This is a genomic window from Sphingobacterium sp. GVS05A (assembly GCF_019969845.1).
Taxonomy (GTDB): Bacteria; Bacteroidota; Bacteroidia; order Sphingobacteriales; family Sphingobacteriaceae; genus Sphingobacterium.
In genome coordinates this window covers 173014-230684 of sequence record NZ_JAHXYR010000001.1, presented here as the reverse complement: position 1 = coordinate 230684, position 57671 = coordinate 173014, and the positions used below count along the sequence as shown (strand labels likewise).

At 40.5% G+C, this 57671-nt stretch carries 54 protein-coding genes (2 of these 54 only partly in view); 29 read left to right on the top strand and 25 right to left on the bottom strand.

Annotated features, from left to right (window positions below; translation table 11 throughout):
* The 7 genes from LC454_RS01010 to LC454_RS00980 all read right to left on the bottom strand — a co-directional run.
* Positions 1-2136 carry the 5' portion of a SusC/RagA family TonB-linked outer membrane protein gene (locus LC454_RS01010; RefSeq protein ID WP_223578252.1) on the bottom strand. Its footprint begins 1026 nt before the window's first position, so 2136 of the gene's 3162 nt are visible here — the first part of the coding sequence; it begins with the start codon at positions 2134-2136; its stop codon lies beyond the left edge, outside the window.
* A gap of 212 nt (positions 2137-2348) precedes the next feature.
* The gene (locus LC454_RS01005) at positions 2349-3197 is read right to left on the bottom strand and encodes a metallophosphoesterase family protein (protein ID WP_223578249.1); all 849 of its coding nucleotides are present in this window, start codon (positions 3195-3197) and stop codon (positions 2349-2351) included.
* Between the two features lie 23 nt (positions 3198-3220).
* Complete coding sequence (locus LC454_RS01000; RefSeq protein WP_223578247.1) at positions 3221-5029, bottom strand: RagB/SusD family nutrient uptake outer membrane protein; 1809 nt, start codon at positions 5027-5029, stop codon at positions 3221-3223.
* A gap of 19 nt (positions 5030-5048) precedes the next feature.
* On the bottom strand, positions 5049-7589 hold the full coding sequence (locus LC454_RS00995; protein WP_262903020.1) for a SusC/RagA family TonB-linked outer membrane protein: 2541 nt from the start codon (positions 7587-7589) through the stop codon (positions 5049-5051).
* 2 nt (positions 7590-7591) lie between these two features.
* A complete protein-coding gene (locus tag LC454_RS00990) occupies positions 7592-8299 on the bottom strand; it encodes a TonB-dependent receptor plug domain-containing protein (RefSeq protein ID WP_223578246.1) in 708 nt (235 codons plus the stop codon).
* Between the two features lie 408 nt (positions 8300-8707).
* Positions 8708-9097, bottom strand: coding sequence for a hypothetical protein (locus LC454_RS00985; protein ID WP_223578244.1), 390 nt, complete (start codon positions 9095-9097; stop codon positions 8708-8710).
* An 11-nt stretch (positions 9098-9108) separates the two neighbouring features.
* Entirely contained in the window at positions 9109-10509 is a 1401-nt protein-coding gene (locus LC454_RS00980; protein WP_223578242.1) for an MFS transporter, read from the bottom strand.
* A gap of 77 nt (positions 10510-10586) precedes the next feature.
* Here LC454_RS00980 and LC454_RS00975 point away from each other — a divergent pair, with 77 nt between their 5' ends.
* The 3 genes from LC454_RS00975 to LC454_RS00965 all read left to right on the top strand — a co-directional run bounded on the left by LC454_RS00975 (position 10587) and on the right by LC454_RS00965 (position 13193).
* Positions 10587-11435, top strand: a complete 849-nt coding sequence (locus tag LC454_RS00975) for an AraC family transcriptional regulator (RefSeq protein ID WP_223578240.1) — start codon at positions 10587-10589, stop codon at positions 11433-11435.
* Positions 11436-11806: 371 nt separating this feature from the next.
* Positions 11807-12382: a Crp/Fnr family transcriptional regulator gene (locus LC454_RS00970; RefSeq protein WP_223578238.1), complete on the top strand. Its 576-nt coding sequence runs from the start codon at positions 11807-11809 to the stop codon at positions 12380-12382.
* A 115-nt stretch (positions 12383-12497) separates the two neighbouring features.
* Positions 12498-13193: a type 1 glutamine amidotransferase domain-containing protein gene (locus LC454_RS00965; RefSeq protein ID WP_223578236.1), complete on the top strand. Its 696-nt coding sequence runs from the start codon at positions 12498-12500 to the stop codon at positions 13191-13193.
* A gap of 156 nt (positions 13194-13349) precedes the next feature.
* Here LC454_RS00965 and LC454_RS00960 read toward each other — a convergent pair whose 3' ends face one another.
* On the bottom strand, positions 13350-13793 hold the full coding sequence (locus LC454_RS00960; RefSeq protein WP_223578234.1) for a tetratricopeptide repeat protein: 444 nt from the start codon (positions 13791-13793) through the stop codon (positions 13350-13352).
* A gap of 57 nt (positions 13794-13850) precedes the next feature.
* Positions 13851-14342, bottom strand: coding sequence for a hypothetical protein (locus tag LC454_RS00955; protein ID WP_223578225.1), 492 nt, complete (start codon positions 14340-14342; stop codon positions 13851-13853).
* Between the two features lie 366 nt (positions 14343-14708).
* On the opposite strand from LC454_RS00955, the gene LC454_RS00950 reads away from it, so the two are divergent.
* Positions 14709-15449: a DUF4382 domain-containing protein gene (locus LC454_RS00950; RefSeq protein ID WP_223578217.1), complete on the top strand. Its 741-nt coding sequence runs from the start codon at positions 14709-14711 to the stop codon at positions 15447-15449.
* 130 nt (positions 15450-15579) lie between these two features.
* Here LC454_RS00950 and LC454_RS00945 read toward each other — a convergent pair whose 3' ends face one another.
* Both LC454_RS00945 and LC454_RS00940 read right to left on the bottom strand, forming a co-directional pair.
* The gene (locus LC454_RS00945) at positions 15580-18027 is read right to left on the bottom strand and encodes a PIG-L family deacetylase (protein WP_223578215.1); all 2448 of its coding nucleotides are present in this window, start codon (positions 18025-18027) and stop codon (positions 15580-15582) included.
* Between the two features lie 150 nt (positions 18028-18177).
* Positions 18178-18384 carry a hypothetical protein gene (locus tag LC454_RS00940; RefSeq protein ID WP_223578213.1) on the bottom strand — a complete coding sequence of 69 codons (207 nt, stop codon included), beginning with the start codon at positions 18382-18384 and terminating at the stop codon, positions 18178-18180.
* A gap of 287 nt (positions 18385-18671) precedes the next feature.
* On the opposite strand from LC454_RS00940, the gene LC454_RS00935 reads away from it, so the two are divergent.
* The 3 genes from LC454_RS00935 to LC454_RS00925 all read left to right on the top strand — a co-directional run bounded on the left by LC454_RS00935 (position 18672) and on the right by LC454_RS00925 (position 21157).
* Entirely contained in the window at positions 18672-19703 is a 1032-nt protein-coding gene (locus LC454_RS00935) for a fatty acid desaturase (RefSeq protein ID WP_223578211.1), read from the top strand.
* A gap of 572 nt (positions 19704-20275) precedes the next feature.
* Complete coding sequence (locus LC454_RS00930; RefSeq protein ID WP_223578209.1) at positions 20276-20512, top strand: hypothetical protein; 237 nt, start codon at positions 20276-20278, stop codon at positions 20510-20512.
* A 177-nt stretch (positions 20513-20689) separates the two neighbouring features.
* Positions 20690-21157 (top strand): PA2169 family four-helix-bundle protein, encoded by a 468-nt coding sequence (locus LC454_RS00925; protein ID WP_223578207.1) that lies wholly within the window; start codon positions 20690-20692, stop codon positions 21155-21157.
* 94 nt (positions 21158-21251) lie between these two features.
* Here LC454_RS00925 and LC454_RS00920 read toward each other — a convergent pair whose 3' ends face one another.
* Together LC454_RS00920 and LC454_RS00915 are read right to left on the bottom strand one after the other, a co-directional pair.
* Positions 21252-21509, bottom strand: a complete 258-nt coding sequence (locus tag LC454_RS00920) for a hypothetical protein (protein WP_223578197.1) — start codon at positions 21507-21509, stop codon at positions 21252-21254.
* Between the two features lie 227 nt (positions 21510-21736).
* A complete protein-coding gene (locus tag LC454_RS00915; protein ID WP_223578195.1) occupies positions 21737-22732 on the bottom strand; it encodes a hypothetical protein in 996 nt (331 codons plus the stop codon).
* A gap of 161 nt (positions 22733-22893) precedes the next feature.
* Between LC454_RS00915 and LC454_RS00910 the strand changes: the two genes are divergently transcribed.
* From LC454_RS00910 to LC454_RS00890, 5 genes are all read left to right on the top strand, one after another.
* Entirely contained in the window at positions 22894-23055 is a 162-nt protein-coding gene (locus LC454_RS00910) for a hypothetical protein (protein WP_223578193.1), read from the top strand.
* Between the two features lie 86 nt (positions 23056-23141).
* Positions 23142-25499 (top strand): ABC transporter permease, encoded by a 2358-nt coding sequence (locus tag LC454_RS00905; RefSeq protein ID WP_223578191.1) that lies wholly within the window; start codon positions 23142-23144, stop codon positions 25497-25499.
* A 111-nt stretch (positions 25500-25610) separates the two neighbouring features.
* Positions 25611-26207 (top strand): porin family protein, encoded by a 597-nt coding sequence (locus LC454_RS00900; RefSeq protein ID WP_223578190.1) that lies wholly within the window; start codon positions 25611-25613, stop codon positions 26205-26207.
* Between the two features lie 85 nt (positions 26208-26292).
* The gene (locus LC454_RS00895; RefSeq protein WP_223578188.1) at positions 26293-27333 is read left to right on the top strand and encodes a sensor histidine kinase; all 1041 of its coding nucleotides are present in this window, start codon (positions 26293-26295) and stop codon (positions 27331-27333) included.
* 6 nt (positions 27334-27339) lie between these two features.
* Positions 27340-28068, top strand: a complete 729-nt coding sequence (locus LC454_RS00890; protein WP_223578186.1) for a LytR/AlgR family response regulator transcription factor — start codon at positions 27340-27342, stop codon at positions 28066-28068.
* Here the strand turns inward: LC454_RS00890 and LC454_RS00885 are convergent.
* Positions 28065-28976, bottom strand: a complete 912-nt coding sequence (locus LC454_RS00885; RefSeq protein ID WP_223578184.1) for a DUF6268 family outer membrane beta-barrel protein — start codon at positions 28974-28976, stop codon at positions 28065-28067. The genes LC454_RS00890 and LC454_RS00885 overlap by 4 nt on opposite strands.
* Positions 28977-29246: 270 nt before the next feature.
* Between LC454_RS00885 and LC454_RS00880 the strand changes: the two genes are divergently transcribed.
* Positions 29247-30482, top strand: a complete 1236-nt coding sequence (locus LC454_RS00880) for a hypothetical protein (protein ID WP_223578182.1) — start codon at positions 29247-29249, stop codon at positions 30480-30482.
* Between the two features lie 160 nt (positions 30483-30642).
* On the opposite strand, the gene LC454_RS00875 is transcribed toward LC454_RS00880, so the two are convergent.
* The 3 genes from LC454_RS00875 to LC454_RS26590 form a co-directional block, all read right to left on the bottom strand.
* Positions 30643-31590 carry a hypothetical protein gene (locus LC454_RS00875; RefSeq protein ID WP_223578180.1) on the bottom strand — a complete coding sequence of 316 codons (948 nt, stop codon included), beginning with the start codon at positions 31588-31590 and terminating at the stop codon, positions 30643-30645.
* Between the two features lie 45 nt (positions 31591-31635).
* Positions 31636-32043: a hypothetical protein gene (locus LC454_RS00870; RefSeq protein WP_223578178.1), complete on the bottom strand. Its 408-nt coding sequence runs from the start codon at positions 32041-32043 to the stop codon at positions 31636-31638.
* 179 nt (positions 32044-32222) lie between these two features.
* Entirely contained in the window at positions 32223-32330 is a 108-nt protein-coding gene (locus LC454_RS26590) for a hypothetical protein (protein ID WP_223580168.1), read from the bottom strand.
* 177 nt (positions 32331-32507) lie between these two features.
* Between LC454_RS26590 and LC454_RS00860 the strand changes: the two genes are divergently transcribed.
* The 5 genes from LC454_RS00860 to LC454_RS00840 all read left to right on the top strand — a co-directional run bounded on the left by LC454_RS00860 (position 32508) and on the right by LC454_RS00840 (position 36037).
* On the top strand, positions 32508-32840 hold the full coding sequence (locus tag LC454_RS00860) for an ArsR/SmtB family transcription factor (RefSeq protein WP_223578176.1): 333 nt from the start codon (positions 32508-32510) through the stop codon (positions 32838-32840).
* A gap of 69 nt (positions 32841-32909) precedes the next feature.
* Complete coding sequence (locus LC454_RS00855) at positions 32910-33383, top strand: DUF6428 family protein (protein WP_223578174.1); 474 nt, start codon at positions 32910-32912, stop codon at positions 33381-33383.
* Positions 33384-33405: 22 nt separating this feature from the next.
* The gene (locus tag LC454_RS00850) at positions 33406-34020 is read left to right on the top strand and encodes a protein-tyrosine-phosphatase (protein ID WP_223578166.1); all 615 of its coding nucleotides are present in this window, start codon (positions 33406-33408) and stop codon (positions 34018-34020) included.
* Positions 34021-34023: 3 nt separating this feature from the next.
* Positions 34024-35070, top strand: a complete 1047-nt coding sequence (gene arsB / locus LC454_RS00845) for an ACR3 family arsenite efflux transporter (RefSeq protein WP_223578165.1) — start codon at positions 34024-34026, stop codon at positions 35068-35070.
* A 340-nt stretch (positions 35071-35410) separates the two neighbouring features.
* Positions 35411-36037: a hypothetical protein gene (locus LC454_RS00840; protein WP_223578163.1), complete on the top strand. Its 627-nt coding sequence runs from the start codon at positions 35411-35413 to the stop codon at positions 36035-36037.
* A gap of 91 nt (positions 36038-36128) precedes the next feature.
* Here the strand turns inward: LC454_RS00840 and LC454_RS00835 are convergent, their stop codons facing one another.
* The 8 genes from LC454_RS00835 to LC454_RS00800 form a co-directional block, all read right to left on the bottom strand.
* Positions 36129-36995 (bottom strand): helix-turn-helix domain-containing protein, encoded by an 867-nt coding sequence (locus LC454_RS00835; protein ID WP_223578161.1) that lies wholly within the window; start codon positions 36993-36995, stop codon positions 36129-36131.
* A gap of 42 nt (positions 36996-37037) precedes the next feature.
* Positions 37038-37424, bottom strand: coding sequence for a hypothetical protein (locus LC454_RS00830; protein ID WP_223578159.1), 387 nt, complete (start codon positions 37422-37424; stop codon positions 37038-37040).
* A 17-nt stretch (positions 37425-37441) separates the two neighbouring features.
* Positions 37442-37936 carry a c-type cytochrome gene (locus tag LC454_RS00825; RefSeq protein ID WP_223578157.1) on the bottom strand — a complete coding sequence of 165 codons (495 nt, stop codon included), beginning with the start codon at positions 37934-37936 and terminating at the stop codon, positions 37442-37444.
* 271 nt (positions 37937-38207) lie between these two features.
* Positions 38208-38585: a hypothetical protein gene (locus LC454_RS00820; RefSeq protein ID WP_223578155.1), complete on the bottom strand. Its 378-nt coding sequence runs from the start codon at positions 38583-38585 to the stop codon at positions 38208-38210.
* A 178-nt stretch (positions 38586-38763) separates the two neighbouring features.
* On the bottom strand, positions 38764-39555 hold the full coding sequence (locus LC454_RS00815) for an SDR family NAD(P)-dependent oxidoreductase (RefSeq protein WP_223578153.1): 792 nt from the start codon (positions 39553-39555) through the stop codon (positions 38764-38766).
* 13 nt (positions 39556-39568) lie between these two features.
* Positions 39569-40735 carry a mandelate racemase/muconate lactonizing enzyme family protein gene (locus tag LC454_RS00810; RefSeq protein WP_223578145.1) on the bottom strand — a complete coding sequence of 389 codons (1167 nt, stop codon included), beginning with the start codon at positions 40733-40735 and terminating at the stop codon, positions 39569-39571.
* Positions 40736-40749: 14 nt separating this feature from the next.
* Positions 40750-43656 (bottom strand): glycoside hydrolase family 2 TIM barrel-domain containing protein, encoded by a 2907-nt coding sequence (locus tag LC454_RS00805; RefSeq protein ID WP_223578143.1) that lies wholly within the window; start codon positions 43654-43656, stop codon positions 40750-40752.
* Positions 43643-44350, bottom strand: coding sequence for an RraA family protein (locus LC454_RS00800; RefSeq protein ID WP_223578141.1), 708 nt, complete (start codon positions 44348-44350; stop codon positions 43643-43645). The genes LC454_RS00805 and LC454_RS00800 overlap by 14 nt, the downstream gene beginning before the upstream one ends.
* A gap of 194 nt (positions 44351-44544) precedes the next feature.
* Between LC454_RS00800 and LC454_RS00795 the strand changes: the two genes are divergently transcribed.
* From LC454_RS00795 to LC454_RS00745, 11 genes are all read left to right on the top strand, one after another.
* Complete coding sequence (locus LC454_RS00795; RefSeq protein ID WP_223578139.1) at positions 44545-45423, top strand: AraC family transcriptional regulator; 879 nt, start codon at positions 44545-44547, stop codon at positions 45421-45423.
* A 635-nt stretch (positions 45424-46058) separates the two neighbouring features.
* The gene (locus LC454_RS00790; protein WP_223578130.1) at positions 46059-47393 is read left to right on the top strand and encodes a sigma-54-dependent transcriptional regulator; all 1335 of its coding nucleotides are present in this window, start codon (positions 46059-46061) and stop codon (positions 47391-47393) included.
* Positions 47394-47665: 272 nt separating this feature from the next.
* Positions 47666-47809, top strand: a complete 144-nt coding sequence (locus LC454_RS00785; RefSeq protein ID WP_223578128.1) for a hypothetical protein — start codon at positions 47666-47668, stop codon at positions 47807-47809.
* Positions 47810-47909: 100 nt separating this feature from the next.
* Positions 47910-48293, top strand: coding sequence for a hypothetical protein (locus LC454_RS00780; protein ID WP_223578126.1), 384 nt, complete (start codon positions 47910-47912; stop codon positions 48291-48293).
* Complete coding sequence (kdpF, locus tag LC454_RS26585) at positions 48290-48367, top strand: K(+)-transporting ATPase subunit F (protein ID WP_120259290.1); 78 nt, start codon at positions 48290-48292, stop codon at positions 48365-48367. The genes LC454_RS00780 and kdpF overlap by 4 nt, the downstream gene beginning before the upstream one ends.
* Positions 48368-48477: 110 nt before the next feature.
* A complete protein-coding gene (kdpA, locus tag LC454_RS00770; RefSeq protein WP_223578124.1) occupies positions 48478-50166 on the top strand; it encodes a potassium-transporting ATPase subunit KdpA in 1689 nt (562 codons plus the stop codon).
* 22 nt (positions 50167-50188) lie between these two features.
* Positions 50189-52198 (top strand): potassium-transporting ATPase subunit KdpB, encoded by a 2010-nt coding sequence (gene kdpB, locus LC454_RS00765; RefSeq protein WP_223578122.1) that lies wholly within the window; start codon positions 50189-50191, stop codon positions 52196-52198.
* A gap of 79 nt (positions 52199-52277) precedes the next feature.
* Entirely contained in the window at positions 52278-52844 is a 567-nt protein-coding gene (locus LC454_RS00760; RefSeq protein WP_223578113.1) for a K(+)-transporting ATPase subunit C, read from the top strand.
* Between the two features lie 131 nt (positions 52845-52975).
* Positions 52976-54097, top strand: coding sequence for a sensor protein KdpD (locus LC454_RS00755; RefSeq protein ID WP_223578105.1), 1122 nt, complete (start codon positions 52976-52978; stop codon positions 54095-54097).
* A gap of 1 nt (position 54098) precedes the next feature.
* Entirely contained in the window at positions 54099-55838 is a 1740-nt protein-coding gene (locus tag LC454_RS00750) for a sensor histidine kinase (protein ID WP_223578103.1), read from the top strand.
* 102 nt (positions 55839-55940) lie between these two features.
* A protein-coding gene (locus LC454_RS00745) for a KUP/HAK/KT family potassium transporter (RefSeq protein ID WP_223578101.1) crosses the window boundary here: on the top strand, positions 55941-57671 show its 5' portion. It continues 222 nt past the right edge of the window; 1731 of the gene's 1953 nt are visible here — the first part of the coding sequence; it begins with the start codon at positions 55941-55943; its stop codon lies beyond the right edge, outside the window.

The window sequence follows — 57671 nt, the reverse complement described above, 5'->3', positions numbered from 1 at the left end:
TCTGATACCGGGATTAAGTGTTGGTGTTTCACCAAAAAAGGCACTGTTTCCACTTACATATTTATCTTCATATTGCCAGCGTTTGGCATTTGCATCATCTTTTCCACCATTTGGATCAATAGCCACAAAATCATTCCCCGTCAATCCGACCGAAGCCCTTAATTTCAAAGATTCAATACCGTTGACCTTACTAAAGAAATTTTCCTTCGATACTACCCACGCGGCCGAAACTGAAGGGAAAAATCCCCATCGTTTATCTTTTGGAAAATTGGCCGAACCGTCATATCGGTAGGCAAAAGTAGCGACATATTTATCGGCGTAGTCATAAGCAAATTGTCCAATATAGGATTTACGGCCTATTGTTGGCAGAAAACCATAAGTATTGCTAATTCTTTTGGTTGCAGTACCATTAACGACCCCTGATCCGCCGGTCGAAGCCCACCATTGATCAGTCATATAGATAGGGAAACCATTGATAGTTGCATTTATACCATCATAACTTCTTTCCTGACGTTCGTAAACCAAAGCTGCGTTAACATGGTGTTTTCCAAAATCTCTTTCAAAATTCAGTTGTAAGTTTGTCTGCTCCTCCTGATTCCAGGCAGCCAGCTTTTGTATACTCGCCGTATGATAGGTAAGGCGCTCCCCGACAATCTTATTTAAATCCCAAACAACAGGTTCTATTTGTGCCAACTGGTAATAGGTAAACGGATGGGAGTATATTTTTTGATTACTGTTATTGAAAGTTTTGATATATCCTACTTTAGCGCTTAAACCTTCAAGAAACGGCATTTTATAAGTTAGGTTCAAATTTGCTATCGCTTTCAAGCTTTCTGACCTATTATACCCGGAAAGGCCTTGGGCCTCGCCAGATTTATTGGAAATCCAGAAGTAGTCTACTGGCAAACCAGTCGCAGTAAAGGAAGGCATATAAGGTTGCCATAACAATAACTTGGGAAACATATCTCCAGACCAATCTCCTTCAGGGGCATTGAATTTATTATTATTTAAACTTAGGCCTGCAAAAACTGAAAGGTTTTTGGTCAGATTTCCGGTAATATTACTTCTGACATTGTATTTTTTTTCGTTTGTATTCTTAATAAAAGTTTCTTGATTTACATAGGAGGCTCCAATAAAATATTGAAGTTTGTCAGTCCCTCCTGTGGCACTTAAGTTATGCGTTGTAGTAGAAGGATTTACATAGACATCTTTTAAGTGATCAAAACCATATCCCACACCGCCGCCAAAATCCGTATCCTTAAAATAGGCTTTTGCAGTTTCGGTCCAAGGAGTATTTGCTGGACCACCAGCTTCACCCCAGATTCTATTTTGAATCTGTCCCCATTCCATGATGCTGGTTAATTCCATATTTTTTCCACGCACATCCTTACCGGTATTAACAGAATAGTTAATGGCAACTTTCCCTGCTTTACCACGCTTGGTAGTCACCAACACTACACCTGCACCCGCACGGGCACCATAAGCTGCTGTTGTCGCCGCGTCTTTTAAAATAGAAATTTCCTCTATTTCATTGGGACTTAAGTTATTGAACTCAGCGGCATCAATGGTTACTTTCCCATCAATCACATAGAGTGTTGGTGAGGCATTCCATGAACTCGCTGTTCTAATACGGATATTGGGCTGTTCTCCAGGTTTACCACTCGGTGTAGATACATATAAACCGGCCATTCTTCCTGCCAATAAGTTTCCAACTGATGTAGTCGGAATCTCTGCATCTGTTTCTTTAAATTTAACAGAAGCCACTGATCCAGCGAGTAGCCCTTTCTTTTGTGTCGTGTAACCCACAACTACCGTCTCGTTTAATTCAATGGTAGATTCAACCATTTCAATAACCAGGCCCTGTCGAGCCCTTACAGTTAGTTCTTTATAGCCAAGCATGGTTGTTTTGAGACTTTCGCCATCATTTACAGCAATTGTAAATTTGCCATAAGCATCAGTTTTGACCGAAATACTGCTTTTCCCGACATTAGTAACCGTAGCGCCGACAAGGGGAGCTTTTGATTGAAAATCCACCACTGTACCCGATATTCTAACTTGAGAAAGAACATGAAGGGACTGTAGTAACATGAAGACAATTCCGAGCAGCCGTAGATGCTTTTTGAAGTTTTCTTTCATAATTTTTAGTTTTTGGTTTTATCGGTCCATATTTCATAATATGTCCATCAAAGCAAAGAAAGGCTGAATCTCTTTCTTAAACCACGCTAATCTTATCAAAGACCTATGTTTTTTTACCTACCATAATACACACTATAAGCAGCACAATCAGTTTTGCAAGTATTGTATAAAAAACGCCCGCCAAACATTAAAGTAGGCGGGCGATCGTCTTTTTATTTCCCTTTCACCGTCCAACCATAGTCAATGTATTCCCATTTAAACTGGTCGCCGTTGATATCAACCTTTAGGTAACCTTCCTGGGTACCGTTGAAGGCGCCGCCCCACCAACTTGCACAGATCGCTCCCGCTGTAATAAACTGTACACCTTTCACTTTGATTTCTTCATAGAGATGCTGATGTCCTTGCAAAACAAGCTTCAAATTGTGCCCGGCAAATAGATCCAGAATAGCTTTTTGATTGGTAAATGTATCGGCATCGGTATAGTGTCCATCCAATACAGGATAATACAAAGACAAGAACGGCACGTGTGCAACAACAACAATAGGTTGCGTTTTTGGCGTTTCATCAAGCACCTGTTTCAGCCAGGCCTGCTGTTCCTCACTCACACAGTATTTGCCATTGCATATTTCCGTAGAGTTTAACACAATAAAACGCCATCCCTTATGCACAAAGCTGTGGTAGCTCTTTCCAAAAACCGATTCAAAAAGGCCGGCTCCGTCTTTTCCGTCATAATGCCAGAAACGATCGTGATTGCCAATAGCATAATACCATTTCAGCTTAGATGCATCCACTTGGTCCTTATACTTTTGAAACATGCTCTTCGCTAAAGGCAATTGTTCGGCCTTATAAGCATCGACATCCACATTGTCTCCACCGTTTAGGACGAAGTCTACTTTTTTACTTTTGGCATTTTGAATAGCTTTATTCAGCCCTTCAAAACAATGTGTTTCCGCACTGGTATTAAGGTGTAAATCTGTAAAGAACGCGAATGAAAATTTCTGTTGAGCATGTACTAAGACTGTTGTAACGAACAGACTTATTGTTAAAATAATTGATTTCATGTATATTATATGTTATTTATATATTACTTCCACCCAAATACCTGTTTTAGATTTGGATTGAGGATGATCTGCTTTGCTGGAACCGGACGATAATAATACATCGGTTCTACAAATCTACGGACATTGACATCTGTTACCATTGTTCCACCATTGACACCATTTTTAAGATAAACACCGGCATTACCACCAAAATTTCCAATGCTATAGTAGACCAGCGGTACGCCAAGTGAATTCTTTTCTCGATCGGTAGGAATGGTCTGTCCATCAGGAATCAATTTGATATCGGCAACCCCATCCCCTGTCATGTCATAATTACCCACTCCCGGAAAATACATTCCTTCTGGAATACGTTCAAGCAGCTTACCGACATTCCAGCGCATAAGGTCATCATAACGTGAATTCTCAAAGGCAAACTCAACACGTCGTTCGCGTCTAATTTCAAAAATCACCCCCCGGAAGGCTCCCTTCACATTCGGGTAATCAGCGGCCAATTTAGGATCAGGATTTGCATTTGCAACATCCATTTTGAGATCGGGCATTCCTACTCTTCTTCGCAATAGATTAGCGGACTTGTCGAGATCAGCTTGTGTCAATGTTCCTAGCTCAGCCTTTGCTTCAGCATACATCAATAGAACCTCAGCGTAACGGTGCACTGGAAAATCAACTCCATTCATAATAATTTGATCGGATGAATTGACATAGCCTTTCAACTGATGATAACCTGAAAAGTTTTTGTTCAGCTTTTGCACATAATTTGATTTATCAGGCTGTCTCAGCCATTGCGGATAGACCAAAGTCTGCATCAGACGTGGATCACGGTTTTCAAATTCCTGGACATAAAGCTTCTTATCGTAATTGGGGATATCTGTATAACGCGAACCATCTTTCATCAGGTACGTCTGTATCAAGTCACGTGAAGGCGATTGTTCATAATCACCAAAAACATAACCGTTAAGCGCCTGTCCCCTATTTTTGTTTTGATCAAAAGCATTCAACAAGATTACTTCTTTATTTTGGGAAAGATCCTGTGATTCAAATAATGCAGCATAGTCCTCATTCGGTTTACCGGTAGAATATATGCTATATTTATTGGTAGCGATGATTTGTGAAGTTGCTTTCTCTACAATGTCAAAGTAATTCTTCGCCGTTTTGTCCAAATTTAACTCACTGTGATACAGTCGATACGTCCCTTCATGCAATGCAATCTTAGCCTGCATCAACAATACTGCATCTCTACCTGGCGTTCCGAGCGCAACTTGCTCTTTAACATTTTTTGTTGCGAAGTCCAAATCTGCCATTATGCTGTCAACAACCAATGTACGAGGAGATTGCCCGTCACGTAAAGCTTCGTCACTTGGGGTTAATGTTTTGCTATACCAAGGTACATCCGAATACTGCTTTACCATACCATGGTAAAAAATAGCGCGATAGTAACGTGCCAAACCTGCATAGTGATTTTTAACATCCGCTGCTACATTTGCACGCTGATAGTTTTCTAAAAAGTAATTTATTGTGCGTAAACGTCCCCAAGACCAATCCCCTCCAGCTGTTTCTGATGTTGGCTCTGTTTTGCTGGTCATCATTGTCTTAAGCGTTATGGCAGCTGTTGTAGCTGCATTGTCTGAACTCTGATCTCCTACATAAGTCCAACGATCATTCATACTCAGCATCCCATTGATATACAGCGAAAGATCCTCTTCGGTATTAAAGAAAACCTCAGGTGTAATCGAAGTTTGGGGAAATCGATCCAGAAAATCCTTTTGGCAAGCTGTTATTGTTAATATAAAACCGCCGCTTATAATTCCCAATATTATTTTTGATTTGACATTCATCTCTGTGTACTGCTAATTGTTAAAAATCTAAGTTTAAACCAACTGAAAACTTACGTTGGAATGGGTAGGCCCAGGCGCTACCATCGGTTCCGTTGTTGATCGCTTCAGGATCAACATATTTTTTGATCTGTGAGAATTCAAATAGATTTTCTCCCGAAAAGAAAATACGCAAACGTTGAATTTTCCATTTTTCCAACAACTCATGTGGCAAGGTATACCCAAAAGTGATGTTCTTCAAACGCAGATAAGAACCATTCAACATATACTGTGTATTGGGAATAGCCAATCCTTTACCATCATTCACATCGGCCAACCAAGATTGCAATACAGGATATGCCGCATCATGATTAGCATCCGCCAAACCTGCATTCAAGTACGCCTGGGAGTGTTTTGCACGTTCTTCTGCTGTATCACTGGTTTCTCTATAAAAATCCAAATGCCATGGGTATATATTTGCGTAAGGTTGCTGATAAGGTCCCCAGAACAAATAATGCCGCGGATAGAAATCTCGTTTTAATACACCCTGTAGAAATACTGAGGCATCAAATCCGCCCCAGTTCATGTTAAGGTTAAAACCGATACGATAACGATCTGCAGAATTACCAATTACCTGAAGATCTTTCAAATTCGTTTCAGTCAGCCCCCTTTCAATTTTACCATTTCCGTCGATATCCTTAAATTTTGGCCAACCATTCACAATATTTAAAGCTCCCCAAGGTACTATACCTGATTCATCCAATGCTTTGATTTCATCAGCACTTTTAAATAGCCCATCTCCCTGGAGCCCATAGATTGTACCGAATTCATAACCATTGAAATAAGTCGAAAGAAGGCGTTCATCATTTTTGAATTTTCTAATCTTAGCACGGGAATCAGACAACACAACCTTCGCATCAAAAGAAAAAGGCTTATTTGCTAATTCAAATTGATCCTTATAAGTCACTGAAAGCTCCCAACCCTTTGTACGCAAATCAGCTGCATTCTGCCTTGGCACGCTTGTTCCTAATACACCTGGAAGCTCCTGCCCTGCAGTCAACATACCGGTTGTATTACGGATGTAATTATCGTAGCCCACAAAAAACTTATCATTGAATAGGCCCAAATCAGCACCGAAGTTTAAAGTAGACACATTTTCCCATGTATATGAGTTTGGATCAATTGTCAGCGGAGGCGCCCCATTCACGACATATTGTTGATTTCCATTAATGAGGTACCCCGAAAGGCTGGTTCCCATCGTCTGGATATAAGAGAAGTCGCCTACATTTTGATTTCCTAAACTACCATATGATGCTCTTAACTTTAGATTGGATATTTTCGGTTTTAGTGATTCGAAAAAGGATTCATTACTAACGATCCAAGCCCCTGAAACGGATGGAAAGAATCCCCAGCGACTTGCCTTAGGAAAACGGGATGAACCATCGTAACGCCCTGTACCCTCCAAGATATAACGCTCATTAAACGTATAATTCAATCGCCCAAAATAACTTCGTGTTGCATAAGAACTATAACCGGCATTAAGTGTCATTTCCCCAGTCGTCAATCCTAAATACGGCAATGTAGAAGAAATTAGATTATTTCGGTTGACATAAGTAGATGAATAAATGTATTCTTCTTGATTATAGCCCACCATGGCACCAAAATTATGCTTACCTATCGTCTTATTGTAATTTGCATATAGATTAAACACCGTATTATTCAAATCAGTACGCGATTCATTCACATATCCCGTTCCTCCTTCTTCGCGAATATCATTAGGTCCAAAACCGATCTTAAATTTTTTAGCATAGCCATTGCTTTTGTAATACTCTCGCTTGACACTTGCATCTGCCGCAACTTTTAGATCACCATTCAAGAATGTTCCAACTGCATTAAATGTATTTTGGAACCCAAAAGTATCCCCGTTGCTCTTTCCACCGTCGGACAAACGAGCCGCCAATCGCCCTGCATCCGTATTTGCCCAGGTACCATCTGGATTTTTCGCAACTTGGATAGGTGTTAAATAATAGATATCTGTTAAGCTCGCAGCTGGACTTTCACGGTGTGTATTATATAAGCTGGTGTTATTGTCCAGTTGGAGCCATTGGAACGGTGCAATATTGATCCGCCCACGCATGCCTTTACGAGTCCAATAATCGGTTGCTATTTTGCTTAAACCATTCTCTTTGGTATAATCACCTGACAAATAATATTTAAAAGGGAGCTCATTCACTTTAGCTCCACCCGAGAAGGTCAAATTATACGATTGGGAATGTGCCGAGTTATTTAAAAAGTACTGGTTCCAGTTGTTGTTTCCCATATAAGCCCATCGTTTTGGATCTTTAGGGTCTATGCGTACGTCCTCCAAACTAGGATTGTCCGAACGTTCCTTTGCCCATTGATAGTGCTCATCACTGTAATTGACATAATCCCAAGGAGTATTATTTGTCGATAATTCAAGAAGCTTCGAAAAGATATAGGGATCTGTCACGGGATCGGGCATTTCTGTTGGTTTTCCCCAAGCCGAATTTGTATTAAAAGAAACGGATTGCTTACCTAGTTTTCCGGATTTGGTGGTAATCAAAATTACACCATAGGTCGCTCTGGCACCATAATTGCTGATGAAGCTGCATCACGTAATACCGTGTATGATTCAATATCAGTGGGATTTAAGCGAATTAAATCATTAGCATCAGTAGCTGGAATGCCATCAATGACAAACAAAGGTGATCCACCATTAATGGAAGTGGTTCCACGAATATTAATATTCGGAATTCCCCCTGGTGTACCATTGCCATAGGTAATATTCAAACCCGGACTTACCCCCTGTAATCCTTGCATCACATTAGAAATAGGCCTAGATTCCAATACTTTGCCCGAGATCTGATCAACAGCACCTGTAAGGTTTTTCTTTTGCTTTGTACCAAAACCAACCACAACAACCTCGTCCAAATTAGCCAAATCTTCCTCTAACTGTACATTCAGTTCTTTCTGCCCTTGATAGGTTAACTCTATACTTTTATAGCCGACCGAAGTAAATAGCAACACTTGATTTTTTTTGAGTTTATTCAATTCATAGGTTCCTTTGTTTGACGTCGACATACCCGAATTCGGAATGTTCTTTATGGAAATCGTCACCCCACGAATGGGATCTCCTTTCCGATCGGTTACCTTGCCTTGCACTTCGAGATCTTGGGCATGAACCATACCAGTGAGACAAACTGCCCCAAAAATCAATCCCAGCCGATACTGAAAATTTCGATTCTTGGTTGAGTGAAATTGTTTTTTTTTCATAGATATGTATTTGTTTTAATTGAAAGGCAAAATAAATATACTAATATTAAATTAATATTATCTAAAAATTATATATTGGTTACTTTTAATTTATTTAGCTGCTTTTTTATACAACTAATCGTTTCGCTTTTCATAAGCTCTTGAAGATATAGACGACTGACAATGGATAAACCCTAATTTTTTTTTTGCAAACACCTCTGTTTAATTAACGGTTAGCATTTCTAGGATGTTGGTAAAAAGATGATTTGACTTGATCAAGTTGTGCGATTTTAAGTTAAAAAAATGCCCCCAGAAAGTATCTAACTTCCTTGGGGACAATGCAGATTCTGTATGAACTTCGCCTATTTTTAATAGCATAATTGTGATCTCCGATACAGATATTCGATTCTAATATCGTTTACACAAAGTCTAAAGCCAATGCTCAATAAGATGAAACCACAAAGCCTTTTCCTCCTGAATCAGAAAAACAGCAGACGACCTTCGTCGTGTAGTTGTATTTCCAGTTGACTGTATTTCGACATATGTAACCAGTGCATGATCATGCAAACAGGCTATTTCGATATTTTCCAGGGATACACGACGATCCGGAAATACACCGTATACCATAGGTAACCAAGTTATAAACGAGCCCAATGAGATACGGTCACCGTCACCGCTCACCATTTCAAAATCAGCTGAAAACCCTGAGAGGATCCTATTGTATAGTTCTTCCCTATTTGCTTGTCCTCCTCTAAACCAACGTTCGATGTCTGTACAGAAGCTTTCTAATGCCAATTTTGCTTTTTCTTTATTCTCCATTGTATTAAAATTTATTTATCAATTGTATTAAATGCATTATTTCCCAGTCCAGACAGTCTGCGACTGATAAACAGACTGATGATCTGGAACAATGCAATTGTTGCTATTGCCAGGGCAAAGGCTTTGGGAAAACCTACAGTCGCGATCAAACTAAAGAATAGCGTCCCTATAATTGCACCTCCAGTGACCCCACCTATCTGCATACTGATACTGACCAGAGCGGAGGCCTGCCCCGCCTTATCTTTAGGGACAAGGGCAATAGCGGTACGCATCATTACCGGCATCATAGTTCCATGTCCCAATCCTGCCATAAACAGCGTAATATGTGTTGCCCAAAAAGGTTGTTGTCCGTAATAAAACAGCAAGGCTGTCGCCAAAAAACCTCCCATGAGCAGCGTCAACCCGATATAAATAAATGCATTTGTTGTAAATCTCAATCTAGCCACAAGCAGCGGTCCCAAGAAGAAGGCTATGCCATAGGGAATAATTGCAAAGCCCGTATCTATGGCATCCCAGTGTAAGAATTCCTGTAAATAGTAGGGATAACAGATAAACAGGCCGGCTGTAAAATTGTACAGAAAGATCATCGGTAGACAAGCGGCAAACTGCTTATTGTATAATAACATGGGATCGATCAGAACAGCTCGCTGCAGCCGATGAGCAGCTACCTCATGTTTAAAAAATATGTTCAGCAAGAGCGCTCCGGCCACCATTACAGCAAATATCCACCAGGGCCAGTGGTATTCACGGCCAAAAATAAGTGGACAGATCAGCAGCACTAAAGCAATAATCAGGAGTAAAACACCTTTGTAGTCAATGCCAGTCTCCTTTTCGGTACCGTTGTTGTCCATCGTAAAATGAATGCCGATAATACAACAAATTGTGACGGGCACATTGACCAGAAAAACCATTTCCCAAGATAAATTGCCCCAATGCATCATTAACAATACACCTCCAAGCAGCTGACCAGCCACTGCAGCCAGACCAAATACCGCACTGAAGATACCGACAGCTTTAGGCTGTTCGTCGTTACTAAAAAGTACACGAATAGAAGCCAATACCTGTGGAGCGAGCAGTGAAGCTCCGATTCCCTGAATGAATCTCGATACAATAAGGGTGATAATATTCGGTGAAAAAGCACAGGCCAAGGACGAAAACAGAAAGAAGTACAGACCCCATATAAATATTCTTTTGCGTCCATAAATATCCCCCAGTCGTCCACCACAGACAATAAGTGTGGCATAGGTAAGGCCATAAATCGCAACGACAAGCTGTAACTGCTGATTACTGGCCCCAAAGGCATTCTGTATAGCTGGTAATGCCATATTGACAATAAAATAATCCAAAGGAGACAAAAAAGCTCCCGCCACAAGGAAACCTAGCGCTTTCCACCGCTTCGTATAAATATCCATAGTTATTTTTTATGCAAAAATAACCTTCATTTATACCATATAAATTGTACTTTTAGAGGAATATCACGTATTAATAGATGAATAGTATACATACAGAACGGATCGGAGTCCGTGAGATATCACTGATCAATACATCGGAGACCATCCGTACAAAGACATCCCTATCTTTTGTGTCTGTGATTCGGGGGGGAGGAACTTTTACATATGAGGAGCATATCCTCACTTTTGACATCGGGAAATTTATTGTTGTTCCACAACATCAGACCTACCATTTTGAAAGTACCGAAGCCAAATTGATATTGATTCAATGCCCGTTGGCTTTTGTTGATAAAATACGTCTTGAAGCAGACAGGATCGAAAGCTGTGAAAATCTATACAAACTACAATACATCAGCAACAGTTACCATGCACGTGCGGGCTGTGTATTCAAGGACAAATCGGATGAAAAGTTTGCCGAAATGCTTGTTCTTCAGATCGCAAGAGAGTTCAGAAATAAAACCGACGATTACCTCGTCATCCGAAACAGCATTTCCATTCTCCTGAACCTGATCGCCCGAAACCTTATCGGAAAGGAGATATCAGATATCCGGGAAAATCAAAAAGCCTTTTCAATTTTAAAGATCATCACGTACATACAACAGTATGCCAAAGACAAAGAGAAAACCCGTATTCAGGAGATCGCATCCCACTTTGGTATAGCTAAAAATTACTTTGGCGAATATTTCAAACAACAGACCGGTATATCCTACCAAGATTACTTACTCGATTATCGATTGAAATTGGTCGAAACCTATCTGCGTTATAGTAGTGTCCGCCTCGGAGAAATTGCACGTGAATTGCAATTCAGTGACGAAAGTCATCTTTCAAAACTATTTAAAAAACATAGGGGGCTTACGCCAAATGAATATAGAAAACAAAAGTTTTAATAAAAAAAACACCCGATAGCATGGGGTACTCCGGGTGTTTTAGCCATATTATTAACCTATTTTATGAAAAGTGCCCGTGATGGGCAACACTAAAGTAGAAAAAAACTTTGTATAAACAAAATAAAAAATGAAAAAAATCGGTTTTTCTTACCACTGCTAAACCGGTTGAACATTAATTTAAGCAAATAACGTAGTCTCCTTTACCTAGTGCCCAAGCTCATAACTAATTAACCCCAAATTCAATAGTAACATCGTAATACCCTCCCTTTCTAGTGAATATCCAAGCACATGTAAGCACTTCGAAAAGGAGGTACACCGTGCTGAGATTACGAGATTTTGCTTAATTTTAGTCCATTAAATAACGATAAGCTATGAACGGTCGCGAAATTCTCAGGCAACATATCAATAAAACCGTCCAATTGAATGATGAACAATTTAATTATTTCTTTTCCTTTTTCAAACCGGTATCCTTTAAAAAGAAACAATCGATTATCAGCATTGGCGATACGGTGGAATGCGAATATTTTGTCCTCAATGGCTGCTTAAAAACTTTTGTGGTCAATGATGAACAAAAAATGCATATCCTACAGTTTGCCACAAAAACCTGGTGGGCATCTGATTATAATGCCCTATACAACAATACGAATGCAACGGTCAACCTGGATTGTGTAAGCGATGCGGATACGCTTTGTCTATTTGCGGAGGATCGTGAACGTGTATGCAAGGAAATCCATGAGGTTGAAACATTTTTACGATGGCGTTCGAATAAGGGGTATATCGGTCTACAAAAGAGAATTCTATCCTTGCTCAACAACGACGCCCGCAGTCGTTATGAGGAACTGATGCTGCAATATCCCGAACTTTATAACCTTGTTCCCAAACATTTGATCGCAGCCTATCTGGGGGTTTCCAGAGAAACGCTCAGCCGGCTCTATCACAGCAAATAATGTGATCTATATCACCAAAACAAACCTTTCTTTAAAATGTGATGTATATCACATAAGGGTCTAACGATTTATGCCCTACTTTGTGTTATCATTTAACAATTAATTTTTTTTGAAGATGAAAAAAGAGAACTTAAAGGTATTGGTCGTTTTGACTTCACATGACCAACTGGGAAATACAGGAGCTAAAACAGGTTTTTGGGTTGAAGAGTTTGCAGCCCCCTACTATGTTATGGACGACGCAGGAGTTGCTATAACAATTGCTTCACCCAAAGGGGGCCAACCGCCCATTGATCCCAAAAGTGCACTACCGGATTTCCAGACAGCAGCAACAAAACGTTTTGATGCAGATATAGAACTTCAGAACAAACTGGCAAACAGCATTGTCCTAGCAGAAGTTAATGAGCAGGACTATGACGCGATCTTCTATCCGGGCGGTCATGGACCACTCTGGGACCTTGCAAATGATAAGACTTCCATTGCTTTGATCGAATCATTTTGGAAACACAATAAGCCTGTAGCCGCTGTATGTCACGCTCCTGGTGTTTTCAGGTTTGTTAAGAATGTGGATGGTATTCCATTGGTACAAGGAAAAAAAGTAACAGGCTTTTCCAATTCTGAAGAAGAAGCTGTACAGTTGACAGATGTCGTCCCTTTCCTGGTGGAAGATGAATTGGTCAAACTTGGTGGACACTACAGTAAAGCGGCAGATTGGAGCAGTCATGTAGTCAAAGATGGTAAACTGATTACCGGCCAAAATCCTGGCTCATCGGAAGAGACCGCAAAAGAATTACTAGCCTTGTTGGAGCAATAAAACGCTATCAGTTAAAACTGTATTTCCGTTTTGAAATATACAACCGCATGCTAGATCATAGATGATGCCGATAACACAATTATAAAATCCCATTTCTATATGTTAAGAACAATAAAAATGGGATTTTTGTTAACTGACGCCGAATGATACGTATCGTTATTTAACCAGTTTCGTTTCTAGCTCCTTCAGGTTATTGGCGCTAGTAATATTTCCCAGATCGGCAGCCTGTCTCCAATAGATCTTTGCTTTTTCGATTTCATTTAGTTTAAAGTAAGCTACACCCAGATCATTTAACAACATTTTACGATCATTGTCACTGGGCTTTCCTATCTTAAGATATTTATCAAATTTGACAATCGCTTTTTGAGGGTCACCAGATTCCAGGTAAATGGTTCCCGAATATTTTAATGCTTCCCCTATATCAAACTCTTCAGCTTTTTCAAAATAAAATAAGGCTTCCTTGTATTTACTTTCCTTAAAATATTCTTTACCCTGATCCAGATACTTCTCCCCGTCACTTCTGAACAAGAAATAGTAAGCCATTCCACTGAGTAGAAGAATTAGTCCCAAGACTGCGATTATCTTCCTAAAAATCTCCATACAACTAATAACTATGTTTTTTATTTAATTCCAAAACCGCGTATAACAAATTCCCACTTATACCCTTTGCGCGCTAAGCTGATTTAATTGGATCAGCTGTTGGATTTCCTTCAATATAGGTTCCACATTTTTAGTTCTACCGATACGCTCCAGCATTTTTATGCTTTTATTATCCTTTGTTACCACAATGATGTCGGTACCGTTGTGTAGAGCAATAGCAAGATGTCTGAGGGTTTCGAATTTTTGGATCTCTTCGATACGAATCTCCTTTTTGAATAGTCCAAAATAAGATTTGCTCATGGTACCCGCCTCACAATCAATAGTCATCTGCTGGGCAAAGATCCTAATCTGCACACAAAAGACAATAAGCCCAAAGATCCAATACCAATTCTTTTCACTAAAAATATTTCCATCTTTAATTCCAACGATTAAAATACCGATGGCCATAAATAGCCAGAATAAAGCTAGGCAAAGCGCAAAGTATCCAATCCTTTTAGAGGTATATCTACTGCTGTCCTGTGTAAAATATTTATAATTATGCTCTTCCATTTTCATTGTGTTTTTATGTGGGGCCTCACCTGGTTCAAAAATTATTTATGATCAAATATAGACAACAATAGATTTGTATTCAGGTCCATTTAAAATCCGATAACATCCATTTAATATTCGCAAGGATTAATATAAATCATCAATTAGACATTAGTATAGTCCTTCTCCCATAGGAAAATTCACATGATTACCAAGATAACATGAAAGGCATAAAAACACGGATTAAACCACGTGGATATATTTTTACGACACAATAATTCAGGAAAACAAATGTAACATTTGAAATACATTTGATCTGGCATAGCATTTGCAAAAGCAATCCCTATAAAGTTACTAACTATGAAAATAAATTCAATTTTTGTTGCTTTGGCAGCCGTAGTGCTACTAGGCAGCTGTAGTAAAGACGACAAGCAGTCTACACAAACAACCCCTGTAACCATTAAAATGACCGATGCTCCCGGTTATTATGATGCAATTCATCTAAACATCGACGAAATAGAAATCCGCACAAGTACAGGTATTGAAAGCCTGGACGTTGACGGCGACCCATTTAATATTCTTGCTTATACTATGGGAAGAGATACTGTGATTGCTGGAGATGATGTTCCTTCGGGGATGATTCAGGAAATTAGGCTTAAACTTGAGGATGAGGGGAATGATATTTGGGTTGATGGCGTGCGTCATCCGCTTAAAACACCTAGTGGACAATCTTCGGGTGTTAAGATAAAGGTGCAGGATGAATTGATTCCGAATGTTGCATACACCTTATTACTTGATTTTGATGCGTCAAAATCAATCGTAAAGACTGGCAATAACCAATATTTGCTTAAACCAGTTATTCGGGCGATTCCGGTCGCAACATCAGGAGCAATTACAGGCACAATTAGTCCTGCTGCCTCATTGGCTCATGTGTTCGCTATTAATGGAGTAGATACTGTTGGGACTTTGGCGAATTCCGTTGGAAAATTCTATTTCCCAGGTATCTCAGAAGGTACATATAAAATAGTTATTCAACCTTCAGTTGCAGGCTACTTGGACAAAACCGTCGAAGACGTTCAAGTCGTGAAAGGAAGCGTTAAAGATTTAGGTAATATCTCCGTACAATAACGGCTTTTGATAAAAAAAGGAGCTTATCCTTGTAGTTTTCAAAAAAGCCAGCAGCTTTTTCGGAGATACTACATAGATGATATGCTCCTTTTTACATTCCTATGCAAAAGATCTCGTACATAGCAACGTATCAACTTCCTATCGAAAGCATATTGGCGAAAAGACGATAGGCTCCAGACACAGCAGCGGGAAGCTGTCTAAATAAAGACAGGCTGCTGTAGATATAGTATCCTTTACCCTTTCTATTGACAAGCAACAGCCCATCTTCATTTCCGCTATCGGAATTTTGGGTACGCAAGACTGATTTAAATTCACTATTCCAGTCTTTGGGTAGAAACAGCGCGCGGTCCTGTACCCAATTGACAAAATCTTGCTGTTCTATTTTATTTGGATAATTCAAGATTCGATGCGTGGGATCCAAGAAGCTAATGGTCGATTCCATATCGGTAATCCGCTCGCCAGTAACAGCTAAAGGATAAGCCCCCACCTCTTCTAACGGTAGATCATAAGGGGTATTATATTGGGTTATCAAAACACCACCGGCTTCAACGTATTCACGCAACTGCGTATGGAAATTCACCAATTGTGGATCCGTATTATAAATTCGGATGCCTAAGACTATGGCATCAAAAGTCGACAGATCTGCATCTTTCAAAGCTGCAACTGATAGGAGTTCTATCTCATTCACCAATTGCTTCAGGCTTCCTACAAGTTCATCCTTTTTCCCAGCGATGTAGGCGATCTTCTTAGCGGTGTTTGCCACGGGGCTATCTAAAACCTTTAAAAAAGCTTTGGGATGATATACAACATCCTCAATATGGGGATAGCTGAGCGATTTTAAACTACGTTGGTGGACACCATACCTACTTTCTATCTCAAAGCCAATCCGTTGCATCCGTTCAACGGATCTCAAAGAAGTCAACTGAAAATAAATTTTTTCGGAAGCATTTCCCTTTAAGGTCAATGTATGCTCTTTAGGAAATAGCCCCAGCTCATCTGCTCCCTTTAACCTCACGGTGATGGACTCTGCCGTAGAGACATTGGATTGTAGTTCAAGCGAGACAGAACGACTGGTAGAATCCGTCAGAACGATAATATCTGTATCAAAGGTGCCGGTAATAGCTGGAGCAATGGTGATTGCTTTATTGTTATTCAATACGGGTACACTAATCGCCATGGATACCCCGCCAAACTGTAACTGCAATTGTACAACGATTGAATTGTTATGTTGAACAAGTACAATATCATTGAAAGACCGCGGAGAATAATTCCCCCTATCTCCCTCTTCCTTTAACCATGAGGGTAATGAGGGCTCAATGCTGCGACTAAGCCGACCTATAATTTCTATCCGTTCTGTACCTGATAATTGATGAGGCTGATGATACAACGTTTCAAAAAAGGGAACTGTCACATGGGTCAACACCAGATCAGAATCCTGGGGTATATTTGCCTGCAAAAATAAATTAACATCGGTGCCGGGTACCCAGCTATCGACCAATGAATTTATTTCAAAGGATACCCCAAGTGTGCGAAGTAAAAGCAGCTCCAAGTCAGCGCGTTTTTCATGGATTACACTATTTTTGGACACAGTTCTCATCCAGATCAAAATTGTTGCGATCGTCACTGAAAGTTCCCGATTATCTCCCTGGGCCTGTTTCGCAAGCAAACCATCGACAAGTTTCTTAAAAACAGGAATATATTGATCCTCCGTTTCAGTTGAAGTAAATAAAGCGTCAGCAGCTGTCGGATCAACAGACTTTCCCTTCAATAATTCAAAATATTCAAGCGTGGGCGTATGTTGCGTTAAACTAGCCATCGCCTGAGAACGGTGTTTATTTCGGCTTTCAGTAGCAATCTCACCATGATGCATGCCCGTATAACGATTATATACAGGGATAGTGACCGAAAAATGCTGCGGTAAAGGTATTACCTTACCACCAATATCTTTGACGCCACTCTCCTGATAAACGTTCCAAAACAAACGCTGTGTCTGCCAGACAGACAATTCTTCCAATTGTTCAGGATAGGCCTGTGGATCCGCAGCGAGATCATAAGCTTTTTGTGTTAGGATCGCCGAACTCTGGTGATGTCCATGGAGATCAGGAATATTCGGTGAAAATCTAGTGATAATAATATCTGGCCGAAAGTACCGGATGGTCCATACCATATCCGCAAGCACAGCTTGCTCATCCCATCGGAGCATTGTTTCAGTTGCAGACTCTACAAATCCAAAGTCTTTGGCCCGTGTAAAAAATTGTGTTGTTCCTTCGGTCTTCCGGGCAGATAAGGATTCCTGTACCCGAAGTATACCAAGGTCAGTTCCTTTTTCGGAGCCTATAAAATTCTGTCCCCCCTCGCCGCGCGTAAGCGACAAATAAGCTGCATCAACAAGCTGGTCCTGGGCAAAAAATGTCAATAGCTTATTGTTCTCGTCATCTGGATGGGCACCTACATACAAAATCCTTCCAAAAACCTTCAACTTGCATAACTCGCGCATGAAATCAGCATCGTTCATTTGCGAAGAAATTCCGTTTCTAAGTTGTTTGGGTGAATGTTGTGTAAGAAATTTTAATGCCATATCCATCTATTTAAGTAAGTGCGACGGTCAAATATAGTAATAATTTCTAAAAGACTACTAATTCGATAGATATTATTGTCAATATAAAAAATATTGTAGCCAAAGGCTTACGAGAACTTTTACTCAACACTCTTCTATTTTTTGGTCTGGTTATGTAACAGATATTTTTATCAGGAGGATAGATTCAAAATATTGTGCCCGGTTCTCCAGCACTTCATAGTCATCATCTTTCAGACTATCCAATGTGCTGCATGTTCTGTACACTTCCTGGACCCGTTGAAATTTCACCGCTAACTGTCTATAATACTTCCCAGCATCGGGCAATACAATGATACAGTCCAGAATGACGGCTCCCATTATTATTTTTTTTTATCTTCATATTTTATTATCTCTCAGAACACTTACGGAATATCTGTCTTCGCGATAAAGATATCGAGTTCTACGTAAATAAGGACCGCGAATATTAATTCGGAATGCTCAATTAAAAAATGAGACAGTTATTTTTCCCTTATCAATTGCCTCAAGAAGTCTATTTAAAGCATTAAAAGATTTGCGGTCATATGTTAAACTTTTCGAATTAACACTTTTTAACCGATTTATACCGTAGCTTAGCACTTTATCAACAATTAGATCAACCAAACAGAATGCCCTTTTTAGATCATGTGCTCCAAACCCCCAGCTACGGATGGAAAGACGACAATGGAGACCTTATTAAACCCAGCCCAAAACAAATATTCAGCGAGTTTTTCAAAAGATTAAATGTTTTTAAGGACCAACGCAACTGGCTACCTTTTTTTAGTTGGCTGAAAGTAGCTTGTCTTATCCCTTTTTTCTTTGTCTTTCTCTTTGCTCACCTTAGCTGGTGGACAGTACTGGCTGCTTTTATCTACAGTATGATCATTATGGGGACGCATGGTACAATCTGGCACCATCGTTTTTCCACGCATGGAGCATTTAAGTTCAGCAATTCCTTCTGGCGCTTTTTCACGCAGAACCTCACAATCAATGTGATCCCTGAGGAGATCTATGTGATCTCACATCATGTACACCATGCAAAATCAGATCAGCCAGGGGATCCATACAACGCACAGGCAGGATTTCTATACTGCTTTTTAGCCGATGTCAACCATCAGCCGATCGCTAAAGATCTGAATGAAAACTCTTATAACCGCGTCAAGTTACTTATGAAGCATACAGGGGTTACTGCCAATACTTATGCACAATATCAAAAATGGGGTTCCTATGTCAATCCCACCCATGCAATCCTATCTTGGGTATTAAATTGGTCATTTTGGTACGTTGTATTCTTTCTAATTGGTGGACATGCCTTGGCCTGTTGTCTATTTGGCGCGGCTGGTTTTTGGGCCATCGGTGTACGTACATTTAATTATGAAGGACATGCCAAAGGAGAAGATAAACAACGGGAAGGGATTGATTTTAATGAAAAGGATAAATCCATCAATCAATTATGGCCGGGTATTGTCGCCGGAGAATGGCACAACAACCATCACCTCTATCCGAAAAGTGCGCGAAGTGGTTTCAAACCCTACCAGATTGACCTAGCTTGGTGTTATATCAAAATGATGCACAAATTAGGAGCAGTCAGCAGTTATCGTGATGACAAAAAACGATTCGATGAACAGTATCATAAACCTTACCTCGATGCTAAAAAATAAAAAGTGATAGGTACTCTGATTCCAGGTATCAGACAAAAATGACTATACAATAAAACAAAAAAATAGCTAGTACTAGCTATTTTTTTTTGTTTTGGAACAAGCTAATTTTAGCTACGCGTCTAACAGGAAAAACATCCCTTCAGGTGCTTTAATAGTAAAAAATCAACAACATCTAAGATATAATTACGCTATTGAAACTAATATTTAAATAAAAGTACAGGACAAAAAATATAATTTTTTAATATTAGTTCTACCAATGAACAACAAGAATAAGATAATTAGCTTTTCCATATAAACGAATTTCAAAATCAGATAAATTTATTTGAGACAATAAATGGATCAATCCTTACCAATAGCTATTTGTATAGACAAAAAAGGGGGCCAAAAAGTAAAAGCAGCCTGTTAAAAATTGAATCATTGAAATAAGACTAAAGCAAATGTAAATTGAATTGACATTGCAATCTTCCAAGACCTCCTTTAAAGTATAATTCTTTCGGTTCTATATAAAAGATAATTATATAAAAACATTCAATAACCAAAAAGTTGCAAGCCGGGGCATGTCCATTGTTCTGATGACAACTACCCCCACCTCAGATCTGAGAGAACCAAGCCCAGACCTGGATAAACTGCGTGAAGACGTGTTCACCGATGATGATATCTCCACAGATCCTAATGAGAAGGACAATAATCCAAAGACAGATTTATCAGGCATTAAGGATGATCGCACGCTTGACCCTGATGAGGCTCAAGCTGAGCAGGAAGGTAAAGACGATGGCAAACCTGATCTATCTGAAGATATTAACGTCTAAGACCCATTCTGGATTGAGATAGTGATTAACGAATTTCACTTTTATCATATGTTTCTAAAAATCACATTAGCGTTTCGTAAAAATACCTAGCTATAGATTAAATACCTGAATCGCATATAGGACAAACGAAGCAACCCTTTGGCAGGTCTTTTAATTAGAAACAAAATCAAATATAATATGGAAAATAACATCAATAACGCCGCAATTATCAATGATATCATCAAGATCAATAACGATAGAATCGAAGGCTACAATAAAGCGATCGAACTTGCACATAACCACGGCCTACATGAACTGGAACCAGACTTTAGAAAATACGTTGAACAATCCAAATCATTTATTTCAGATTTGACACCGTACGTCGAACTCGAAGGCAAAGAGCCTACAGACGGCACCATGCTCAGTGGTAAACTTTTTAGAGCTTGGATGGGTATAAAAGTTAATATCACTGGCAACGATAAAAAAAGCTTGCTGGAAAGCTGTGAAAAAGGTGAGGACGCCTTTAAAGCTACCTACAAAAAGATATTGGAAGAGGAGGATGATGAGCTGTCTCCGAATGTAAAAAATATACTGACTAAGCAATTAAACAAACAGCTGGAAGCGCACGACAATATAAAAATGTTGCGCGACAATGCTTCACTTTAGAAATCCAGGCACTACGCTTAATTAGTGTATAGATTTCTCAAAATCTCACTACCGAGGCTTCAAAGCTTCGGTAGTATTGTTTTGTATATAGGGGTTATTTTTCGTTCAGGTTTCTGGATTTCAATTCATTGTCAAGTGCTTCGTCTGATTTCCTCCAGCGAATAAAAGCCCAAGCGCCCATAACGATAAGCATAAATGTGAAAATAGTAATACCCTTATTTACGACACCATAAACCACAACACCGGCACAAAATCCGACAAGTATGGCATTGATCAGTTTGCTACTTTTTTGTTGCTTTTTTCTATCCAACAATTCCTGATCGGTCAATTCAGTTAGTTCCTTTTCTTTCATAGTTTTAATTTTTTGGTCAATATAGTCTGGAGCAAATATACAATCTAAAAAAATATTCACCTATTTTATCAATAAACTTACTCTACCGAAAACGAATTCAGAATAAGTAGGTGTGAACTTTAATGTATCCTTAAATGAAAGCTATTTACCTGTGCGAATACAGACCTTAGCATTGAACAGGTTTGACATTGCTGTGTCTTCCACCTCCTTTGGAAGACATGACAGTATTAAATCTTATCGAGCTCTAGCATAAGCGCTTTGAGATCCTGTTTCATAAGCGTAATACTAGATTCCAATTGATCATACATATCTGCGCGGTTCTCCAGTTCATCCGTAGAGTACTTCCCTCCTTCACCAAAGAAGAGCTGTACAGACGACTTCTTCGGATCCAGGTTAATCTGCCCCAGATTGGTCCATTTTTCTACGATCTGCTCTCTTAAAGATTTATCTTGGCCAACAGACGGATTTTTATATTTCAGATAATACCAGACCAGGGGAGGAAAAATCGCCGAAGTTTCTACGTTATCCCACACGTCCTTTAAGGCATTTCTCTTGTGATGAAACTCAACAGACTCTTTATTAAAAATCATCATCAACCCTAGGCCTGCCTCTCCGATACCTGCCGTAATCCCGATGGTATTACTTACACCCTCGTTTTTAACCACTCCACCGGCGAGGATAGCACCAAGTGCCCCCACCACTATCGCTCCTTTGGTCAATTTGGACTCCCTGTCCCCCTGCCTGCCTTTGAGGTAATTGGCTACCTGACTTACCCTTTCTTCCTCACAGTCCATTTCCGAAGAAACGGCAGAAATCTCGATCGAAGCGGCATTTATCCGATGGTCAATATCCTGCTTGATCTCCAGGATACGGAGTCGGGCCTCCACACTGGTACTATCTCTCCGGGTCCGCAGCTGCATATACTTATCTATCAGATCCAATATCCCTATGGCATTCGCCATGTTAAGCGTGTTGTGATCAAATTTTTCCGTCAGACGTTTTGACAACTGCTGTTGGTACAGTGCCACCGGAAGTTGATCAGCGGTATAGCTATATAGGTTCCGTTGATTGCAGTTGCTGTTATAAAGTGCATCCCGTATACCGGGATCTTTGATGGTCCGACAAGAGGTCATCAAAACCACTCCGATCATCAACATCCAACAGATCTGTTTATTGCCTATAGTCGGAACGATAAAACGCTCCCGATGAAGTACCTTACCCATATATTTAAGTTATAATGGTATAAAATTAGCCTCGCTTACTTTTCCAGTACCAGACTAATCGCTGTAATCTAATTTATGAAAAAATATATTTGTCTTGACATAAATTCAACCCTTTGTTCAGGATAATATGGATAAATTTGTATGTATTAAAAAGTATCGAGATGATTGAAAGAATAGCAACTTATTGGGATGGAAGAAGTGCTTCATGGCGCAAGGAACGAGATGAGGCTTGGTCGCGTCCCGAAACCGAGCAATGGCTTCTTTTTCACAGTATAAAATTGTCCGTTTCCGTACAAAAAACGTCCGACATCGAACAGTTTTGAATCTCAAATAAAAAAACAAAACACTACATATCAGCAAATTAAACAATTGGCAAACGAATTGGTAACAATAACTTAAACTGATCAATATGCTTAAAAGTTATCTCAAAATAGCCTTTCGTAACCTTCAGAAGAACAAAGGGTTTACAGCAATCAATATTGTGGGCTTAGCTATCGGAATGGCGGCAGCAATCTTGATCATGCTTTGGGTAAAAAGTGAATTTACCTATGATAGGTTTTATTCAAAAACTGATCAGATATATGCTGTAGGAATAAAAGATGTTTGGGGTGGTGAGATCGTAAAACATTTTTATACACCAAAACCAATGGCCGCTGCCTTAAAAACTGATTTTCCGGAAATAAACAATGTAGCCAGGGTCAATAAGGGGACCGGTTTTTTATTAACAAGAGGGGAAATTAAACTATCAAAAGAACAGGGCGTTTTTGTTGACAGTACTTTCCTGAAAATATTTGACTATAAAGTCCTAGCTGGAAATCCGGTTGAAGCACTGAAAAAACCTAATCAGATCGTTCTGACCAAATCATTCGCAGATCGATTATTTGGTCAGAACAACCCGCTGAACCAAACAATCAAATTGGACAGTACACAGATTTCCACCGTATCCGCAATCATTGAAGACATTCCCGACAATTCCTTTATGAAGGGAACAACTTATTTTGTTCCATGGACATTGCTGGAGAAAATAGGGTATTCTGATGATTACTGGGGAAATAATTCCATTCAAACCTATATTGAACTGGATCAAAATGTTAACATTGACCAATTTCAGAAAAATATAAAAGGTTTCTTACAAAAACATACGGAAAATAAAGCCGAGAATTTTATTGAGCCTATTGCGGATAAATGGCTTTACAGTAATTACACCGACATGGGTAAGCCGACATCCGGTAGAATCGTAATGGTACGATCCTTTATCGCTATTGCCTGCTTTATATTGATAATCGCCTGTATAAATTTCATGAATTTAAGTACAGCACAAAGTGAAAAAAGGGCGAAAGAAGTTGGCGTAAGAAAAGTAGTGGGTGCAAATAAAGGGCTATTGATTTATCAGTTCCTAATCGAATCCATTCTCATTGCCTGTATCGCAGGCATATTGGCACTGCTAATAACGATACTGGTCCTGCCCTATTTTGGTCATTTAATTTCAAGAACATTGACTATGCCCTATACGGATATCCCCTTTTGGTCTGTTTTTATAGTCTTTATCCTCTTTACAGGCATTCTTTCAGGGAGTTATCCAGCCTTCTATCTATCCTCTTTTATACCGGTAAAAGTATTAAAAGGCAAATTGTTACACGCCCAACGGAATTTCAATCCCAGAAAAGTTCTGGTCATTGTTCAATTTTGTATTGCTATTATCCTCATTGTTACAACAATAGCTATTCAGAAACAAATAAAACATGCCCAAAATAGAGAAATTGGCTATAATAAAGATAGATTGATCAATATTATAGACCAGGGAAAGATCGGTAAAAACAAATTACTGATAAAAAATGCTTTAATCTCCTCCGGTATTGCTTCAAATGTTTCACGAACTTCAGCCCCCTTAACAGAAAACTGGAGCAACAATTCCATGATCTGGGATGGTAAACCAAAAGATAACAACACCATGTTTACACGGTTTGGAGTAGACGATAATTTAGTCAATACCGCGGGATTGAAATTGATCGCCGGGCGAGATTTTGACCTGACTAAATTCCCTACAGATTCTTCCGCCATGATAATCAACGAATCGGCCGCCAAGGTATTTAATTTTGATGATCCGATCGGAAAGACAATAGTTGATGGAAGGGATTGGCATATCATTGGTGTCATCAAAGATTTTGTCCAAGAATCACCATTTAATCCCATAACACCTTTGGTTATTCAAGGAGCCTTTGCTGGTACTACAATAACCAATATTCGATTAAGTGATCATATTGAAACACAGGATGCATTGGTTCGAATGGAGAAAATTTTTAAGGAATATAACCCAGAATACCCCTTTGAGTACACTTTTGTTGATGCGAATTATGCAAAAAAATTTAAAGATTTCAATCAATTAGGTAAACTCTCCAGTCTTTTTGCACTACTGACAATTTTTATCTCATGCCTAGGATTATACGGTTTGACAGCCTATATGGCGGAGACCAGAACCAAAGAGATCGGCGTCCGTAAAGTTCTTGGCGCTTCTATCATTTCGATCACAAAGATGCTTTCGCGAGAATTTCTTATCATGGTGCTGTTATCATGCCTTATCGCATTTCCGATCGCCTATTATATTTCCGACGACATGCTCAGTTCTTATACCTATCGTATTCAGATTACCTGGGACATTTTTCTAATTGCAGGATCAGGTGCCTTCGTGCTCACCCTCTTAACGGTCAGCTATCAATCGATCAAAGCCGCCATGGTCAATCCAGTGAGGAGCCTGAAGGACGAATAGCGGGGTTGACATCACCGTTTTCACTTTCGTCACCGCGAGTATACCGTTCGTCAAAGATTTTTCTGTATCGCCGCTGACCTTCGTTTTTTTGTACATATCAAAACAATAAAAATGAACAGAAAAGCAATTTTATCATGCGTTGTACTCTTCGCGATGATGTTAAGTAAAATGGTATTTGCCCAAGAGCAACCTCTTATTCAGATTGGTATCAAAGGTGGTAGCAGTATCAACAAGCTCAACACCGAGCTAGCAGATCTGGACGACAAATATGCAATGGGTCTCCATGTCGGTGGTATGGCACGTGTCAACCTCGGAAGAGCATACATTCAGGGCGAGGCACTTTTCAGCAAACGTAAAGCAGCGCTCAAACCACAGGGACAGACTGAAACTAAACTCAAATGGAATGCGATCGATATTCCTGTGATGGTCGGTTATAAAATCTACCAGCAGCAGGATATGAACTTTCGTGTATTTGCTGGTGCAGTATATAATTATACCCTGAATGACAATCTATCTCCCTTGAAGGCCATCAAAGAGGGCGTCAAACATTTCGATAAGTCCAATGTACAATTTACAGGCGGTCTTGGGGTTGATATCCAAAGGTTCAGTATCGATGTCCGTTACGAGCGTGGGTTTTCTGACTTGTCTAAATCTTTTAAATCCAAGCCACAGGCATTTTCCATTGGCGTAGGTTACTTCATATTCTAATACAACCCTTAACGCTAAAACCTTTGAAGGCAATCCTATATCCGCCTTCAAAGGTTTTTGTTATATATTTGACTATTTTTGTCCCATGTTTCTCAAAAATAACTATCTCCATCGGCACCTGTTTCTCACGCTCTTCTGGCTTGTCCTCTGGTTTGCCGTATGGATACAAGTGAAGCAGGATATGGACGCCATCAGTGCGCTGATCCATAGTTCATCGGTCATGATCTGTTCCATCAGCATCTCGCAACTCCTAAGTGACAGCATCTTACCCAAAGCCATTAAGACACAGAAAATGAAACCCTTTGTTTTCAAAGCTATCTTTTTCGTCCTTATTTTGGCCCTTCTGATCGGTGCAGTAGATGCGTACTTTATTATCCATAGCCAAGTACTATCGGAGGAAGATCGGGCCACACTTTTGTTTGTACAGAGCTATAAGGCTATCCCCTCATCCGTACTGATCAATGGTACGGCCTGTGGTATCCGATTTTATCAGGAACATGCCAATATTCAGCGGGACCATAGTCAGTTGCAGCAGAACTTTCTGGAAAGCCAGCTCAAAGTTTTACAGGATCAGGTCAATCCACACTTTATGTTCAATGTATTGAATCATATCCATATCCTGATGAAAAAGAATGTTGATATGGCCGATTTTTTACTGTTAAAATTCTCAGATATCCTGCGCTACCAGCTCTATGAATGCAACCAATCATTTGTACTGCTGAGCCGTGAGCTACAATACTTACAAAATTTTATCACGATTGAGCAGATGCGCTGGGGAGAGGAGCTGGAGGTTAACTGCAGCTGGTCACAGTCAACAGAGGATCTTCATATTGCACCGCTGATGCTCATCTGTTTTGTGGAAAATGCCTTCAAACATGTGGATCGACTTCCGAATCAAAAAGGAAAAATCTGCGTCAACTGCTCTGAGAAAGACGGCTATTTTCAATTTCATATCAGAAATAGCTATCGCCCCTATCCCCTGCAGGCATCAACAAGACACTCTGGTATAGGACTGGAAAATGTCAAAAAGAGGCTAGAGCTGCAGTATGAAAATCAGTACACGTTAACCATTGACAAGCGAGACGATAGTTTTTGCGTCGACCTGACAATCAATCTTAACTGCTAAACGACTATGGAACAAACAAAGATGAAATGTATCATCGTGGACGATGAACCCCTACTACGGCAGCATATTGCCGAGATGACCGAACAGGTTGATTTTCTCGAACTCGTCGCAACTTTTCCTTCGGCCCTAGCGGCAGCCTCTAGATTGCAACAAGGCGATATTGACCTTATTTTTTTGGATATCAATATGCCTTATCTCAATGGTATTGATTTTTTGGAATCACTTGAAAATCCTCCCCTGTGTATATTCATTACAGCCTATTCGGAGTATGCCCTGGAAGGGTTCCGTCTTCAGGCGGTGGATTATCTTCTGAAACCTATTGTATTCCAGCGCTTTTTTCAGGCAGCAACAAAAGCCTTTCAACAATTTGTACAGCGCAATAAATCGACACAGGAACCTCTTGCCAATGATACCATGCTTTTTGTCCGGCAGGGTGATGCCTTCGTCAAAATCTCCTGGACAGATATCCTCTATGCCGAAAGCATGCAGAATTACACCAAACTCCATTTTAAAGAACGGACGCTCACTATCCATCAGACCATGCTTGCACTGGAAGAAGCTTTACCGAGTAGCCATTTTTTCCGTATCCACAAATCTTATCTGGTCAATGTCAATCATATTGATATTATCTCAGGTGGAAGAGTATACATTAGGGAACAGGAATTACCCATCTCCCGTACAAAAAGAGAAGAGCTTCTCCAAAACGTGGTTTTTAAGAAGCTCCTGAGCCGTTAATAGGGCATATTCCATTTAAATCCTACCGAAGTATAGAAAGTCGGTGAAAAGCGGGGATCAGCCTGCTTCTTATCCTTGAAGAAACTCTTTAAGGACCGATCGTTTTCAACATACATCCGGGCAAGTGTGCTTCCCCCCGTTAGCTGCAATTTAAGATTCTTACCGAGGTTGAATTGGGGTTGGAGACCTGCGGTTAACAACATAAATCCACCCAGTGTGGACTTTCCGTTCTTTTCCCGTTCGGCCGTCATACCATCCAGATTGACTACCGCACGAAGATCCATGAACTTGTTGACCTGATAAGCAGCGGCAAGACCCTGTGGGAAATTCACATTGAACTTGACCTTGCCATTGGTCTTCCAGTCAAAATACAGTCCCGGCAGAATCATCGGTACACCAAAGCTATTGCTCAATACCGGACCAAATCCAAAGGCAAGATTCGGTTTAAATCGTTTGATGAAAAGAACTCCCCCCTGCCCCAGGACATCCTTGCCATTGACTTTGACCAGATCCGAATATATACCGACAGAGGCAAAAGTCAATAGCGACCAGTTTTTCTTTAAAGAAGTCAAGTATTGCAGTCCGATTTCGGCATTCAACATTTCAGTAGGAAAAAGCTGTTGCTCATAATCACGGTTTTGCATCTTTGCGTAGGCAGCTCCCATTTTCCATGACCAGCGTTTGATATTACCCAAAGAATCCACTTTGGTCGACAAAGGTATTTCTAGATTAAATTGTATCCTTTTGAAATCACTTTTAGAGCCAGTCTTTACACTGTCTTCTGGTCGGATATAGTTTGACAGCGGGACATAATCGACAATAACCTGTCCGGATACAGCATTTTGGGCATGTGCTGTCAGCGTCGCTAAGCCGCTGAACAAGATGGCACATAAAACTTGTTTCTTCATGTTTTTTTCTGCAAAGGAAGCTCTTGATCTCTGGAAGCAATAAACATTTTGACGTACCGCTGCTTTCCATTGACCAAATGCAAAGCTATTGCGATCTCAAAAAACGCAGAAGCCTTTTTCGAATCGTAAAAGGTTTTTCACGGATTGTAAATAATTCCATTTTCTTCTTTATCAAATTAATAATTTAGTGATCAATGGCCCTATCCAATTGGAATTGATAGCCGCCTGTTTCTGATGGATAAATTGTAAGAACATTTTAACAGATAAAAAATGAGCAAAATATTTAAGATTGTTCTCACCATTTTGTTGATTACCAACAACAGCTGTTCCAACGGACAATCCAAGCAGGAATGTCAGGATATGCTGGATGATAACCTCGCTTTGCTTGAGCAACTTTTGAATAACGATAAACATGTTGCCACAGATTTCAAAGAAATGCAGGCTGCTTTCAGCAATCAACCTTATCAAAAAGAAAATAAGACCAAATTCGACGAAAGCTATCATTTTCGCAAGGGATATCCGCCCCTAACGGATTATATCTATCCAAATACACACATTAAACTAAAGTTCGACAGATTTAATATTGCTCATACATTAGAAAATGATTATCCTTTTACAATGGATTTTATCAATAATATTGATCAGGCGATATTTAAATTGAAAAAAATATACTTTCTGGATGGATCAGTCCAGGATCAAGAAATTAAGGTTGTTGACAAAATCGTTTCAGAGCAGCTTGGCGATCAGATCTTGATCCTCGAGGGAACAAAACCCATTAAGAGTTTCGACTACAGCATGGAAACTCATCTAAACAAAGAAATTAACTATGAAATTACCGGCACCGGACAGCGCATAGCGACTTCGGCCGGCAACATTGAAGTGATACATTGTGGCAATGGATATGTACGCATTAAAACATCTGAATCCATGCGGCATCTTGTACGAATTTTGGCTACAGATGAAAAAGGACGCCAATTGACAACAGTAGCAGCGGAACAACGGAATGCCTACAAAAAAGACGATTTACGTATTCTTATTGCAAACATGGAACAGGCGAAAGCCCTTTTGGACAAAGACGAAATCACTTGTGCAGAGGTCCATCAGAAGTACTCATCCGAAAAATTGAATGCTAAATTGGATGGGATGGCTGATTCTTTATTTCTGACACAATATTTCGTATCTGATTTTAAGAAAGCAACTGTCGTATTTTGGGATAGTGCAAAAGTTGTCAAACAAGTGTATGAACGGAATTCCGCAGATCAATCAGACCTGCGGCATGAAGACTTTTACGAAACATGCTCTTGTGTTGTTGCCCAGGATAAAAAATCCGAGCTGTACGGTCTTATTGGTCTGGATGGAAACTGGATCATTGAGCCAAAATTTCTAGAACTTAAAGCACAATGGGGAACCGAAAGACTATTTTGGGGACTGACTGATGCTGACAAGAAGCAGGTTGAATATGTATTTGATAAGGAAAATAAAAAGCTTACAAAAATACGCGAATAGCAAATAGAAACCCTTTCAGCACATTTGCGGTGTTATCCTCACTTAGAATACCTGTGATAAAATACGCGGTTGAATTCAACCAAAATGATATTGAGTTTGATTAATCGACCAAGGCTACACCAGAATATCGCTTATACGATTTGTTATTGACTGCACAGTTTTAGCACGGAGACCACCAATGTATGGATTGCGCTTTACCATCTTTAAAGTACATTCTGATATGACCATCCACGATCCCTTCATTGTCCTCCCGCAATCTGATTACCCACAATTTTCCCACTTTATCCATCCCCTGTCGTTCACTGACAGCTGTAGGGAAAAGCTGTTGCATATCTTCTATCGTTGTATTCGCATCTATCCGGATCCCATTGTAGTTGATAAAATTTCCATTCAAAAACCAGAACTCTTCTACTGCGACACTATCCCCGCTGGTTTCAAAGCGTGAACCACTTTTGTATAGGTATTTATCATCCGGAGCTTCAGTATTAAAAATAGTGATACAGGGCACTTCATCTTTTAGCAGTTGAATACTATCGGGCCGACCGAAAACTTTTTCAAAATCACTTCGTGTAAAAAACCTATCCAGCTTACCATTAAACTTGATATCCTTGTCCAACATCACATCTCTTAATGCATATCCGCTGCCCGGCTTGGAAATCGCTGCTGTGGAACAGCATAACGAGGAAAGATCATGTTCTTTCGCAATACGCTTATCATACCGCAAGATTAGTGGATTATCGGGGTCGTTTGTTATATCCAAAAGTTGTCCGGTTTTCTGATGAAATTCCAACCAGCCCACAGCACGTTCTACCAGTCTTTTTTCTGAAGGAGTTTCCGAAATATCATTAATGACATACAACTTGATCGTCAGCTTTTCAGGGTCTCGGTAAGCTACTGCAGCCTGAACAAGCGTATCACCAAATTGACTAAATGCGACTGCATTGCTTGACTTCACCAATTGCTTTACAACTTGTTCGCAAGAAACAGTATTATTTTTCGGAACTATATTTTTCGCATCAACAGTATCAGTTTTCTGCTGTGCCTTGTTGGTAGACTTTCCCTGGCATGAGAAAAGGACTAGTGCGAAAAAGACAACGATTCTTGACATATCATTTTTTAGTTTTGGACAGGGCCTCTATTTCCCTGCGGATCTTTATTTCTCTTTGGTAGTACGTTTAAAAATTCTTGTTTCAACAGTTCCAGTTTTCACTATATTTCCCGTTTCATCCCATATAATCGGTTTTACCCTTAAATTCAATTTCCCTTTTACGACCTCCATTTCCAGCTCGTCATTAAGTCCCTGCTTAGCCGGGATAAACAAGACATTTCCTTTTAATTGGGGCCGAAAAGTTCTTGGCGGAGCCTCACCGCTGCCGATGTCTTTAAAACTTGCATATTCCTTGCCCGGTTCAAACCAGATCACCACGGTATTGGTCTGAAACCTGGTCTTATACTCCCACTTACCTGTAAAAGCAGATTTCATACGATCGGGAATTTCCGTGGTCTGCGCGCCCGAACGTCCTATAAAAAGAATGAATATAATCAATAAAATAGGTCTCATCTATTGTTAATGGCTAATTTAAATTTGTTTATGCAGGCATTTTCACCATAAGATCAATCCTTAAGCCGATTTCGGTTTATGTATAATCTTATCGTATGATACCATTTTGGCGCTCTAATCAGAGTAACCTTAACAATTTTTTTGCCAAAAAATGTACAATGCAAATTATCGAATATCAATCATACCAACCCCCATTCGATGCATTTACATACAAATTCACCAACACTTTTGGTCTCCTTTTTTCTGAACAGATTTTTCCGGTGAGTACGTACCGTGTCGGGCGAAATAAAAAGTTTTTACGAGGTCTGTGGACTAGAGTTTCCTTTGGCTACCAAAGCCACGGTTTCAATCTCACGCTTGGACAATAGCGGAATAGCACATTTCGACGCTCGATAACCAAATGGAACTGCCCATATTTGGATATTTAAAATTATTATCGTAATATTGCGATATAACAAAAGAAGATGGGACTTACAAAGACAGAAATTTTCGCTGATGAACAGAATAAACTGGCTACAGCATTTAAGGTTTTAGGACACCCCGCACGAATAGCTATCCTTCAATATATTATTGACAAGAAAGCATGCATCTGCAACGATCTGGTTGATGAACTAGGGCTAGCACAGGCAACCATTTCCCAACACCTTAAGGAATTAAAAAATACAGGAATAATACAGGGGACAATCGAGGGAAAATCTGTTTGTTACTGTATTAATGAAGCGGTCTGGAAACAAATGCAACAGGAGTTCAACGCATTTTTCAATCAGGACGTAAACATCTCAAGCTGCTGTAAGTAACTTTTTTTGAGCAAATACATCGTAATATTGCAATATATAGTTTTTAATAAATAATAAAATTAGTCTTTTATGAAATTATCAGAAATCAAAGAAATTTTAGCAACATTGGATCATGTTGATTTTCAGTTGGAAAATGGCACATTTGTTCCTGAACACTTCCATGTCACCGAAGTAGGTCAGATCACAAAAAAATTCATTGACTGTGGTGGTGTTATCCGTCAGGAGAAAGTGGTAAACTTCCAGCTATGGAATGCGGATGATTATGAGCACCGTCTAAAACCAGGCAAACTATTACATATTATCAATTTGTCCGAAGAGAAATTGGGTATCGAAGATGGGGAAATTGAAGTGGAATACCAAAGCAGTACGATCGGCAAATACGATCTTGACTTTAACGGTAAGACCTTTGTCTTGAAAAACAAGACTACGGCCTGCCTCGCCCAAGATGCTTGCGGCATACCATCCGAAAAGCCGAAAATAAATATTTCAGCATTGCCAGTCAGCGGAACTTCTTGCTGCACGCCAGGCTCAGGCTGTTGTTAATCACTTAAAATTCACTGCAGCAATGTATCAGAAAATAAAAGAAATAATAAGCACGATTACCTGCAGACAACACTTGTCTGAGGAACGTAAAGCGGCATTGAATCCCTTGATTCAATTTATTCAGGACAAGGTTGATCGTGGACAGCCGGTCAACCTCAATTTTATCTGTACCCACAATTCCCGTAGAAGCCATTTATCTCAGCTTTGGGCGCAGGTGGCCGCATCCTTCCATCATATCCCAGCGGTCAACTGCTACTCAGGGGGGACGGAAGAAACTGCTTTATTTCCTAAAATCGCAGAAACATTGGTTTCGCAGGGATTTGAGGTTTTTAAGATCGCTGATACGGATAACCCAATCTATGCAATAAAATATGGCGACAACGACCAGCCGGTTATCGGCTTTTCAAAAAAATATGATAGTCCATTCAACCCAATCTCTGGCTTTGCTGCAATCATGACCTGCTCGCAGGCGGATGGCGGATGCCCTTTTATTCCCGGTGCTGAAAAAAGGATACCGATTACTTTTGAAGATCCCAAGATTTCAGATGGCACAGCTGAGCAAACAGCAGTGTATGCAGAACGTAGTTTAGAAATTGCGGCCGAAATGTGCTATGTCTTTTCAAATATCAAGATCTAACCCATGCAATCGAAGTTAAAATTTCTTGACCGTTACCTCACCTTATGGATATTCCTGGCAATGGTTTTCGGTATTTCTTTGGGCAATTTTTTTCCCACTTCTGCACGATGGATCAATAGCTATAGCAGTGGCACAACAAATATACCACTTGCTGTCGGACTGATTCTCATGATGTACCCGCCATTGGCCAAGGTGCGTTATGAACAGGTTGGGAAGGTCTTCCGAAACCTAAAAGTTCTCGGCACCTCCCTGGTTCTGAACTGGATCATAGGACCAGTATTAATGTTTGTATTGGCACTTTTATTTCTGAACGGATATCCTGAATATATGGCCGGATTGATCCTAATCGGACTTGCTCGCTGTATTGCAATGGTTGTCGTATGGAATGAACTCGCAAATGGTAATAGAGAATATGCCGCAGGATTAATTGCGTTGAACAGTATCTTCCAGGTCTTACTCTATAGTTTATATGCCTACGTTTTTATCACTGTGTTACCTCCACTTTTTGGTGTGACAGGACTTTCCGTGAACATTTCCATTGCTGAAATCGCAAAAAGCGTCGCTATTTACCTAGGAATACCCTTCCTCGCTGGAGTTCTGAGCAGATATGGGCTGATCGCCTTAAAAGGTGAAAATTGGTTTCATAACCGTTTTATCCCCTTGATCTCTCCAATTACTTTGATAGCGTTGCTTTTTACCATTGTTGTGATGTTCAGCCTCAAAGGTGAAATGATCTTACAGTTGCCTATGGATGTATTGCGAATAGCGGTCCCATTGCTAATTTATTTTGCGCTGATGTTCATAATCAGTTTTTTTGCTGGCAAAAGGGTCGGTGCCGATTACTCACAAAGTACAGCCATTGCTTTTACGGCTGCAGGCAATAATTTTGAATTGGCCATTGCGGTCGCAATTGGTGTATTCGGTATCAATAGTGGACAGGCTTTTGTCGGAGTGATTGGTCCACTGGTCGAGGTCCCCGCATTGATAGCACTGGTCACCCTTGCATTTTGGTTCCGAAAAAAATACTTTGTAAAAGAACTTGCTACTTAAGTATAGACTTATAATAAATCCCGAAGCCATGTTTTTTGACATGGCTTTTTTGTTTGCAATATTCCACTTTCTATCTATCCCTTCAGCAGCCAGAATATAGTGCGTAAAAATCTCTTTCTAAGAAATGAAGAAAGCTTTATAAAAAGGGAATTATGGGCCCTACACTTTATCCGATCAATGCGGATAAAGTGGAAAATATTGACAACGATATTCTGCAGCAAAGAAGCGATCACATGGCCTTTAACATCGAGAAAAATTAAGTTGATGTAGCATAAAGCATGGGCAAATCGTTCTATTTGATAGATTTATCACATCATTTTACAAACCATTATATTAAACCATGAAGTACATTTGCCTACTAGTTACCCTATTTATCTTTTCTGCCTGTTCGAAAGAAAAGGGATATGGTCGCTTTAACCTAAGAGATGGACAAGAGGTCGAGCTTTTAGTCAGTCACCATTATGGTGCTATTAACGATGCCCCCTTGTTATTACCACAAAAAGAATCAGCGGAGCTGCCTCTTTCAAATTTTAAAGATAGGGAGCCCGGATATAATTATAAAATAAAGGCCAAGATGGTCGCTTACAATGGTCCTGAACTGATGGATGGTGGCCCATCCGACGGTCTTCAATTTATTAAAATTATCAGTCGGGAGAAATACACAGGCAACGATCCTTTTGAAATATCGCTTATACACTCATTTATACCTGGACCGCCCCAAATCATACTTTGGAATGAAGAAGATAAGTATCTCATCAACATTGGAACAAAGATCCAACTCACTTACACCGATAAAAAGGTTGGGGATCAACTGGAGGAAATCTGGCAGTACAATCATAAAAGATTGACTGATTATAGTTTGGTTTCCTTACCCCTTAAATGGAAATCCATTCAAGCGACTGTCACACATGACCCCAAAAATTTTGGAAAAGCTTACCTTGTATCCAATATCAAACTGGTCGAATAAGATGACATGTTAAGAAAAACGATTCGGACAGTAGGCAAATGCGCAAAATGCGAGCCTACTGCCGAATCTGAGATTGCCCCCTCTTACTATCCTATTGGTTTCTCCTAAATTCCTCAGGGCTCTGCCCTTTCTTGGCCTTAAAAAATGTTATGAAATAAGGTACATTGTCAAATCCTAGTTCAATGGCTATTTCCCTGACCGTTTTAAACGTATGATACAGCAGACGTTCTGCTTCTAATACGATCCGATTCCGGATCAGTGTGCCACAACTTGCGGCTCTCTTTTCGCGGCAAATGCGGTTGAGATGATTGACTGACAAATTCAGTCTTTCGGCATAGAAAGACGGGAATCGCTTCTCTCTATAATTTTCGTCCAACAAAGTCTCGAAAGCCATTAACCGTTCCTCCTTTTCGTCCATCCGCACAGCGCCAATATTTTTTGTAATCCGACGCCCCAACAGCTGTAGCAAACTATGCAGGTGGTTGTGTAGCAACTCTCTTGAGCCAAATTTTGCTGTACGATATTCCTTCTGCATCAGCTCCATCAGGTGGCTACATCTTTCGATGTCTTCACTGGTCAATACAAAGCCGTTCATCCGGTTACATTTTAAATAGTTAAAGTAGTGTGTCCTTTCCATATGGTAGCGCTGCATAAAAAAGGTTTCCGTAAAAAGGACGATACTTCCTTCGACAGGTATATTATGCAGGAAGCTACAGACACAATCGGCGCTGATGCTCAGCATATCATGCCTGCCCATGGCATACATTCTTTTATCTGCCACCATCGTCAGGCCACCACTCTTAATCAGCAAAACACTATAGTATGAATGCGCGAGCAATGTCTTTTGTTGAGCTTTGGCATGTAAATATTCGGCGATAGGCATAATAATAATCCCATTGGAAGCCGAATCAATATTTTCTAGTCTTAGAAAATCTAGTTTTTCTTTTCGTATTACCATTATCTTATTCTTTTTCTTCAATAAAAAATTTAAAGGGAATGGTTATACGATTGGAGGTTTAAAAATCCGGTCAAAGATCCCCTGACACAAGGGGTTACCTTCCGTTAGCGGATGGGTTATTCTTAAAATTCGGGTAAAGGGTTGCTGCCGGGTCAGCTCTTGAACAAGCTGTACAAACAGCGGTATCTCAGCACTTTTCACTTTGATCAACACATCGCTGGCCTCTTTTTCTTCCACTGTTTTCTCACTCAGGTAGCAGAACCCCTTACAGGTAGCCGCAGGTTCATAGCGATAGACACATAGCTGCTGCTCAATATAATCCCGATTGCATTCAAAGCCAATAAATACCCACAATAGATTGGTTGCCTGTAGGCAAAGAGCCCAGGCCATCAACAGACAGAAAAGTCCTTTCAGCTTGTAGGATTTCATCGATATAGATTATTTCTTTATTTCGTTGCGCTATTCCGTTCGCGGAGGTACTCCAAAATTGCGGGCGCATCTTCCTGTTGCAAGCCCAGACTGATCATGGGTGACGCAAACTCCTTGCTCAGTGCTTTTGCATCAGGATCTTTTTCAAGCATTGTTGCCGGATCGAGCATCATATTCATGATCCATTCCGGTGTACGGCGTTTGATGACACCGTCCAATGACGGACCTACCAAGGTACGATCAAAGCCATGACACATAGCACATTTGGAGACAAATAACTCTACCCCCCTATTTGCGAGCTGTGCATCAAAGGGTTTGTGCTCAAAAGATACAACAGGACCTACCCCTTTGGCTCCTTCGGTTTTATAGTCCAACATTTCGGTTGCTGGAGATGCCGCTGCCGGCTCAGTAGCTTTGCCGGTTGATACCTTTTTCTTATCCCCATTATCCGCACAGGCAAGCAGAAGGATAAAGCCAAAACAGGCAAGGATTATTGTGATTCTATTTTTCATTACTCTCTTTTTCCAATTGTTTAAAACAGTATATAGTATTCCCATGTGCTATTCCTTCAGCAGATAGGAGATTCGATAGCCAGTCCCATCAGCCTAATCCAGCTGGATCAATAGCGCCAAAGGGACTTCCTTCATGGACGAAGAATATGCTTTCCGTGGTATAAATCACTGGGCAACATGCATACAGTTATTCTTCTCAGGAAAACACATACAGATTGGACCGTTTACATAAAACGTCAATCGTTGCATCCAATAAATTCTTTAAAAGGTATTAGACGAGCGGTGGGTGGAAAATAGAAAAGATGGGGCGGTAAGCATAATTCTCTTTCTGTTCTGCAAAGGCCAGTTGAATACAGTCTTCGTCAGATGAAGAATTGTCAAAGGTAAAATTCAGGCTGTTGTTGATAAAAACAACATCGATGATGCGTGTCTCGAGTTTCTTCTGCTCCTTTTCTTCATGTTCACGCATCTTTTTCATCAAGATACATTGCCCTCTACAGGAAAGCGCCTTTTCGTTAAAGCGGTTGATACATTCATTTTTGGCAATATAGTCTCTATTGAGTTCAAAAACAGTCCATACCCATACGGTAGAGAAGCTCTGGAGGAGCATCAATGGCAGTAAGATCCATATGAATTGTTTCGCTTTCATGAATTGACAGTATTGCAAATATAATAATTGTTGTCATTGGAGGTGCAATAATTTTAGAAGTAACAAAAAACTACTAGTCTATTGTATTTAATTTTCGCCTCTAGCAATACCTGCGCTGTTTTTACATTTCTTTCCATAGCTATTACGCTTCAAGCCCCCCTGTCGATGTGCTTATTTTTTAATCTTCTTGCATTAAAGCATTTCTACCCCCATCAATGAGATAGGTCGTTCCACTCGCAAAGGAAGCGTAGGTACTGGAAAGAAATACACACCAACCGCCGACCTCTTCGGCTGTACCAAGTCGTTTAACCGGATGTCTATCGATAGTTTTTTGTCGCTCCTGCTCGGCATCCGGAAATGAATCGAACCATTTTTGATTCCCCGGGGTATCAATAAATCCCGGTGCGAGCCCTACCGCTCGAATCGCGGGTCCCCATTCAACAGCCATGGCACGCACCAAGGACAATAAAGCCCCTTTTGTGACATTGTAGGGAAAACATCCCGGAATGGAAGCATAGGCATGGTTAGAGGCCATGATGATAATCACTCCAGGTGAGGCCTGCATCAGTAGCGGTTTAAGGGTTTTGGCTAACAGCCAATGGGAAGCGAGATTCAACGCACTGTTGTTGTTCCAATCCGCTAATGTACAGTCATCCAGGCCCCTGAAAACATTCTGTCCAGCATTGGAAACCAGTATATCCAGACGACCATACTCTTGTTGCAAAAGTAAAGCCAGCTTCAGAATCGCAGCTTCTTGAGACACATCAGTCTCATAATAAAATGTACGCTCATGAAAGGGCTCCATTTTCAAAAAAAATGAAGCCACTGTCGGATCATCAACAGTTAATTCGGCACAGGCTATCACCGTTGCGCCGGCCTGTGCAAATTGCATACTTACCCCTAGCCCAATTCCAGAAATACCACCAGTGATAAGGACAATTTTGTCCGTCAAATCAATTGTAAACGCCATTTTCTTATAAAATTTACACGTAAAAACCTGGTCTAGGCTCCAATATCCCTGGATGCTTAAGCATTTCTTCTTCGATCAGGTCTACACCTAATCCCGGATTCTCACTCAATATCAAATGACCATTCTTCACCATATCCTTAATTGGATGATCGATGACTTCATCCCTCCAGGGAACATCGTTGAACAGAAATTCCTGTCTAAAAAAGTTTGGTACCGATGCACACACATGGGCACTTGCCAAGGTTGAAAGTGGCCCATTTGGATTATGTGGTGCCAACAATACATTGTAGGCTTCCATCATCGTTGCCATCCGCTTCATTTCCGAAGGCCCGCCACATCGCGTAATATCGGGCATCATAATATCACAGATATTTTTTTCCAGTACCGGTCGGATTCCATGTCTCGTGTAATGTCTTTCTCCGACACAGATTGACACATTGGAAGGTATGCGTTCACGCATTGCCCGCAAGTTGTCCGCATTTTCTGGACCTGCAGGTTCCTCATACCAAGTGATATTCAATTCCGAAAGGCGTTGTGCCATCTGTACGGCTACCCGATAATTCAACATTGCATGGGTCTCAATCATAATATCAAAATTGGGGCCTACGCTATCACGAACTGCTTTACTTACTTCAAAAGCTAAATCTTGCTGCTCGGCAGTCAAATTCAGGTTAACCGCCAAATCTTCTCCATAGAGGTAGTTTGTATGCGCAAAAGGATCAAATTTTAATCCTGTAAAACCGGCATCCTTCACCGCACGCGCCTGTTTGGCATAATCTTGTGGATTGTGCCCGCCAGCGGTAAACCAATAATTCGCGTACAGCAAGATTTCTTTGCGAAATGCACCACCCAGTAGTTCATAACAAGGTACTCCAAGCACCTTTGCTTTCAAGTCCAAGAGCGCCATATCAATTCCTGATATCGCACACATGCTCGCACCATAGGGCCCTATCCAGTTTAAGTCGCGATAAAGTTTGGTCCAGATAAAATCTGTTTTCATGGGGTCCAACCCAATGATCCGTTGGCCCACATGTTTGGCAGCCTCAAACACAATTGGACTACCTGGCCAGTTGGTAGCCTCGCCCACACCTGTATGACCTGTATCTGTATAAATCTTTAATAAAGTCCAATTGTACTTTACTCCTTCTACCAACCAGACTTTGACGTCTATAATCTTCATTCCGATTCAATTTTTTAATCTATTTTTAGAATAATCTGTCCACTTAACTTATCCCCTTTTTTTATTTTTTTACGGCCATAGCTATGCGGCGAGCCATAAAAAGGTTCTGAGCCATTGTTTGAATAATCCGCTACCAACCATTGAATATGTTGATCTTGCTTCCATGCTCTGGAATGTTGTTGTCCATTGGATAGTACCGTTACTTTAGCTCCAGGCCCATTTATGCTTGCCCAATGAATATTTGCTTTGGTCGATCTAAAATCGTTTGATCCCAAACTATTGGCATCATCTTTCCAATCCTTCGCCTGTGGCTTCCCATGTTCTTCTACTTCATAAAGCAGAATAGCATTCAATGCTGCTTCACCTTCATTTCTCCCGATATGATTTTCTGGATAAGTTGAAAATGCACCTTTGCGCGACCAGGCTAATTTATTGTACGATAAAGGCAATTCCATCATCAAACCTGATTGATAAAGATTCATTTCCTTCTCCCGTTGATAAAACATTTCGTATTCTATACGCAGAAGACCGTTCTTAAGGAAAACAAATTTTTGTTTTCCTTTTCCATTTTGATAGGTAAGATTCATACTTACCGAAATGCTATCAGCCGAATCAATTGCCTCCACGGCATCGGCAAATAAGATATATTGTTCATATTGTTTCAATGGTGCAATATTATTCTGATAGGTCTCCCCCGCTACATTCGGTTTTCCCCCGTCCTCCGCATTCGCTTCGATTAATGCGATTGTGGGGCCTTTGCTCAAAATAAGTTCGCCATCTTTTCGCACTGCTACCAATTTACCATAGGTTCTGCTAAATGTATAATCCAAATTTCCTTGTTTTACATAAATATACGCCGAATCTTGTTTCAGCTGTAACGCTGTCGTCAAAAATTGTTCTTGATTTTTTCGGTCTTTCTGAAACAACTCATTTTCGACCTCATTTCCCTGATTATCTGTTGCAATAATCTGCAATGAGCTGTACCCACTTGGAATTGGCAAGGTTACCTGCCCACCTTTACGAGGTCCGATAGCGGCTTTGAATGGAAATTGTTTTCCATCGACAATAGCCACAAATTTAATTTGATCAAGTGACAGAAAATCATACCTATTTTCAATATCGATAACGACTTTACTACCGTTAATAACCGGTTTACCGATTTTGATTGGTGAATAAGCCTTTTTCATACCAAAGTACTCCGGTTTCGGTCTGCGCCATCCATCGATTGGCCCCCAGGGCCCATAACCAACAATACGTCCATCGGGAAGATGAAAAGTATCATCAATACCACTCCAGATCGCTCCACCTAAATTGGCGGAATATTTATAAATCGAGTCAACAAAGGTCACCAAGGGAGCATTATAAGCATCCCTGATGCCAGGATCGGTCAACAATTCACGCCTATTATAGGTTGAAAGATGTGCATATTCGCCAAATAATGTTGGTCTTTTCATGGTATCGGTTGCCAAAGGCCCGTTAATACCTGGATAATGGTAATTGGCAATATCAGCCTTACTTCCACCATTATTAAAGCCACCCCAAGTTTGATCATGAAAGCTTGTCGGACGTGTTGGATCCAAGGTTTTCACATGTTGATTGATCTCCGCCCAAAGTGGGCTCCAATGAGATTCATTTCCCAGCGACCAGAACAATATAGAAGGGTGCTGTCTATTACTCAATACATTATCGATATTTGCCACCAGCATAACTGGCAAAAAACGTTTATCTTTATAGTCCCATTTCCGCCAGATTGGAGAAGCATGATGTTGAATCCAGCTCAATGCAGCTTCACTCTCCACATACATACCCAATTCGTCTGCTGCATTCAAAAATTCCTCTGATGGAGGGTAGTGCGAAGTGCGAATATAATTGACATTCGCCTGTTTGAATAAAAGCACATCCTGCCGATCTATTTCTGGATTTGAAGCCCTACCATTCAACGGATGCACAGCATGTCTATTAACTCCCCTCAATTTCACAGGTTTTCCGTTTACCAATAATTGGTTTTTTACGATTTCAATTTCGCGAAATCCTACTTTTTGCTTATTCATTTGCACGGCCTCACCATTGACGATCAAATCCGTTTCCAATAGATAGAGGTAAGGCGTCTCGGCCGACCAGTGCATCGGTTTTTTGACCGCTAGTAGACTTTCGATCCGTTTATGGCTCCCTACCCCAAGCTGAATCTTGTCGGAGGATTTTTGAAGAACTGTCTTACCGTCGGCATCCCGGAGTACATAGCGCAATTGGACCTGCTGCGGCTGGTTCGAGCTATTTTGCACCAGGCCGGCAAGTTTAAGCGTTGCATGGACATATTTTGAATCGAAATCTGTTGCAACTGCTGCATCCGAAATATGCACCTTAGGCACTGTAAATAAAGTTGCTTTGCGCAAAATTCCACCCACGGTATGCGCCGCATACTGAGACACACAAGATAAAATATCACTTAGGGTATTTGCCTGAACTTCTACGGTCAGTTTATTTTTTCCTTTGTTGACCTTTTCATTTAGGTCAACCTGAAAAGCCACAAATCCGCCTTCATGTTCACCGACTACCTGGTCGTTTACTTTGACAAGCGCATGTGAACTGACACCGTCAAAGCGAATGTATACCGGATTACCTTCCCAATCATCGGGCATTTCAAATGAACGCTCATACACTGCCGTTTCACCCGCAGCGACATGCTGGCCTTGCATCTCCCATTCTCCCGGTACCTGAATGGCCACTGGCTTAGTATTGGCAACTTTGAAGTTCCACTGTCCATTCAACAGAATCCGACTGGTTTTACTTGTGGCCAACTGATCAGGCAAAGGCGTCAAAAATGATCCAGCCTGTTGTGCCGACAGGTTTCCCAAGGTCGTACAGGCCAACAACAGCGCCAACCAGCTGCCTTTGGACAATTTTAATTTACATAATTCCATATTTTTCAAATGCTTCTTTGGCACCCATGCCTTCCATAACCTTGTTCAATACTACTTTTTCAGCTCTCGCTTTTTCAAATGCCCGAGCGAAAACCTCCTGTTCATATTCGCGTGGTACCACGCAGACACCATCAATATCGCCGATCAACATATCGCCATCCTTGATCAGGACATTCCCAAAACGGATGGGCACCCGCCAGTCAATAACCTTTCCACGTGGTGCCTGATCCTGTGCATAACAGCCCATGGAGAAACAAGGAAACTCGAGCGCCAAAATCCCAACGGTATCTCTTGAGTAGCCATTGACAATCGCCCCATGCGCACCCAATGTTTTGGCCCTTGCACTCATAATCTCACCCCAGAGCGCATAGTCCGGCGAAGAGCCGCTGCAAATATAAATCTCACCCGGACGTAGATCATCCAAGGCCTCAAGCATCAATCCAAATGATTTAGCCAATACTGAATTCTTCGACTGCTGTTCAGCAGTTCCGCAAACATCGGCCTCCAATACCGTCATTGCCCTACCAATTAAAAACAAATCTGATTTTAAAGGTCTTATATTCGGTGGCAGAAATTGATGGAACAATCCCATTTTGTCCATCACATCCCCAATGACAGCTGTAAAAAGTTCCTTACGGATCAGCTCAAAAAGCGTTTCATCATTCGCCCATTTCATAAGGTTATTTTCTTTCATTTTCCTGATATCAACTAAATAAGGCTATCTTATTCTGTCAAAGATACAGGCCGTTAAAATGCAATACTAAAACTGATCATACAAAAACAAAAACTATATATCCCCAAATACCACCAATAAATACTTATATAGGTGAATATTGTTTGAAATATCGATAAATAATTTATTTTTGTAGTCAACCAATCTCGCTAGCTATGAACAAATTACCCAAAGCTCAATTTATTGAACTCAGTCCGCCCAGCGAAAGAACCATCCATGTCAAAATAGTTGATCAAGACTTTTTGAGCAATCCTCTTCATTTTCATGAACTATGCGAACTGGTGTTGATTTTGGAAAGTTTTGGTAAGCGTGTTGTGGGCAATAATATTGCTACATTCACGGAAGGTGACTTGGTTTTGATGGGGCCAAATATTCCGCATATCTGGCGCAATGATGACGTATTTTTAGAACCAGGCAATCCACAACGGGCGCGTGCTATTGTGATCTATTTTCCCGCAGATTTTTTACTCCAGCTGACCGACGAACATCAAACGATTCAAGCGATGCAGCATTTTATCCGTAAGGCCCAACGTGGGCTCCGCTTTTATGGTGAAACTAAAGATAAGGCGCATACACTGATGGAAAGCATTAGTGATAAAGAAGGATTTTCAAAGATTATTGAATTTCTTAAACTTATCCAATTACTGCAGGAAGCCGTAGAATTTGAAAGTCTTGTGTCCGAAGGTTATCGACCGACCTTTAGCGAACAGGAAACACAGCGCATTAATAAGGTCTATCTCTATGTCATGAGCAATTTCAAAGAAGACGTTAATATACAAGCTGCCAGCGGAATCCTTAATATGACTCCCAACGCTTTCTGTCGTTTTTTCAAACGTCATACCCAGAAATCTTTCACCCGATTTGTCAATGAAATGCGCATTGGCCATGCCTGCAAATTGCTGATGGACCGAACACTCAGTATTTCTGAGATCTGCTATATCTGCGGCTATCAAAATCTTACGAATTTCAATAAATTCTTTAAATCCATTATGAACAAGACGCCACGAGAATTCCGAAAAGAAATGGATTTTTAAAACTTTAATGATAAGGTATCATCCCTAAAAATTGAAAAAATCTAGTTTTAGCACATTTCAACATCCACTATATCGCTTATTACGTATATATGGTCGTTGATATACATTATACTGTAAAACGTTAGCCTATCATTTTGAAAATTACCCTCTCAAAATGATAGGCATCTATTCAACCAATGATGGCACCACACAAAACACAACAAGCTAAAAAACAGAAAATTACCAACAAACACCCTTTCCTGGAGTAAATTTTGATTTAAAATAAAACTAATATAAATCAGAAATGAACAGATTGAATGTAAAATGGAAACAGGAAGTGGAACCACCATCATTTCCTAAGTGGCTTAAATCCTATCACCTCCTCCTATGTGCTATTATTATAGTAGTCGCTTTTGGCTCAGTTTTAAAACATTTCGGTGCAAAAAGAATGGATAACTATATTCATCACAGTTCGAGCAAGCTCAATATAATAAGACAGCCCGATTAGGTAATTTTATAACACGCTCAGCGTTCAAGCAAGCTATTGAAGCTCAAAATTCGCAAATACACAGGCTAACTGAAAGCTAAGCTGCCACATGATCGCGAAATCCGACATGTAGCGTCTGCCAGGCCTTATCAACAGGAAATTATATCACGTGAAAGTACTTATCATTGACGATGAAGACAAGTTGAGGAACTTGCTCTCAAAAATTATTAGCTTCGAAGGTTTTGAGGTCTTTCAGGCTTCCAGTATTAAATCAGGCTTAAAACAATTGGAACTGGAAGAGATAGATGTCATTGTATCTGACGTCAAACTTCCCGATGGGAATGGCGTAGAGACAGCCAAGATTATCAAAAGCAAATATCCTGCTGTCGAAATTATTCTTTTGACTGCTTTTGGGAATATCCCGGACAGTGTCGATGCCATCAAAAACGGTGCCTTTGACTATATCACCAAAGGGAACGACAACGACAGGATAATTCCACTATTGTACAAAGCCGGTGAAAAGGCCGTGCTGAATAAAAAAGTTCAAAAACTCGAAAAGCAGCTCGGTGAAAAACATTCTTTTGATAAGATCATCGGACGGTCTAAATCCATCATTAAGGCAATTGATCTCGCTAAAAGAGTCGCTAGTTCCGAGACCACTGTACTACTGACCGGAGAAACCGGGACCGGAAAAGAGGTTTTTGCTCAGGCAATACATCTGGCCAGCTTACGTGCAAATCACAGTTTTGTAGCAATCAATTGCTCAGCATTCAGCAAAGAGCTCCTTGAAAACGAACTATTCGGACATAAAGCCGGCGCTTTTACAGGCGCAACCAAAGATCAAAAAGGACTCTTTGAAGAAGCGCACAAAGGAACAATCTTCTTGGATGAAATCGGTGAAATGGAAATAGAGCTACAGGCCAAAATATTACGTGTACTAGAAACAGGTGAATTCCTGCGTGTGGGCGATAACAAACCCACCAAAGTAGATGCCCGCATCATTGCAGCCACAAATCGCAATTTAGAAAATGAAATTGAACTCGGCAATTTTAGGAATGACCTATTTTATCGCTTGTCGGTCTTTGCAATACCACTTCCCTCCTTGCGCGAAAGACCTAAAGACATTCGATTATTGGCAGAACACTTTGTCAATTGGTTTGCCGTAAAGTCCAATCGACGATCATTGAAATTAACAGACGAATATCTCAGCGCATTAGAGAGAAACGCCTGGAAAGGCAATATCCGTGAGCTGAAAAACGTGATCGAACGAAGCGTGATATTAGCAGACGATGGGATCCTCAGCTTAGATACCTTGCCTATAAACCTGCAACAGGACAACAAAGACACAGCGATGATGTCAACATTTTCGATGGCCAGCGTAGAAAAAACACATATCCTGAAAATATTAAACTACACCCAAGGCAATAAAACAGAAACGGCGAGACTTCTAGAAATAGGCTTAGCAACCCTGTACCGAAAAATAGACCATTATAAAATATCCTAGAAATGGGCAAATTTACCTCCATTAAAGCCCAATCCAAGAACATTCCTACCAACACCAAAAGCCTGCGGAGATCAATCAGCAGCTATTCATATCCTCTTTTTTATGTAAAAAACAATAACCTATCATTTTGATAATCCACCTTATCAAAATGATAGGTTATTTGTTTTCAACACATCCGAAAATAAATCACAACAAATTAATAAACAACTAATTACATCCAATTAAAAACTATTGGAATACATTTTGGCATATCGGATATAAAATAAATAAAAATGAGCAAGACAGATGTTAGATGGGAACAGGAACAAGAGCCACTATCGTTCCCTAAATGGCTAAAATCTTATCACTTATTGTTCTTTGCAACACTGGTGGTATTGATTTTCGGAGCAATAATAAAACATTATAGTACAGTCTAATCAATAACAAAATGATAACATTAATATTAACGCTGGCGGGAGTAGCCTGCTTTGGTCTATTCATTAAGTCAATTGACTTTTTTGATAAAATCTAGTAAGAATGAATAAAATAAATGAACAATCCGCAAGTCAATATCTTGCCGATCATTATGGAGAAATAAAAGAAGAAATCAAGGATCTGTCATCCCGAAGGAATTTTGCCGGGATATTTCAGGCCATCGTGAACCATATCAATTACCTACTTTCTAATGGCCAGATCGAAAAAATCGGCAATCGATTAAAATATATGGGATGGCTTTATAGAATGGGAAATGAACAGGTACGCAACATCATTGAAAATCTCTTTGTGCGCTCTTTTCGGGGAATGAAAAGAAGATGCACATCCGAAGAATGGATCTATATGTATCAGCAGATTCCTAAAAATCTTAAACAAATTTATTTGTTGCAAAGCAGCAGCTATATCACTCAAAAATCTTTTATATGACAGCACTGTTTGTGGTAGCTATTGGTGTATTCGTTTACATCTGCTACGTACTGCTAAAACCAGAGAAATTTTAAATCACAATAGCTGATGAAAGAAGACAAGAAAAGGTTAAAATCTTATGTAGATAAGGGACAACAGAATTTCATCAGATAGTATGTAGAGAAATTAAATAATATTAACAGAAATGAATACAGAAATTTTAGGAATAATCGTAATGTTTGTCATAACAGTATTGCTTGCAATACCGTTAGGCAAATACATTGCAAAAGTCTATGGAGGCGAAAAAACACTGCTTGACCCCATATTTAATCCCATAGAACGGATCTTTTATAAAGTCAGCAGGATCAATCCACAGACGGAAATGAACTGGAAACAACAGATGGTAGCGATGGTCAGCATCAATATGATCTGGTTTTTATTGGGTATGCTCATCTTGATGACACAGGGCAGCCTGCCACTGAACCCGGACAATAATCCGAGTATGTCGGCGGATCTCGCATTCAATACTGTCATTTCATTTGTCGTTAACTGTAACCTCCAACACTATTCGGGTGAGACCGGGCTCAGTTATCTGGGCCAATACTGGCTTATGTTCCTACAATTTGTAAGTGCAGGTATCGGTATGGCAGCTGCAGTACTTGTATTCAGGGCATTCCGTGATCGCACAGCAAGTACATTGGGAAATTTTTACAACTATTTTGTAAAATCATGTACACGTATATTATTACCGCTTTCATTGGTTGTTGCGATCATCCTTGCTTTTGAGGGCACACCAATGACTTTTGAAGGAAAAGATACCATTACAACGCTGCAAGGTGATACTGTAGCAGTGTCGAGAGGTCCTGCTGCTGCCTTTGTAGCCATTAAACATATCGGAACAAATGGCGGTGGATTTTATGGTGCAAACTCTGTCCACCCATTTGAAAATCCTTCATATCTCTCCAATATGGTCGAGATGGTCGCGCAGATGATTATCCCCATAGCCATGATTTTTGCGCTGGGTATCTTCATCAAGCGGCGGAAGCTCTCCTGGATGATCTTTGGTGTCATGACGATCGGCTTCCTTTTGCTTGTCATTCCGAATATTATGATGGAGACCAAAGGTAATCCTGCGCTTGCGGCGATGGGAGTTGATAATTCTCTCGGGGCAATGGAGGGTAAAGAAGTCCGCTTTGGAGCGCCCGCATCCGGTTTTTGGAGTATTGTGACCACGGTAATTTCGACAGGTTCGATTAATTCCATGCACGATAGCACCATGCCCCTATCGGGTATGAATGAATTGCTTGCCATGATGATCAATGCCTTCTATGGCGGCTGTGGTGTAGGGATACTGAACTTCTTTATTTTCATCATTCTCGCTGTGTTTATCAGTGGACTGATGGTTGGTCGGACACCCGAGTTTTTAGGAAAAAAAGTGGAAGCCAGAGAAATGAAAATCGCTATGATTATCGCACTGCTGCATCCCTTTCTAATCCTGGTAGGAACAGCTTTAGCAGCCGCACTACCGCAATACACCGCAGCAACGCTGAACAACCCTGGATTCCACGGCTTTAGTGAGATGCTTTATGAATACACCTCATCGGCAGCAAATAATGGTAGCGGATTTGAAGGATTGGGAGACAACAGCATATGGTGGAACGTCAGTACAGGTTTCGTACTTATTTTGTCCCGCTTCCTACCGATTATAGGCCCGGTTGCCATCGCTGGTTTATTGGCTGAAAAGAAATTTATTCCTGAGGGAGATGGAACATTGAAAACAGACACAGCAACTTTCGGGCTTATGGTATTCGCCGTTATAGCCATTGTCGCTGCACTATCCTTTTTCCCAGCATTGGCATTAGGCCCTATTGCGGAGTACTTCTCACTTTATTAAACATTGATTAAAGAAATTAGAAATGAACAAAAATACATCACTGTTTCAAAAAGACATGGTACAGGAAGCACTGAAACAGTCTTTTGTGAAACTAAACCCGAAAACAATGTTCCGCAATCCGGTTATGTTTACCGTATGGATCGGAACTGTGGTCATGCTGATCGTCAGTTTATGGACCTTGGCAGGAGCACAAGGACAGGGAAGTTTTGGTTACAACTTTGCCGTATTTATCATATTATTACTCACACTGTTGTTTGCCAACTTTGCGGAGGCCATTGCCGAAGCAAGGGGAAAAGCGCAGGCGGATAGCCTGCGCAAAACAAGAGAAGAAACTCCAGCCAAACTTAAAAACGGCCAGACCATCTCTTCTGCTCAGTTAAAAAAAGGCGATATTTTCATCTGTGAAGCCGGCGATATTATCCCTTCAGACGGTGAAATCGTGGAAGGACTTGCAACAATTGATGAAAGTGCCATCACCGGTGAATCCGCCCCCGTCATTCGGGAGGCAGGTGGAGATAAAAGCTCTGTAACCGGTGGAACCAAGGTGCTTTCCGATAAAATAGTCGTGCAGGTAACCACACAACCGGGTGAAAGCTTCCTCGATAAAATGATCGCCTTGGTAGAAGGTGCCTCAAGACAAAAAACACCCAATGAAATTGCCCTTACCATTTTACTGGCAGGCTTTACATTGGTATTTATTATCGTCTGTGTAACACTAAAACCATTTGCTGATCATGCGAATGTCGGCATCACCATTGCGTCATTCATTTCTCTATTTGTCTGTCTCATACCAACGACTATTGGAGGATTGCTTTCCGCAATAGGTATCGCCGGAATGGACAGAGCCCTACGTGCAAATGTCATTACCAAAAGTGGTAAGGCCGTGGAAACAGCAGGTGATATTGATGTATTGTTGTTGGACAAAACAGGAACAATAACCATTGGTAACCGCAAGGCTACTCATTTTCACACCGCACATGGTATTGATGAGAAAAAATTAATAAAAGCAGCTGTATTGAGCTCGATGGCTGATGAAACTCCCGAAGGTAAATCTATTATAGAACTTGCCGGTATCAATCCGCTGAGCTATGAAGTGAAGAACCCCGTATTCATCAAGTTTACAGCTGAGACACGAAGTTCAGGTATAGACTATGAAAACATACGTATCCGAAAAGGTGCAACTGATGCGATTAAAAATCTTGTTACAGGAGCTGGCAATAGATTCCCAGAAGAAGTCGAAGAAAGTGTTAAGACGATTTCCCAAAATGGAGGAACACCCCTAGTGGTTTCCGAAAATGACATCGCGCTAGGCGTAATCGAACTACAGGATATTATCAAACCCGGTATCCACGAAAGGTTTGAACGTCTTCGTAAAATGGGGATCAAAACAGTGATGGTAACGGGAGACAACCCCTTGACAGCGAAGTTTATTGCCGATAAAGCTGGTGTGGATGATTTTATCGCCGAAGCCAAACCAGAGGATAAAATGAACTACATCAAAAAAGAGCAATCCGAAGGCCGCTTAGTGGCTATGATGGGTGACGGAACAAATGATGCTCCAGCTTTGGCGCAGGCCGATGTAGGGGTAGCCATGAATTCGGGTACGCAGGCAGCAAAAGAAGCCGGAAATATGGTTGATCTGGACAATGACCCGACCAAATTGATCGAGGTCGTTGAAATTGGCAAACAATTATTGATGACCAGAGGGACATTAACAACCTTTAGTATTGCCAATGATGTCGCTAAATATTTTGCGATTATTCCGGCCCTGTTTATTACCGCTATTCCAGCACTACAGGGGCTCAATATCATGAAATTGCATAGCCCAGAAAGCGCTATTCTGTCAGCCGTTATTTTCAATGCCATTATTATTCCGATGCTGATTCCATTGGCACTTAAAGGTGTTGCCTACAAACCGATTGGAGCAAGTGCCCTATTGCGCCGAAACCTACTCATATTTGGGTTAGGTGGGATTGCCGTTCCTTTTTTGGGCATCAAGGTGATTGATATGTTCGTCGCTATTTTCTTTTAATCCGTAAAATAAATCAAGAGGGATAAAATCTCACAGAACTTGTTTCTTTCTGATTTTACCCTCATAAAATATAAATGAAATGAAAAAACACATTTTGCCCGCAATAAAGTTGACCATCATTATGATCCTGTTCTTTACAGTGATCTATCCATTAGCTGTCTGGGGGATGGCCCAGTTTTCCTCCAACGCGGGAAAGGGAAAAATCATTGAGCACAATGGTAAAAAGTATTATTCAAATATTGGTCAGGCCTTCACAGCCGACAAATACTTTTGGTCGAGACCCTCTGCGGTAAATTACAATGCTGCCGGGTCGGGAGCGAGTAACAAAGGGCCTTCAAATGAAGAATACCTAAGTCAAGTACAGGCGCGTATCGATACATTTTTAGTACACAACCCTGGCATCAAAAAATCCGAAATACCTGTCGATCTGATTACGGCAAGTGGAAGTGGATTAGATCCGAACTTCTCAATTCAAGCGGCCAAAGTTCAGGTCAAACGTATCGCAACGATACGAGGTATCGAAGAACAGAAAATAAATCAATTGATCGAGGACAATGCTGAAAGACCCTTGTTGGGAATTTTCGGTCCTCAAAAAATCAATGTGTTAAAGCTCAACATCGCCCTGGATAAGTTGGCGAGCAGATAAAAAACTCCAACCATGAAACTATCAGGCTTTGTTTAGCTGCTTTTTCGTCTAAGCAGGGCGGATAGATTAATAATTCCCCTTGGCAATTTGTTTAAGGGGAATTTGTAAGTTTATAAAAGTTATCACATGTTATGGATGAAAGAAAAAGTGCGGAACATTTTTTAAATCTGATTCAGAAATCCCGAAGAGGTAAATTCAAACTCTATATCGGGATGAGTGCCGGAGTTGGTAAGACCTTCCGTATGCTTCAGGAAGCACATGCACTTTTACAGAGTGGTATCGATGTCAGGATCGGTTATATCGAAACTCATCAGCGTATCGAAACCCATGCGTTGCTGGCTGGTCTTCCAATGATCCCAAGGAGAACCTTATTTTACAAAGGCAAGGAGCTTGAGGAAATGGATGTACAGGCTATTGTCAATCTTAGACCCGAAGTGGTTATTGTTGATGAACTGGCGCATACAAATATAGAAGGCAGCAAAAACGAAAAAAGATGGCAGGATGTGATGGATATCCTTGATGCCGGTATCAATGTCATTAGTGCTGTAAACATTCAACATATTGAGAGCCTCAATGATGAAGTCAGAGATATCACAGGTATTGATGTACAGGAGCGTATTCCAGACAGTGTGGTTGCCCAGGCCGATGAAGTTGTCAATATCGACTTAACAGCAGAGGAGCTGATTAATAGGCTAAAGGAAGGTAAGATTTATGAAAGTTCAAAAATAACCGCAGCTCTCAACAATTTCTTCAAAAGTGAACATATTCTGCAGTTGCGCGAACTAGCATTAAAGGAAGTCGCTTCGCAGGTGCAAAGGAAGGTCGAAACGGAGGTTGTCCTCAATCGAAATGTTAAAAAAGAACGTTTTCTGGCCTGCATCAGTTCAAACGAACAAACGGCCAAAAATGTCATCAGGAAAACTGCCCGTCTGGCCAATTACTATAATAGCAAGTGGTATGTCATGTATGTACAGGTTCCCAAAGAGAGCGTAGACAGGATTGCGTTGGATAAACAGCGACATCTCATCAACAACTTTAAACTGGCTACCGAACTAGGGGCTGAAATTATTAAGGTAAAGGCCAAGAACGCTACCAAAGCCATTATTAAAGAATGTGAAGAACGTATGATCACGACGGTCTGTATCGGTAAACCACATATCAATCTGATTAAGATCATTCTCGCAACTGATACATTCAAAGCTTTATTAAATAAATTGTCTCAGGAAAATATTGATCTCGTAATATTGTCATAAAATGAAAATTAAAGCAAAATTAACATTTGGTGTAGGGCTCCTATTTATATTGATCGTAGCCTTAGCTGTTATTAGCGGATGGTATGTTAATCAGCTCAAAAGAGACACGAATAATATACTTGTTGCAAATTACAACACCTTGCTCTATTCCCGGAATATGCTTCTGGCGTTGGAAGATATCAGCAAGGATGCGGCGGCAATTGACACATTTCAAAATAATTTGACGCTACAGATGGGAAACGTGACTGAAATCGGCGAGATCGAGAGGACAAACCTAATTGTAAAGCACTTCAATTCGCTTAAAAATAAACCCGACGATGCACAGCTAAGCTCTTCCATCCGAAAAGACATTACCGAATTAATGCGGTTAAATATGGATGCTATCAGCAGAAAAAGTAACATTGCAGATGAAACCGCCCGCAGAGCGATACTCATCATTTCATTTACAGGAGCATTATGTTTTCTGATCGCGGTCATATTATTGGTCAATCTTCCGTCCAATATTGCCAATCCTATACGGGAGTTAACCGAAAGTATCAAGGAAATTGCCGGCCAAAATTATTCAAAACGCGTCAACTTCGGTGGACACAACGAATTTGGAGATCTGGCGCGATCATTTAATACCATGGCTGAGAAGCTGGAAGAATATTCGGACAGCAAATTAGAAAAGATCCTAAAAGGGAAAAAGCGGATCGAAACCTTGATCGACAATATGCATGATCCTGTTATTGGGATCGACGAAAATAAAAAGGTCCTGTTTGCCAACGATGAAGCCTTGAATATATCAGGACTACGGAAAGAAGATTTCATTGGAAAAGCTGTACAAGATATCGCCGTAACCAATGACCTGATCCGGGATATTATAAAAGACATCTTTCTACCAGCGCCAAAAAGCAACAAAGCAGAACAGTTGAAGATCTATGCAGATGGCAAAGAAAGTTATTTTGAGAAAGAAGTAATCGACATCAATATCGTCCCCACCGGCGAAACAGATATCAAATTCATCGGCCAGGTAATCCTATTGCGCAATATTACTCCCTTTAAAGAGCTTGACCTCGCGAAAACAAATTTTATGGGAACAGTATCGCATGAGTTTAAAACGCCTATTTCATCCATTCAAATGGGCGTACAACTGTTGGAGAATGAAAAAGTTGGGGTTTTAAATGGCGAGCAAAAAGACCTGATCAACGGAATAAAAGACGATACCGATAGACTACTGAAAATAACGGGAGAGCTGCTCAATATAACACAAGTCGAAAGTGGCTCTATACAAATCAATCTGCTACCATCGGAGATCAAACCCATTATTGAGTATGCTGTCAACGCAAATAAATCTGCGGCCGACAATAAAAACATACAGATCGCAATTGAAATGGACGAGGATGCCTCAACCGCGGTGACCGACAGTGAAAAATCGGCTTGGGTGCTGACCAATTTAATTTCCAATGCCATACGTTATTCGTATGAGAATTCGAAGATATCCATCAAAACGGAACGGGAGAATAATCAGGTCAGGTTTTCGGTCTCGGATACCGGACAAGGAATACAGCCCCAATATCTAAAAAAGATTTTTGAACGGTATTTTCGTATTCCCGGAACAAAAAAAGAAGGTACTGGTTTAGGCCTGAGTATCAGTAAAGAATTCATCGAGGCACAGGGCGGTGGAATCTGGGTGGAAAGTGAATACGGCGCCGGAAGTACCTTTTATTTTACACTTAATATGGATAATAAAGCAGTGTGATTAGATGCCATATATTTCGTCTAATTTGTGCTATTAATAAAAAAAGAATAGACTTTAGATTTCAATGCAAATTTTAACTTAATTTGCAGGAAAAACTAAATTATGTCTGGACATAACACCGCAGAATTCCATAAAAGGATCACTCTTGCCGGCTCACTGATTGCAATAGGGATTGTTTTCGGTGATATCGGTACATCACCACTGTATACACTAAATGCTGTTTTTCATCATCGGGTGATTACAGAAGCGATAGCGCTTGGCAGTTTAAGTTGTATCTTTTGGACACTTGTTTTTCAGACAACGATCAAGTATGTCCTTATTACCTTGCAGGCTGACAACAAAGGCGAAGGTGGTATTTTCTCTCTTTATGCTTTAGTCCGACGTTACAGCGGTAAATGGCTCGTTTTCATCGCCATGGCAGGAGGCGCCTTTTTGATGGCTGACGGTATTATTACGCCGCCAATGTCGGTTGCTTCGGCCGTCGAAGGTGTACAGGCTGTTGTTCCCGGTTTTAATACCGTTCCCATTATCGTCGGGATCTTGATCTTACTATTCGTTTTTCAGCAGTTCGGCACTGATAAAATCGGGAAGATATTTGGCCCCTTGATGATTATTTGGTTTGGCTTTATTGCCGTAATAGGCATCCTATCAATTGGAGATAATTGGAATGTCTTTAAAGCGCTAAATCCATATTATGCTTATCAAATGCTGGTCAACGAGACCAAAGGATTTTGGTTGTTGGGCAGTATTTTCCTTTGTACGACTGGTGCCGAAGCACTGTATAGCGACATGGGACACTGTGGGCGGAACAACATCCGCATGACCTGGGTATTTATAAAAATTGCGCTTATACTTTGCTACGCAGGACAGACAACATGGTTACTAAACCATGTCGGCGAAGAAGTGGGCAGTCTCAGTCCTTTTTATCATATTGTTCCGAAATCTATATTTTGGTTTGCATTAGGGATTGCAACATTGGCGACCATTATTGCCTCTCAAGCTTTGATCAGTGGCTGTTTTACGTTAATCAATGAAGCAATCAGGCTCAATATATGGCCCAAACATCTAGTACTATTTCCAAGTAATGTAAAAGGCCAATTGTATATTCCTGCAATCAACTGGTTTCTGATGTGCGGCTGCGTTGGGATGGTTTTATATTTTAAGCAAAGTACAAGAATGGAAGCCGCATTTGGTCTCAGTGTCACCCTCACAATGCTGATGAGTACAATTTTGATCAATGCCTATCTGCGTATCAAACGTGTACCATTTATCTTTAATATATTGATCACTTTCATCTTTTTGGCGATAGAACTAAGCTTTTTATCTGCCAATCTGCTTAAAGTTAAAGAAGGCGGCTGGATAACCCTGCTATTGGGCTTTTCGCTCTTTGCCGTGATGTACGTCTGGTGGAGGGGCCGGCAGATCAAATCCAATATTCAGTCCTTTGTCAAACTATCGGAACACCTGCCCTTGCTTACTAAATTGAGTACTGACGAAAAACTTCCAAAGTATGCAACCAATCTCGTGTATTTGACGACTTCAGATTCTGAAAAAAAGATCGAAAAAACAATTATGGATTCGATCCTAAAATTCGGTCTTCCAAAACGTGCTGACATTTATTGGTTTGTACATGTCAATATTCTAGATGAGCCCTATTTACAACGATATTCAGTTGAAACTATTATCCGAAACGATGTCTATTACATCCAATTTGATCTGGGATTCCGTGAAGATCCCCGGATTGGCTATTACTTTAAACAGGTCGTCAATGATATGATCGAAAAGAATGAAGTAGATGTCGAAGATTCGCTGGAACAGGCTTATCAACAGAAC

Bases quoted from the DNA above. Each gene is read 5' to 3' on its own strand.
- LC454_RS00800 (WP_223578141.1), bottom strand. From the start codon at position 44,350: ATGAAAGAAAATAACCTTATGAAATGGGCGAATGATGAAACGCTTTTT.
- kdpB (WP_223578122.1), top strand. From the start codon at position 50,189: ATGAACAAAAATACATCACTGTTTCAAAAAGACATGGTACAGGAAGCA.
- LC454_RS00910 (WP_223578193.1), top strand. From the start codon at position 22,894: ATGATTGAAAGAATAGCAACTTATTGGGATGGAAGAAGTGCTTCATGG.
- LC454_RS00880 (WP_223578182.1), top strand. From the start codon at position 29,247: ATGAGCAAAATATTTAAGATTGTTCTCACCATTTTGTTGATTACCAAC.
- LC454_RS00825 (WP_223578157.1), bottom strand. From the start codon at position 37,936: ATGAAAAATAGAATCACAATAATCCTTGCCTGTTTTGGCTTTATCCTT.
- LC454_RS00990 (WP_223578246.1), bottom strand. From the start codon at position 8,299: ATGAAAAAAAAACAATTTCACTCAACCAAGAATCGAAATTTTCAGTAT.
- LC454_RS00860 (WP_223578176.1), top strand. From the start codon at position 32,508: ATGGGACTTACAAAGACAGAAATTTTCGCTGATGAACAGAATAAACTG.
- LC454_RS00905 (WP_223578191.1), top strand. From the start codon at position 23,142: ATGCTTAAAAGTTATCTCAAAATAGCCTTTCGTAACCTTCAGAAGAAC.
- LC454_RS00960 (WP_223578234.1), bottom strand. From the start codon at position 13,793: ATGGAGATTTTTAGGAAGATAATCGCAGTCTTGGGACTAATTCTTCTA.
- LC454_RS00850 (WP_223578166.1), top strand. From the start codon at position 33,406: ATGTATCAGAAAATAAAAGAAATAATAAGCACGATTACCTGCAGACAA.
- LC454_RS00820 (WP_223578155.1), bottom strand. From the start codon at position 38,585: ATGAAAGCGAAACAATTCATATGGATCTTACTGCCATTGATGCTCCTC.
- LC454_RS00885 (WP_223578184.1), bottom strand. From the start codon at position 28,976: ATGAAGAAACAAGTTTTATGTGCCATCTTGTTCAGCGGCTTAGCGACG.
- LC454_RS00940 (WP_223578213.1), bottom strand. From the start codon at position 18,384: ATGGGAGCCGTCATTCTGGACTGTATCATTGTATTGCCCGATGCTGGG.
- arsB (WP_223578165.1), top strand. From the start codon at position 34,024: ATGCAATCGAAGTTAAAATTTCTTGACCGTTACCTCACCTTATGGATA.
- LC454_RS00890 (WP_223578186.1), top strand. From the start codon at position 27,340: ATGGAACAAACAAAGATGAAATGTATCATCGTGGACGATGAACCCCTA.
- LC454_RS01000 (WP_223578247.1), bottom strand. From the start codon at position 5,029: ATGAATGTCAAATCAAAAATAATATTGGGAATTATAAGCGGCGGTTTT.
- LC454_RS00815 (WP_223578153.1), bottom strand. From the start codon at position 39,555: ATGGCGTTTACAATTGATTTGACGGACAAAATTGTCCTTATCACTGGT.
- LC454_RS00855 (WP_223578174.1), top strand. From the start codon at position 32,910: ATGAAATTATCAGAAATCAAAGAAATTTTAGCAACATTGGATCATGTT.
- LC454_RS00955 (WP_223578225.1), bottom strand. From the start codon at position 14,342: ATGGAAGAGCATAATTATAAATATTTTACACAGGACAGCAGTAGATAT.
- LC454_RS00975 (WP_223578240.1), top strand. From the start codon at position 10,587: ATGAATAGTATACATACAGAACGGATCGGAGTCCGTGAGATATCACTG.
- LC454_RS00835 (WP_223578161.1), bottom strand. From the start codon at position 36,995: ATGGTAATACGAAAAGAAAAACTAGATTTTCTAAGACTAGAAAATATT.
- LC454_RS00920 (WP_223578197.1), bottom strand. From the start codon at position 21,509: ATGAAAGAAAAGGAACTAACTGAATTGACCGATCAGGAATTGTTGGAT.
- LC454_RS00785 (WP_223578128.1), top strand. From the start codon at position 47,666: ATGAGCAAGACAGATGTTAGATGGGAACAGGAACAAGAGCCACTATCG.
- LC454_RS00980 (WP_223578242.1), bottom strand. From the start codon at position 10,509: ATGGATATTTATACGAAGCGGTGGAAAGCGCTAGGTTTCCTTGTGGCG.
- LC454_RS00970 (WP_223578238.1), top strand. From the start codon at position 11,807: ATGAACGGTCGCGAAATTCTCAGGCAACATATCAATAAAACCGTCCAA.
- LC454_RS00945 (WP_223578215.1), bottom strand. From the start codon at position 18,027: ATGGCATTAAAATTTCTTACACAACATTCACCCAAACAACTTAGAAAC.
- LC454_RS00780 (WP_223578126.1), top strand. From the start codon at position 47,910: ATGAATAAAATAAATGAACAATCCGCAAGTCAATATCTTGCCGATCAT.
- kdpA (WP_223578124.1), top strand. From the start codon at position 48,478: ATGAATACAGAAATTTTAGGAATAATCGTAATGTTTGTCATAACAGTA.
- LC454_RS00930 (WP_223578209.1), top strand. From the start codon at position 20,276: ATGACAACTACCCCCACCTCAGATCTGAGAGAACCAAGCCCAGACCTG.
- LC454_RS00840 (WP_223578163.1), top strand. From the start codon at position 35,411: ATGAAGTACATTTGCCTACTAGTTACCCTATTTATCTTTTCTGCCTGT.
- LC454_RS00915 (WP_223578195.1), bottom strand. From the start codon at position 22,732: ATGGGTAAGGTACTTCATCGGGAGCGTTTTATCGTTCCGACTATAGGC.
- LC454_RS00895 (WP_223578188.1), top strand. From the start codon at position 26,293: ATGTTTCTCAAAAATAACTATCTCCATCGGCACCTGTTTCTCACGCTC.
- LC454_RS00900 (WP_223578190.1), top strand. From the start codon at position 25,611: ATGAACAGAAAAGCAATTTTATCATGCGTTGTACTCTTCGCGATGATG.
- LC454_RS00805 (WP_223578143.1), bottom strand. From the start codon at position 43,656: ATGGAATTATGTAAATTAAAATTGTCCAAAGGCAGCTGGTTGGCGCTG.
- LC454_RS00760 (WP_223578113.1), top strand. From the start codon at position 52,278: ATGAAAAAACACATTTTGCCCGCAATAAAGTTGACCATCATTATGATC.
- LC454_RS00810 (WP_223578145.1), bottom strand. From the start codon at position 40,735: ATGAAGATTATAGACGTCAAAGTCTGGTTGGTAGAAGGAGTAAAGTAC.
- LC454_RS00830 (WP_223578159.1), bottom strand. From the start codon at position 37,424: ATGAAATCCTACAAGCTGAAAGGACTTTTCTGTCTGTTGATGGCCTGG.
- LC454_RS00870 (WP_223578178.1), bottom strand. From the start codon at position 32,043: ATGAGACCTATTTTATTGATTATATTCATTCTTTTTATAGGACGTTCG.
- LC454_RS00795 (WP_223578139.1), top strand. From the start codon at position 44,545: ATGAACAAATTACCCAAAGCTCAATTTATTGAACTCAGTCCGCCCAGC.
- LC454_RS00985 (WP_223578244.1), bottom strand. From the start codon at position 9,097: ATGGAGAATAAAGAAAAAGCAAAATTGGCATTAGAAAGCTTCTGTACA.
- LC454_RS00750 (WP_223578103.1), top strand. From the start codon at position 54,099: ATGAAAATTAAAGCAAAATTAACATTTGGTGTAGGGCTCCTATTTATA.
- LC454_RS00965 (WP_223578236.1), top strand. From the start codon at position 12,498: ATGAAAAAAGAGAACTTAAAGGTATTGGTCGTTTTGACTTCACATGAC.
- LC454_RS00875 (WP_223578180.1), bottom strand. From the start codon at position 31,590: ATGTCAAGAATCGTTGTCTTTTTCGCACTAGTCCTTTTCTCATGCCAG.
- kdpF (WP_120259290.1), top strand. From the start codon at position 48,290: ATGACAGCACTGTTTGTGGTAGCTATTGGTGTATTCGTTTACATCTGC.
- LC454_RS00755 (WP_223578105.1), top strand. From the start codon at position 52,976: ATGGATGAAAGAAAAAGTGCGGAACATTTTTTAAATCTGATTCAGAAA.
- LC454_RS00935 (WP_223578211.1), top strand. From the start codon at position 18,672: ATGCCCTTTTTAGATCATGTGCTCCAAACCCCCAGCTACGGATGGAAA.
- LC454_RS01005 (WP_223578249.1), bottom strand. From the start codon at position 3,197: ATGAAATCAATTATTTTAACAATAAGTCTGTTCGTTACAACAGTCTTA.
- LC454_RS00925 (WP_223578207.1), top strand. From the start codon at position 20,690: ATGGAAAATAACATCAATAACGCCGCAATTATCAATGATATCATCAAG.